46 protein-coding genes and 1 pseudogene (1 of these 47 running past the window's edge) are annotated in these 46,704 nt (G+C 36.7%); 38 read left to right on the top strand and 9 right to left on the bottom strand.

The window, feature by feature from the left end; all coding sequences use genetic code 11:
• Nucleotides 1-173: 173 nt before the first annotated feature.
• The 6 genes from map (at nucleotide 174) to CP366_RS00805 (ending at nucleotide 6,544) form a co-directional block, all read left to right on the top strand.
• Entirely contained in the window at nucleotides 174-1,001 is an 828-nt protein-coding gene (gene map / locus CP366_RS00830; RefSeq protein ID WP_005721525.1) for a type I methionyl aminopeptidase, read from the top strand.
• 8 nt (nucleotides 1,002-1,009) lie between these two features.
• Complete coding sequence (locus tag CP366_RS00825; protein WP_005725308.1) at nucleotides 1,010-1,933, top strand: YihY/virulence factor BrkB family protein; 924 nt, start codon at nucleotides 1,010-1,012, stop codon at nucleotides 1,931-1,933.
• A 60-nt stretch (nucleotides 1,934-1,993) separates the two neighbouring features.
• Nucleotides 1,994-2,896 carry a UTP--glucose-1-phosphate uridylyltransferase GalU gene (galU, locus tag CP366_RS00820; RefSeq protein ID WP_005718590.1) on the top strand — a complete coding sequence of 301 codons (903 nt, stop codon included), beginning with the start codon at nucleotides 1,994-1,996 and terminating at the stop codon, nucleotides 2,894-2,896.
• Between the two features lie 110 nt (nucleotides 2,897-3,006).
• On the top strand, nucleotides 3,007-4,170 hold the full coding sequence (locus CP366_RS00815; protein WP_005724262.1) for a thiolase family protein: 1,164 nt from the start codon (nucleotides 3,007-3,009) through the stop codon (nucleotides 4,168-4,170).
• Entirely contained in the window at nucleotides 4,167-5,378 is a 1,212-nt protein-coding gene (locus CP366_RS00810; protein WP_089143538.1) for a hydroxymethylglutaryl-CoA reductase, read from the top strand. Before CP366_RS00815 ends, CP366_RS00810 begins: the two co-directional genes overlap by 4 nt.
• The gene (locus CP366_RS00805; protein WP_005724257.1) at nucleotides 5,378-6,544 is read left to right on the top strand and encodes a hydroxymethylglutaryl-CoA synthase; all 1,167 of its coding nucleotides are present in this window, start codon (nucleotides 5,378-5,380) and stop codon (nucleotides 6,542-6,544) included. The genes CP366_RS00810 and CP366_RS00805 overlap by 1 nt, the downstream gene beginning before the upstream one ends.
• A 27-nt stretch (nucleotides 6,545-6,571) precedes the next feature.
• Here CP366_RS00805 and CP366_RS00800 read toward each other — a convergent pair whose 3' ends face one another.
• Complete coding sequence (locus CP366_RS00800; protein ID WP_005722686.1) at nucleotides 6,572-6,856, bottom strand: hypothetical protein; 285 nt, start codon at nucleotides 6,854-6,856, stop codon at nucleotides 6,572-6,574.
• Nucleotides 6,857-6,949: 93 nt separating this feature from the next.
• On the opposite strand from CP366_RS00800, the gene CP366_RS00795 reads away from it, so the two are divergent.
• Entirely contained in the window at nucleotides 6,950-7,879 is a 930-nt protein-coding gene (locus tag CP366_RS00795; protein ID WP_180707125.1) for an alpha/beta hydrolase, read from the top strand.
• A gap of 430 nt (nucleotides 7,880-8,309) precedes the next feature.
• Here CP366_RS00795 and rlmD read toward each other — a convergent pair whose 3' ends face one another.
• Nucleotides 8,310-9,698 carry a 23S rRNA (uracil(1939)-C(5))-methyltransferase RlmD gene (gene rlmD / locus CP366_RS00790; protein ID WP_089147761.1) on the bottom strand — a complete coding sequence of 463 codons (1,389 nt, stop codon included), beginning with the start codon at nucleotides 9,696-9,698 and terminating at the stop codon, nucleotides 8,310-8,312.
• Nucleotides 9,699-9,822: 124 nt separating this feature from the next.
• On the opposite strand from rlmD, the gene recX reads away from it, so the two are divergent.
• Complete coding sequence (gene recX, locus CP366_RS00785) at nucleotides 9,823-10,635, top strand: recombination regulator RecX (RefSeq protein ID WP_089147762.1); 813 nt, start codon at nucleotides 9,823-9,825, stop codon at nucleotides 10,633-10,635.
• An 8-nt stretch (nucleotides 10,636-10,643) separates the two neighbouring features.
• On the top strand, nucleotides 10,644-11,126 hold the full coding sequence (locus CP366_RS00780) for a hypothetical protein (protein WP_005722693.1): 483 nt from the start codon (nucleotides 10,644-10,646) through the stop codon (nucleotides 11,124-11,126).
• Here the strand turns inward: CP366_RS00780 and CP366_RS00775 are convergent, their stop codons facing one another.
• Nucleotides 11,127-11,588, bottom strand: coding sequence for a hypothetical protein (locus tag CP366_RS00775; RefSeq protein ID WP_005718600.1), 462 nt, complete (start codon nucleotides 11,586-11,588; stop codon nucleotides 11,127-11,129). It abuts the gene before it with no gap.
• Between the two features lie 102 nt (nucleotides 11,589-11,690).
• Here CP366_RS00775 and CP366_RS00770 point away from each other — a divergent pair, with 102 nt between their 5' ends.
• The 7 genes and pseudogenes from CP366_RS00770 to CP366_RS10610 form a co-directional block, all read left to right on the top strand.
• The gene (locus CP366_RS00770) at nucleotides 11,691-12,557 is read left to right on the top strand and encodes a hemolysin family protein (protein ID WP_005726242.1); all 867 of its coding nucleotides are present in this window, start codon (nucleotides 11,691-11,693) and stop codon (nucleotides 12,555-12,557) included.
• Complete coding sequence (locus CP366_RS00765; RefSeq protein WP_089147763.1) at nucleotides 12,557-14,128, top strand: peptide chain release factor 3; 1,572 nt, start codon at nucleotides 12,557-12,559, stop codon at nucleotides 14,126-14,128. Before CP366_RS00770 ends, CP366_RS00765 begins: the two co-directional genes overlap by 1 nt.
• 14 nt (nucleotides 14,129-14,142) lie before the next feature.
• Nucleotides 14,143-14,952: a helix-turn-helix domain-containing protein gene (locus CP366_RS00760; RefSeq protein WP_089147764.1), complete on the top strand. Its 810-nt coding sequence runs from the start codon at nucleotides 14,143-14,145 to the stop codon at nucleotides 14,950-14,952.
• A gap of 101 nt (nucleotides 14,953-15,053) precedes the next feature.
• Nucleotides 15,054-16,622 carry an ABC transporter ATP-binding protein gene (locus tag CP366_RS00755; protein ID WP_013086030.1) on the top strand — a complete coding sequence of 523 codons (1,569 nt, stop codon included), beginning with the start codon at nucleotides 15,054-15,056 and terminating at the stop codon, nucleotides 16,620-16,622.
• 123 nt (nucleotides 16,623-16,745) lie between these two features.
• Nucleotides 16,746-17,489 carry a hypothetical protein gene (locus CP366_RS00750; RefSeq protein WP_013086031.1) on the top strand — a complete coding sequence of 248 codons (744 nt, stop codon included), beginning with the start codon at nucleotides 16,746-16,748 and terminating at the stop codon, nucleotides 17,487-17,489.
• A 366-nt stretch (nucleotides 17,490-17,855) separates the two neighbouring features.
• Nucleotides 17,856-17,984 carry a transposase gene (locus CP366_RS10615; protein ID WP_143440684.1) on the top strand — a complete coding sequence of 43 codons (129 nt, stop codon included), beginning with the start codon at nucleotides 17,856-17,858 and terminating at the stop codon, nucleotides 17,982-17,984.
• A gap of 87 nt (nucleotides 17,985-18,071) precedes the next feature.
• Nucleotides 18,072-18,589: pseudogene (locus CP366_RS10610) on the top strand (IS5/IS1182 family transposase); the annotation flags it as partial.
• A gap of 258 nt (nucleotides 18,590-18,847) precedes the next feature.
• Here CP366_RS10610 and CP366_RS00740 read toward each other — a convergent pair.
• Both CP366_RS00740 and CP366_RS00735 read right to left on the bottom strand, forming a co-directional pair.
• A complete protein-coding gene (locus CP366_RS00740; protein ID WP_005728539.1) occupies nucleotides 18,848-19,129 on the bottom strand; it encodes a DUF1827 family protein in 282 nt (93 codons plus the stop codon).
• A gap of 145 nt (nucleotides 19,130-19,274) precedes the next feature.
• Complete coding sequence (locus CP366_RS00735; protein WP_089147765.1) at nucleotides 19,275-21,467, bottom strand: ATP-dependent Clp protease ATP-binding subunit; 2,193 nt, start codon at nucleotides 21,465-21,467, stop codon at nucleotides 19,275-19,277.
• Between the two features lie 204 nt (nucleotides 21,468-21,671).
• Here CP366_RS00735 and CP366_RS00730 point away from each other — a divergent pair, with 204 nt between their 5' ends.
• The 6 genes from CP366_RS00730 to CP366_RS00705 all read left to right on the top strand — a co-directional run bounded on the left by CP366_RS00730 (nucleotide 21,672) and on the right by CP366_RS00705 (nucleotide 26,359).
• Nucleotides 21,672-21,854 (top strand): hypothetical protein, encoded by a 183-nt coding sequence (locus tag CP366_RS00730; protein WP_005721524.1) that lies wholly within the window; start codon nucleotides 21,672-21,674, stop codon nucleotides 21,852-21,854.
• Between the two features lie 112 nt (nucleotides 21,855-21,966).
• A complete protein-coding gene (locus CP366_RS00725; protein WP_005718606.1) occupies nucleotides 21,967-22,233 on the top strand; it encodes a phosphocarrier protein HPr in 267 nt (88 codons plus the stop codon).
• The gene (gene ptsP, locus CP366_RS00720; RefSeq protein ID WP_005718607.1) at nucleotides 22,233-23,966 is read left to right on the top strand and encodes a phosphoenolpyruvate--protein phosphotransferase; all 1,734 of its coding nucleotides are present in this window, start codon (nucleotides 22,233-22,235) and stop codon (nucleotides 23,964-23,966) included. Before CP366_RS00725 ends, ptsP begins: the two co-directional genes overlap by 1 nt.
• A 223-nt stretch (nucleotides 23,967-24,189) precedes the next feature.
• Nucleotides 24,190-24,588 (top strand): transcriptional regulator SpxA, encoded by a 399-nt coding sequence (gene spxA / locus CP366_RS00715; RefSeq protein WP_089147766.1) that lies wholly within the window; start codon nucleotides 24,190-24,192, stop codon nucleotides 24,586-24,588.
• Nucleotides 24,589-24,692: 104 nt separating this feature from the next.
• Nucleotides 24,693-25,439, top strand: coding sequence for an adaptor protein MecA (locus CP366_RS00710; protein ID WP_089147767.1), 747 nt, complete (start codon nucleotides 24,693-24,695; stop codon nucleotides 25,437-25,439).
• A gap of 71 nt (nucleotides 25,440-25,510) precedes the next feature.
• Nucleotides 25,511-26,359, top strand: a complete 849-nt coding sequence (locus CP366_RS00705) for a competence protein CoiA (protein ID WP_013086038.1) — start codon at nucleotides 25,511-25,513, stop codon at nucleotides 26,357-26,359.
• Between the two features lie 7 nt (nucleotides 26,360-26,366).
• On the opposite strand, the gene CP366_RS00700 is transcribed toward CP366_RS00705, so the two are convergent.
• Together CP366_RS00700 and CP366_RS00695 are read right to left on the bottom strand one after the other, a co-directional pair.
• Complete coding sequence (locus CP366_RS00700; protein WP_089147768.1) at nucleotides 26,367-26,984, bottom strand: DsbA family protein; 618 nt, start codon at nucleotides 26,982-26,984, stop codon at nucleotides 26,367-26,369.
• Between the two features lie 86 nt (nucleotides 26,985-27,070).
• Entirely contained in the window at nucleotides 27,071-27,679 is a 609-nt protein-coding gene (locus CP366_RS00695) for a CYTH domain-containing protein (RefSeq protein WP_013086040.1), read from the bottom strand.
• Nucleotides 27,680-27,755: 76 nt separating this feature from the next.
• Here CP366_RS00695 and CP366_RS00690 point away from each other — a divergent pair, with 76 nt between their 5' ends.
• The 4 genes from CP366_RS00690 (at nucleotide 27,756) to CP366_RS00675 (ending at nucleotide 31,967) form a co-directional block, all read left to right on the top strand.
• On the top strand, nucleotides 27,756-28,388 hold the full coding sequence (locus CP366_RS00690) for a GTP pyrophosphokinase family protein (RefSeq protein WP_005718615.1): 633 nt from the start codon (nucleotides 27,756-27,758) through the stop codon (nucleotides 28,386-28,388).
• Entirely contained in the window at nucleotides 28,385-29,188 is an 804-nt protein-coding gene (locus CP366_RS00685) for an NAD kinase (protein WP_005718616.1), read from the top strand. The genes CP366_RS00690 and CP366_RS00685 overlap by 4 nt, the downstream gene beginning before the upstream one ends.
• Complete coding sequence (locus tag CP366_RS00680; RefSeq protein ID WP_089147769.1) at nucleotides 29,181-30,086, top strand: RluA family pseudouridine synthase; 906 nt, start codon at nucleotides 29,181-29,183, stop codon at nucleotides 30,084-30,086. The genes CP366_RS00685 and CP366_RS00680 overlap by 8 nt, the downstream gene beginning before the upstream one ends.
• Nucleotides 30,087-30,191: 105 nt before the next feature.
• Nucleotides 30,192-31,967, top strand: a complete 1,776-nt coding sequence (locus CP366_RS00675) for an oleate hydratase (RefSeq protein ID WP_089147770.1) — start codon at nucleotides 30,192-30,194, stop codon at nucleotides 31,965-31,967.
• Nucleotides 31,968-32,001: 34 nt separating this feature from the next.
• Here the strand turns inward: CP366_RS00675 and CP366_RS00670 are convergent, their stop codons facing one another.
• Both CP366_RS00670 and CP366_RS00665 read right to left on the bottom strand, forming a co-directional pair.
• Entirely contained in the window at nucleotides 32,002-32,694 is a 693-nt protein-coding gene (locus CP366_RS00670; protein WP_035443123.1) for a TVP38/TMEM64 family protein, read from the bottom strand.
• A 111-nt stretch (nucleotides 32,695-32,805) separates the two neighbouring features.
• Nucleotides 32,806-33,834, bottom strand: coding sequence for a lactonase family protein (locus CP366_RS00665; RefSeq protein ID WP_089147771.1), 1,029 nt, complete (start codon nucleotides 33,832-33,834; stop codon nucleotides 32,806-32,808).
• A 179-nt stretch (nucleotides 33,835-34,013) separates the two neighbouring features.
• Here CP366_RS00665 and CP366_RS00660 point away from each other — a divergent pair, with 179 nt between their 5' ends.
• The 12 genes from CP366_RS00660 to rny all read left to right on the top strand — a co-directional run.
• The gene (locus tag CP366_RS00660; RefSeq protein WP_005721518.1) at nucleotides 34,014-34,394 is read left to right on the top strand and encodes a PTS glucitol/sorbitol transporter subunit IIA; all 381 of its coding nucleotides are present in this window, start codon (nucleotides 34,014-34,016) and stop codon (nucleotides 34,392-34,394) included.
• A 16-nt stretch (nucleotides 34,395-34,410) separates the two neighbouring features.
• Entirely contained in the window at nucleotides 34,411-35,598 is a 1,188-nt protein-coding gene (locus CP366_RS00655) for an AI-2E family transporter (RefSeq protein ID WP_005718622.1), read from the top strand.
• Between the two features lie 62 nt (nucleotides 35,599-35,660).
• Nucleotides 35,661-36,221: a tRNA (cytidine(34)-2'-O)-methyltransferase gene (locus CP366_RS00650; RefSeq protein ID WP_005718623.1), complete on the top strand. Its 561-nt coding sequence runs from the start codon at nucleotides 35,661-35,663 to the stop codon at nucleotides 36,219-36,221.
• Nucleotides 36,221-36,616, top strand: a complete 396-nt coding sequence (locus tag CP366_RS00645; protein WP_005718624.1) for a DUF1149 family protein — start codon at nucleotides 36,221-36,223, stop codon at nucleotides 36,614-36,616. The genes CP366_RS00650 and CP366_RS00645 overlap by 1 nt, the downstream gene beginning before the upstream one ends.
• A 12-nt stretch (nucleotides 36,617-36,628) precedes the next feature.
• Entirely contained in the window at nucleotides 36,629-39,052 is a 2,424-nt protein-coding gene (locus CP366_RS00640; RefSeq protein ID WP_089147772.1) for a DNA translocase FtsK, read from the top strand.
• Entirely contained in the window at nucleotides 39,039-40,253 is a 1,215-nt protein-coding gene (locus CP366_RS00635) for a pitrilysin family protein (RefSeq protein ID WP_089147773.1), read from the top strand. Before CP366_RS00640 ends, CP366_RS00635 begins: the two co-directional genes overlap by 14 nt.
• Nucleotides 40,250-41,494, top strand: a complete 1,245-nt coding sequence (locus tag CP366_RS00630) for a pitrilysin family protein (RefSeq protein ID WP_013086046.1) — start codon at nucleotides 40,250-40,252, stop codon at nucleotides 41,492-41,494. Before CP366_RS00635 ends, CP366_RS00630 begins: the two co-directional genes overlap by 4 nt.
• 13 nt (nucleotides 41,495-41,507) lie before the next feature.
• The gene (ymfI, locus tag CP366_RS00625; protein WP_035443121.1) at nucleotides 41,508-42,236 is read left to right on the top strand and encodes an elongation factor P 5-aminopentanone reductase; all 729 of its coding nucleotides are present in this window, start codon (nucleotides 41,508-41,510) and stop codon (nucleotides 42,234-42,236) included.
• Between the two features lie 67 nt (nucleotides 42,237-42,303).
• Nucleotides 42,304-43,383 (top strand): RodZ family helix-turn-helix domain-containing protein, encoded by a 1,080-nt coding sequence (locus CP366_RS00620; protein WP_013086048.1) that lies wholly within the window; start codon nucleotides 42,304-42,306, stop codon nucleotides 43,381-43,383.
• A 17-nt stretch (nucleotides 43,384-43,400) separates the two neighbouring features.
• The gene (gene pgsA / locus CP366_RS00615; protein ID WP_005718631.1) at nucleotides 43,401-43,961 is read left to right on the top strand and encodes a CDP-diacylglycerol--glycerol-3-phosphate 3-phosphatidyltransferase; all 561 of its coding nucleotides are present in this window, start codon (nucleotides 43,401-43,403) and stop codon (nucleotides 43,959-43,961) included.
• A gap of 190 nt (nucleotides 43,962-44,151) precedes the next feature.
• The gene (gene recA / locus CP366_RS00610) at nucleotides 44,152-45,252 is read left to right on the top strand and encodes a recombinase RecA (protein ID WP_013086050.1); all 1,101 of its coding nucleotides are present in this window, start codon (nucleotides 44,152-44,154) and stop codon (nucleotides 45,250-45,252) included.
• Between the two features lie 115 nt (nucleotides 45,253-45,367).
• On the top strand, nucleotides 45,368-46,704 hold the 5' portion of the coding sequence (rny, locus tag CP366_RS00605) for a ribonuclease Y (protein WP_013086051.1). Its footprint extends 301 nt past the window's final position; only the first 1,337 of its 1,638 coding nucleotides appear in the window; its start codon is at nucleotides 45,368-45,370; its stop codon lies off the right edge, out of view.

The following is a 46,704-nucleotide window of genomic DNA, read 5'->3' as shown; positions in this document are numbered from 1 at the left end:
AGGAAAATAAATCAGATAAATATTTAAGAAATTAAGGTTAGACTAATGGTTCACAACCTACCGCAAAAATATTGACACTTACCTACAAAAACCCGACCTTTTAAAAGTATTTTGGAAAACGGTATAATAGAAATATCTGAAACTAAATAAAAATTTATAAAGGAGAAATTATTTTGATTACAATTAAATCAATTCGTGAACTTAAAGGCATGCAAGCTTCAGGACATCTTCTTGCAACTATGTTTGAAGGCTTACGTGATGTGATTAAGCCAGGCATTTCTACCTGGGAAATTGAAGAGTTTTGTCAAGACTTCGTATCAAGTCGTGGCGGCCGCCTTTCAGAACAAGGTTTTGAAGGTTATAAGTATGGTACTTGTATTTCGGTTAACGATGAAATTGCCCACCAAACTCCAAGAAAAGATCGCATCTTAAAGGAAGGCGATATCGTTAAGGTTGATGTAACTTGCAACTTGAACGGTTATGAATCAGATTCATGTACTACTTATCCAGTTGGCGAAATTTCCGAAGCTGATAAGAAATTAATTGAAGTAACCAAAAAAGCAATGTATCTCGGAATTGACCAAGCTGTTTTAGGTAACAGAATTGGTGATATCGGTGCTGCTATCCAACATTATGTTGAAGATGAAAATCATTACGGTGATGTACGTGAATTAATTGGCCACGGTATTCAACCATCAATTCATGAAGATCCAGAAGTTCCTCACTGGGGCAAGGCAGGTCATGGTCTTCGCTTGCGTGAAGGCATGACTATTACTTGTGAACCTATGGTAGAAGCTGGTGGCGACTGGCACATCGACCAACGTACTGTTGACGATCCTAACGATGATTGGGTTTACTACGCAACTCCAGATGGTTCTAATGCTGCTCAATTTGAACACACCTTTGCAATTACAAAAGATGGTCCTAAGATCTTGACTCTGCAGCATCCTTACGATGGCTTAGAAAAGTACATCCCTCACTTTGATGAGATGGATGATTAGGATAATGGATGAAAAATGGTAAAAACCATTTTGGTTTAAAAATTGGGCAATTTATTTCTACATTACGAACCACCTTATCTCAAGGAGAGATATTTGCTAGTTCAATTATTATTGCCTACTACATTTTGTTTTCTATTTTTCCGATTATTATTATCATTGGTAACGTGTTACCGTTGTTTCACATTGATACTGCGCCTATTGCTGAATATTTGAACTTGGTTTTTCCAGACCAAGTGTCAAAATTCATTATGCCAATTATAAATTCTTTATTGAAAACTACATCAACAGGCTATATTTCTTTTGGTATTGTGTTTGCAGTTTGGTCATTATCAAATATGGTTAATGCAATTCGTCTTGGAGAAAATAGACTTTATGGGGTTCATCAAGTTGAATTAAAATTATCAATGCTTAATTTTCTTTGGACTAGAACTATTACTTTTGTTTTTACAGGATTGATGATTCTAGTATTTACAATTGCTACATTGGCCTTGGTTTTTGGGCAACAAGTACTCAACTTTTTAGGACCGATTTTTCAGCTACCACTTAATGAAATTAGCAAGATCTTTAGTTATCGCTATCCAGTATTAATATTGGTTATGATGCTAGCATTATGGTATTTGAACTATGTTTTGCCTAATATAAAACTCAAAAAGAGAGTAATTTGGCCAGGAGTTTTTGTAACTGTTGTAGGCTGGTTAGCCCTATCATTTCTTTTTAGTTTCTATTTACACCATTTCCCGATTACTTGGGAGAATTATGGCATTGTTGGTACGTTTATCATCTTTATGCTCTGGTTGAATATTGCAGCAGTATTATTTTTATTTGGCGTTGGTGTTAACGCTGCTATTGTGCGAAACCGTGTTGGACAAGTTGAATATTCTGCTGGTCGTATTGCCAGTTATATTCAAAAGAAAAGACGAAAAACTAAGTAGCTGAAAAATGCATATTTTGTTATGATGAACTTATAAAATTGAAATAGAAAGTGTGCTTTTATGAAAGTAAGAAAAGCCGTTATCCCATCAGCTGGTTTGGGTACTAGATTTTTACCTGCAACTAAGGCTTTACCTAAGGAAATGTTACCTATCGTTGATAAACCAACAATTCAGTTTATCGTTGAAGAGGCTAAAAAGTCAGGAATCGAAGATATTTTAATTGTAATTGGCAAGAACAAACGCCCAATTGAAGATCACTTTGATTCTAATCCAGAACTAGAACAAGATTTGGAAGAAAAGGGTAAAAAAGAATTGCTTCGCCTAACCGAAGGAATTACTGATTTAGGCGTTAACTTGTATTACACTCGTCAACCGCATCCAGCAGGTTTAGGAGACGCCATCTTCCGTGCTCGCAGTTTTGTTGGGGATGAACCATTTGTAGTTATGTTGGGCGACGACTTAATGGAAGATAAGGTGCCATTGACCAAGCAATTGATCGATCGCTATAACAAGACGCATGCTTCTACAATTGCAGTTATGCCTGTGCCACATGAAGAAGTTTCTAAGTATGGTGTCATCGAACCGGAAAATGAGATCATGCCAGGACTGATCAATGTTAAGTCATTCGTTGAAAAGCCTGATATTGATAAAGCACCTAGTGATTATGCCATTATTGGTCGTTACTTATTAACACCTGAAATTTTTGATATTTTGGCTAACCAAAAACCAGGTCGTGGCGGTGAAATTCAATTGACTGATGCGATTGATACAATGAACAAGACTCAACGTGTCTTTGCTCATGTCTTTAAAGGCGAACGTCATGATGTTGGTAACAAAGAAGGCTACCTTGAAACTTCAATTGAATATGGTTTGAAGCACCCAGAAATTAAGGAACAATTGCGGGCATATATCATGCAATTGAGCAAGAAGTTTGAAGCCGAAGGTAAGCAAAATAAAAAATAAGCTTAATTATTAGGGAGACTACGCTGCGGCGTAGTCTTTTTATGTTTTTCTTAATATTTTTTTGCTATTATCATATTTGTTAAAAAATACACATTATGGAGAGAAAATATATGAAGGACATTTATATTGTTGCAGCTAAAAGAACACCTTTTGGCAAGTACCGAGGATTTTTTAAGGATGCTTCTGCAATTGATTTGGGTGTAATGGCCTTGAAAGGAACAATGAAGGCGGGCAATATTAAGCCAGCTGATGTTCAAGCACTGTTTATGGGGAATGTTTTGGATACCGGCTTAGGTGAGAACATGGCTCGCCAAGTTGCCTTACATTCAGGGATGAGTGAAGCTTCTGCAGCCGTTACAATTAATGAAGTCTGCGGCTCAAGTCTGAAAGCTTTACGTCTAGCTCAAGGACAGATGGAACTAGGCGATTTGGATCTAGTAGCTGTCGGCGGTAGTGAGAGCATGACTAATGCGCCTTATTTTGTTAAAAAAGAAAACAAAAATGATCCAGCAGATCACCTAGTAAGTACTATGCTTAACGATGGTTTGATGGATGCTTTTTCTGGCAAGCATATGGGAATTACTGCCGAAAACGTAGCAGAGAAATATCATGTTAGTCGTCAGGATATGGATGAATTTGCATTGCAGTCGCATAAAAAGGCAGCTGCAGCAGTTAAATCCGGATTTTTTGATAATGAGATCCTGGATGTGGAGATTGATGGTCAAAGTTTAGATCATGATGAACCAATTCGTCCGGATACAACGCTTGAGGCATTGAGTAACTTAAAGCCTGTTTTTAAGGCGGATGGTGAAGTGACTGCCGGAAACTCGTCTCCTTTGACTGATGGTGCAAGTATGTTAGTTCTGGCAACTAAGGAGAAAATGAAAGAGTTAGGCTTAACGCCAATTGCCAAGTTAGGTGAATTTGCGGAAGCTGGCTTTGATCCTGCACTGATGGGTTATACTCCATATTATGCGGTTAAAAAACTGCTTAAGAAGACGGGACGTAATTTTGATGACTATGATATTATCGAATTAAATGAAGCTTTTGCGGCCCAAAGCGTAGCGGTAGCTCGCGACTTACAAATTCCAACTGATAAATTGAATATTATGGGTGGCGCAATCGCGTTAGGTCATCCTTTAGGTGCAACGGGTACACGCTTAGTTGCTAGTGCAATTAGTGGATTAAAGAAGAGAAAAGGCAGACGTGCCCTGGTTACTTTGTGTATCGGTGGCGGTCAGGCGATTGCTTATGAAATCGAGAATGCAGAATGAAATTTTATCAATTAGAGCCTGAAGCTAGACGTAAATTATTGCAGGATGAAGGTATTGCATTAGGGCAAATCGATGATGCGGTTCTGAGACGTCTAGATGAATTGAGTGAAAATGTTGTAGGGCAGTTGCGTTTGCCTTTAGGTGTAGTACAAAACTTAATAGTCAATGGACAAAAATATTGGGTGCCAATGGCTGTTGAAGAACCCTCAGTAGTTGCTGCCGCCAATCATGGAGCTAGTATCTTTGCTAGAAATGGTGGTGTGACAGCTAGCAGCGACCGACAAGGGATTTATGGTCAAATCGTTTTGAAGGTCAACAATTCTTTTTCATTAATTGAATTAGAAAAAGAATTTCCGCACTTAGTCGAATTAGCTAATCAAAAGTTTTCCAGCTTAGTCCGTCATGGTGGTGGTACTAGAAAAATAACTGCTGTGCAGAAAGAGGATTTGCTTTACTTAAAAGTATTGGTTGATCCAGCTGAGGCGATGGGCGCGAATAAAACCAACTCGATTTTGGAATTTTTAGCGGCTAAATTAGAAAATTATGCTGGTGTTGATGAAAAATTATTTGCGATTTTATCAAATTATCCTAGTCAATTGACCACAGTTAAGGTAAAAATTGATCCTGAGACGATTGGTGGGATGCAAGTTGCACAACGTGTTGCTCTATTAGGAAAAATTGGAATTGACGATCCTTATCGTGCGGTAACTAACAATAAGGGAATCATGAATGGAGCCGACGCCGTCTTAATCGCCACAGGCAATGATTATCGGGCAATTGAAGCAGCCACTGCAGTTTTAGCCAATCATGATGGCCAATATCGCAGTTTATCAAAGTGGACGATGCAGGGTAGTTATTTAGTTGGCGAATTGACTTTGCCAATGGCGATTGGAGTAGTTGGTGGCTCAATTAAGGCCCGTCATGACGTCCAACAAAGTTTTGCTATTTTAGGACAAAAAATCACGAGTAAAACTCTAGCTGAGATTATTGTTAGCGTGGCTTTAGCCAACAACCTAGCAGCTTTGCTGGCAATTTCTACTGTCGGCATTCAAGCAGGGCATATGAAATTGCAGGCTAGAAACGTAGTCACTGAATTAACCGATGACGAACATGAGCGCAAGCAGCTACTAGCTGCGATGATTAGTGAAAAAAATTATTCTGAAAGTCATGCTAAGGAGCTTTTAGCAAAAATAAGAAAGGAAAAATAATGCAAGTAGGTATTGATCAAATTGGACTTTTTACGCCAGACAAGTACGTTGATATGGTCGATTTGGCGAACGCAAGAAAGCAAGATCCAAATAAGTTTTTAGTTGGCATTGGTCAAAGAGAGATGAGTGTTGCGGATATTACGCAAGATGCAGTTTCAATGGGAATTAATGCGACTTTAAAGTTTATTGACAAGATTGATAAGAATAAAGTTGGTCTATTAATTTTTGGGACTGAAAGCAGTATTGATCAATCAAAGTCAGCTTCTTTATTTGTAAAAACAGCCTTAAAGTTGAAGCCAGAAGTAAGAACTTTTGAAGTAAAGGAAGCTTGCTTTGGTTTAACGGCAGCCTTAATGATGGCACGTGATTTTGTTCGGGTACATCCTGAACAAACCGCAATTGTCATCGGTAGTGACATTGCTCGCTATGGTGTTAATACTGCTGGTGAGGTAACACAAGGAGCCGGTAGCGTGGCAATGCTCATCAAAGCTGACCCAAGCATTTTAGCCCTAAATAATGGTCATTCAGCTTACAGCGAAGATATTAACGACTTCTGGAGACCAAATTATTCTCGCACCGCTTTAGTTGACGGCAAGTATTCGACTCAAGTTTACTTGGATTTCTTCAAGAAGACCTTTACTGATTATAAGAAGCAAAAAGGATTGAAAACAAGCGACTTTGATGCGATTACTTACCATTTGCCATTTACTAAGATGGGGATGAAGGCTAACAATATTGCTATTGAGGGGCAAGATCAAGCAACAATGATCAAGTTGGAGCGTAGTTTTGCGGCTGCTAAACAATTATCAAGCCGAGTAGGTAATATCTACACCGCTTCACTTTATATGAGTTTACTTAGTTTGCTAGAGAATGGTGAATTACCCGCTGGCTCATTAATTGGCCTGTTTTCATATGGTTCAGGTGCAATGGCTGAGTTTTATAGTGGCAAGTTGGTTGAAGGATATGAAAAACAAATTGATCCTACAGCTGATCAAGCAATGCTTGATCGGCGGAAGAAGCTGACAGTTAAGCAATATGAAGACGTCTTCAATACGGCTTTGTTAGATCCTGAGGATGGCTTAGAATTAACTAGCGACGATGAAGTAGGTACTTGGTATTTTGCTGGTACTAAGGATCATATTCGTCAATACCGCGTAAAAGAATAAGAAAAAGAGCACATTTGTGCTCTTTTTTTACATTAAAATTGCTTGTCCAGTATCTTCGCGAATCTGTAGGCCGAAAATGGAATATTCTTTTTGGTCAATGACCATTAACAAGGGGATGCCGCGACCACGCATGCGGCCAACTAATTTAATCAATTTTTGTTTGGTCATTGCTGTTTGCCCGGGTAGCAGCAGACATTTTCCTTCGGCAATAGTGAGTTTTCCCCACTTAAGTAGTTTGTCATCATGCTTTAGATAAAATTTAGTATTCAGGTTCAGGTCATCGATTAATTGAAGTAAGTCTGTTAAGCGCATTTTTTAGTATAATTAAGTCATAAGGATTGTAAATTTTCAGCAATTTAATTATAAAATGAAAAGTGAAATAATTGAATTTGGAAGTGTTAAAAGATGAAAAAGAAACTATTATTGTCTTCCGCATTAATTGCTGGAGCTGGCTTGTTTGCGGCAAGCGAGTACTTTTTCAAGATGGCGATGACACCGTTTAATAAAAAAGCTGACTCCAAAGAATTATCAGGCAAGGATCCACTTTATCGTGATAAGGTTTGGTTTAGAGATTTTTCTAAGAAAAAATGGACTTTAAAAACTGATAGCGGCATAACTTTGTTCGCCCAGTACCTTGATCAACATGCCAAAAAAACCGCAATTTTATTACATGGCTTTATGAGTGATGGAGATAGTATGGCTGGTTTTGCCAAAATGTTTTATGATTTTGGTTATAATGTTCTCGTTCCAGACGCACGTGCCCAAGGGCGCAGCGAAGGTAAGTATATCGGCTATGGCTGGGTTGAAAAAGATGATATTTTGCGTTGGATCTATCAAGTAATTGATCAAACTGGTGCAAATGCCAAAATTGTAATTATGGGTCAAAGCATGGGTGGTGCAACGGCAATGATGGTAAGCGGTATGCTTTTGCCACCACAAGTGAAAGCTTTTATTGAAGATTGTGGTTATTCAACCGTGAAAGGTGAAATTAACTATCAAGCTCAAAATTTATTTCATATGAAGGCTTTTCCACGGTTTCCAATAGTTGATTTGGTTAGTGGAATTAATAGAGTGAAAAATGGCTTTTATTTAAAAGATGCTTCTGCGGTTGCTCAGTTAAATAAAAATACGCGACCATTTTTATTTATTCATGGCGGCAAGGATCACTTTGTGCCAACTAAAATGGTCTGGCAAAATTATGCGGCAACAGCTGCTCCAAAGCAAATTTGGCTTGCGTCACTTGCAGGGCATGCTTTGTCTTATCCAATGTATCCAAAGCAATATCGACAACAAGTAGAAAGATTTTTGCAAAAATATGTGGGTCAGTTCTTGTAAACGGTTTCACAACTAGATATAATGAATAGTGTGGAAGAGGTAGAAATAAAAGTTAACAACTATAAAAAAATATAAGTAAGTTTTTATCTCCAGAATTGTATTATTATTGGAAACTTGAAAGATTCTCTATACGTAGAGGTGTCAGCCATAAATAGCTTAATTAAAAATTATTTGATTAATTATCATTGGCTGTTCGCAAAAACTCCAATTTATTAAAAGTTACATTTTATGTAAAGACCCGAACAAGTGAATGTTAATATTGGTTGCGATAATGCCATTGTTTAAATACATACCAAACAACTAAAAATCGTGACTATCAATTGATGAGCTACCTCATCCACTTGAAATTGCGGCTACTAAGGGACAGGATTGTCCAGTAGCCGCTTTTTTATATACAAAAACAACCTAGCCCAAGACTAGGTTGTTGGATTTATCTATCTTTTCTGAGCACTAACTTAGCAATTGCCTCACAGCGTGGGGTTTGTGGTAACATGTCTACATTTTGGATGACCCGAACATCATATGCCTCGCTAAGTAAAACTAAGTCTTGAGCTAAGGTTGAGGGATTACATGAGATGTAGACAAAAGTTTCAGGTTTAACCCGCAAGAGGGTTTTGATCAAGCTTTTAGCTAAGCCCGTTCTTGGTGGGTCTACGATTAAAGCATTGATTGCAACACCACTATTTTGTAATTCTGGCAAAACCTTTTCAACACTGCCTTGAATATAATCAGCGTTTTTGATGTGGTTAAGCTCGACATTATGTTGTGCGTCTTTGACTGCCTCTGGAATGGTTTCGATTCCAACAACTTGCTTAACGCGGTCAGCTGCCAAAATACCTAAGGTACCAACACCACTATAGGCATCAATCAAGGTTTGATCGGGGGTTAGGTCTAAGTATTTCAATGCTTCTGAGTAAAGATTGATGGTTTGAACTGGGTTCAATTGGAAGAAGGCACGTGGTGATAAGGCGAATTTTTTACCTAAGATTTCTTCGGTGATTTGATTCTTGCCCAAAAGCTTTTCGGTTTTATTTCCCCAAACTTGTGGATTCTGCCATTCGGTTTCATTCTGATAGACAGAAACTACATGATCAAGTTTCATAATTTCTTTAGCAAGAGGAATTAAGTTCTTAATCTTGTGGCCGATCGTAATCAAGGTTACCTGGATTTCCTTAGTTGCTTCTGATTGACGGACAACTACGGTCTTAATGCCAGGTAAATGACGACGATAGTTGGCAACAGGAACATGCAATTTTTCAATTAAAACCTTGATTTTACGTTCCGTTTTTTGTGTGTCTTCACTTTGAGTTGGCATCTTTGGTAAGTCAATCAAGCGGTGGGAATTTGGAGCAAAAAGTCCAAGCTTAAGTTGACCATGATCTTTTTCAATTTGATATTGAGCCTTGTTGCGATAATGCCATGGGTCAGGAGCAGCGATAGTATTTTTAACTTTATACTTATTGTAATTACGAGGATGGTACTTGCGTAATGATTCAAGCATATTGTTCTTCTTGAATTCAAGTTGTTTGTCGTAAGACAAGTGTACTAATTCTAAGCCACCAATCTCGGGATCAACACCTTCAGGGAAGTCTACGCGATCTGGACTTTTTTCTTTAATTCTAACCAGTTCGCCTTGGATGTAGTGTGGATATGATTTAACAATCTTGGCAACTACTACTTCGTCTGGCAAGGCACCAGGAATGAAGATAATCTTTTTCTTGTAGTAACCAATTCCTTCACCATTAATTCCTAAACGTTTAATAGTGATGATGACGTCTTTTTCATGTTTTGGTTTATTATGGGTAAATTTTCTGTTCATCGTTAATTCTTTCTACTAAAAACTAAATTGTGTTCAATTAATTGTACTACCTGGAAAAAGTTCTTAGCAAGCTTTAGCAAAATTTGCTAGCATGGATGTAGAAAAATATGCGAGGTGAAACAAGTTGATCATAACCAAAGTAAGTGCACAAAAACGGCCAGGTCGCTATAATATTTTTATTGATGGAAAATATGCTTTTTCTGCCGGAGAGAAAACGTTGGCAGAATTTGTGCTGCTTAAAGGTAAAGAATTAAATGATGAGCAGGTTGAAAAGATTAGGCAATTTGATGCTGATGCTAAGGCTAGTGATTTAGCGGCTCATTTTTTGAGTTACGAGCCTCGGACCATCTTTGAGGTGCTACAATATTTAAAAAAACACGAAATCTCTGATGAAGCAGCCAATAGTGCTGTTAGTCAATTGAATGAATTAGGCTATCTTGATGATCGTCAATATGCCAAGCTGTTTATCAAAAATGATTTGCGTGTTGGCTCTGATGGCCCTAAAAGTTTATTACGAAAGTTGACGCAAAAAGGCGTTGATCCTGAAATTAGTCAGGATAAGTTAGATGAAATTGATGAAGAAGATTGGCTCGAAGTGGGCCAACGCGTGATTAAGTCGATGAGCTATCAAGTTGGCAAGATTTCACAGCGTGAATTAGAGCGTAAGATGCGTACTAAATTATTAACGCATGGCTTTGATAGCGGGATTAGTAACGTTATTATTGATGCAATGGATCTTAAAGAAGATGGGAATGCACAAACAGAAGCTTTGAAGAAACAAGGAATTAAGGCTTACAAACGTTTTAGAAATCTTCCAGAAATTGAACGCAATTTTAAAATAAAAAAATATTTGTTTAGTCACGGTTTTTCATCAGGTGAGATTGATGCCTTTTTAAACGGTGAAATAATTGATTTAGACGAATTAGTAGAATATTAGGAGAAAAAATGAAGAAAAATATTGAATCAAGATTATTTATTGGTCGTCCATTTCCAGCTGGTTTGATGAATGCTCAAAAGAGCTTTATGGAAGCTAATCAGCAAATGGAAAATGATGAAACTTTTCAAAAATTTTTAGCTGATCATAATTTAGAAAATAAGCGTTCTGTCCTAGTGGTATCAGGTGAGGACAGCTTTATGTATTGGTATGGCGTTTTAGCAGATGTAGCAAAAGATGAAGTGCCAACGGGTTTAATGAAGTTTGAATTACCAGCTGCAGAGGTAGCGGAGGAAGTAGAAGAGAATCAAACTTTAGTCTTTTTCAACTTACCGTTGACTAGTACCGTGCCAAATTTTGCCAAAAAAGTAGTTGCTAGCGGAATTGAAGTACATGAAAATTTGGGTGACAGTGACACGCCATATATTACTTGGGATCTTGACATGGATACAAAAAAACTGGCCCAAGTAATGTACTTGAAGGCCAGCAAGTAATTAATGCTGCTCAGGGTCGATTGACAGGTTATCGTATTCAACATAAGCGCCAAGACAAGTTGAAACAAACATGATTAACAAAACAAAGCCGATGGAGCTACCTACGATTTGATCAAGTGTTAAAAGAGCACGTATTATGTAGGTAGCAGCAAAGCAAAGAACAAAGTCTAAGATAATATTAGCTGCTAAAAGCCAGTAGCGTCGTCTGATACTGAAGAAACGTAAAAGCTGCTTCAGTAAGCCATCGTTGGTTTGAACAGCTAATAAATCAACAGGCCGTTGAATAGTAGCCTTGACAGCAAACATAATGATTGCGCCAACTAATGAGCCGATTAATGTGCGATAAAGTTCAGCTGAATGTAAAACTAATGCATTATAGCCGATTCCAATAATAGCTAAGCTACAGATATAGGGAATTAGCAAAAGAAATGTAAAAACGAGTAAGACATGACTTTTTTTCATGACGAACCTCCTAGTCTTATGTGCTATTTTAACATAATTGTTATTGGCTCTATGCTATAATAGCTATATTTAGATAACTTTTTTAAGAAAGAGAGTACGAAAATGAATAGTGATCCTGGAGCGGGAACTCTGTTTGGTCGCTTAAAAAATAGATTATCCGGCGATAAAAAAGTGGGGACTAAAGATCATTTAGAAAAAGAAATTGTTACTTTACATGAAAGTCATAAAATTGATGATACAGAATTTTCAATGCTAGAAGGTATTTTGGACTTTCAGGGTAAGACAGCCCGTGAAGTAATGGTACCTAGAACGGATGCTTTCATGGTTGATCGAGAAGTCAGTTTTCAAGACAATCTAGATGAAATCCTTCGTGAGCCATATTCTAGAATTCCCGTTTATCAACGTGATAAGGATAAGATTGTAGGGATTATTCATATCAGAACGGTTTTACGAAAGGCTAAACAAAAGGGTTTTGATAATCTTGACTATAAAGATGTCATGACTGAGCCGCTGTTTGCACCAGAAACTGCCGAGCTGGGCGATTTGTTGATGGAAATGCAGCAAACGCAACGACAATTAGCAATTTTGACAGATGAATATGGCGGTGTAACTGGTTTAGCTACAATTGAAGATTTGGTTGAAGAGATTGTGGGCGATATTGATGATGAAGTTGATCACACTGAGATTCTTTTTAATCAAATAGCTCCAAATAAGTACATTATTTACGGTAAGATGCCATTAGATGATTTTAATGAGCAATTTGGTACTAATCTTCAAATGGAAGATGTTGATACGATAGCAGGCTATGTGATCAATACTTTAAAAGTGATTCCAGCTAAGGAAGAAAAGTTAACAGTTGATATTGGTGATGGGATGACTTTGACCACTAGAAGGATGAAGGGGTCACGCTTGTTGACGGTATTATTAACGATTGATGAATCAAAAAAGGAAGAAGATAGCGAGGACTAATGGACAAAGAGTTAGCAGATAAAGTAAAAAAGAGAAGAACATTTGCAATTATTTCTCACCCCGATGCAGGTAAGACAACGATTACTGAACAAATGCTTTTGTTTGGTGGGGTAATTCGTAAAGCAGGTACGGTTAAGGCACGTAAAACTGGCAATTTTGCTACTAGTGACTGGATGGAAATCGAAAAGAAGCGTGGGATTTCTGTTACTAGTTCGGTTATGCAGTTTGAATATCAAGGCAAACGTATCAATATTTTGGATACGCCAGGACACCAGGACTTCTCAGAAGATACTTACCGTACATTAATGGCCGTTGACTCAGCTGTCATGGTAATTGACTCTGCTAAAGGTATCGAGCCACAGACAAAGAAGTTGTTTAAGGTTGTTAAGCAACGTGGTATTCCAATTTTCACGTTTATGAACAAGCTTGATCGTGATGGACGTCCAGCATTAGATTTAATTGCGGAATTGGAAGATTTGCTTGGTATCGAGGGTGTAGCAATGGACTGGCCAATTGGTTCAGGTCAAACTTTAAAGGGTCTATATGACATCGCTAATAATCGTGTTGAGCTTTACCGCAAAAATGATCAAGATCGCTTTTTACCATTAGATCAAGATGGTAAGTTGCCTGATAGTGAGCCACTTAGTCAAGATCCTCAATTCCAGGATACTCTGGATGAAATTGATTTGATTAAAGAAGCTGGGAACAAGTTTGACCGCGAGAAGATTGCTATGGGTGATCAAACTCCTGTCTTCTTTGGCTCAGCTTTGACCAATTTTGGGGTTGAGACATTCTTGAACAGCTTTGTTGATTTGGCTCCAGCACCAGAGAGTCACACAGTTAATGGGGATGAGGAGCTAAGTCCAGAAGATCCAGAATTTTCAGGCTTTGTCTTCAAGATTCAGGCTAATATGAATCCTCATCACCGTGACCGAATCGCCTTTGTTAGAGTCGGTTCTGGTGAATTCAAGAAAGGCTTGGATGTAACTTTAGCTAGAACTGATAAGCCAATTCGTTTAAATAATGCGACTGAATTCATGTCAAGCGAGCGAGTACAAGTTTCTGATGCGGTAGCTGGCGATATAGTTGGCTTATACGATACTGGTAATTTTCAAATTGGTGACAGTATTTATGCTGGTAAGCGCAAGATTGTTTATCCACCATTACCAGAATTTACACCTGAATTATTTATGCGAGTAACTGCTAAGAACGTGATGAAGCAAAAATCATTCCATAAGGGTATGAACCAGCTAGTCCAAGAAGGTGCAATTCAGCTTTACCGCAATTATCAAACGGATGAGTATATTCTTGGTGCTGTTGGTCAATTGCAGTTTGAAGTGTTCCAATTCAGAATGAAGAATGAATATAATTCTGAAGTTGAAATGAACAGTATTGGTCATCGTGTTGCGCGCTGGATTGATCCGGAACAGCTTGACCCACGCATGTCTAATACTCGTAACTTATTAGTTAAGGACCGTTATGGTAATCCATTATTCTTATTTGAAAATGAATTTGCGGAACGTTTCTTCCATGACAAATATCCAGATGTTGAATTAACAGAAAAACTTTAGGCAAAATAAAAGCTATGGGAATTAATGCGGCACTAAAAAAAGCACGTCAATCGCGGGGACTGACACAAGAACAATTTGTAGCAGGAATTTTATCACCAGCTCATTATTCTAAAATTGAGCGTGGCTTGCATGACATATCAGCTAAGGACTTAATGGCAATTTTGCAGAAAAATAAAATTTCATTTGCTGAATTCTTTAAGCAAAATATGATCTCACAAGCTGACGATGAAAACAGTTTAGGTGATCAATTACAGACTGCTTATTATAATCAAGATCTTAACCAAGTTAGAAAATTGGTAACAAAAATTCAACAACTGCCGCATCATGATCTTCTAAAAATCAAAGCTAAGTTGATTTTTACCTTACTTGAAGGAAAACGTAAATTTGATGTCAAAGATAAAAATATAATATTGCAGCGTTTATTTGCAGGCGATAATTGGCTTCAAGATGAATTTAGTTTAGATTTGTTAGCAAATTTTGGTTCTTCTATCTTTACTCATGATGATTTTACTTTTTTCTTTCAAAAAATTTTCACTACTTATAATGATAAAATGTCTGAGCAGACAGAAAAAATGCAAACAACAATTGCCACTATTTGTGTGAATTATTTATATACTTGTGCTGAAAATAAATTTGTAAAAGATAATAAAGAGCCTATTTATTTACTTGGGCAATTAAGTCAAACGCCATCTTTAGTCTTATATAAAATCATTGGTCATTTTTATCAATGCTATTTTGCTGGAGATACAGAGCAGGTATTAGCTATTAAGAAATTGATCAAGGCAAGTAATTTAGAAAATATTCTGTCTATTCTTCCAGAATAATTTGCATATATGCAGATTGAAGATCATTTTTGCAGAAAGCTATTTTTATCGTGAACTAAAGCAGATAATGAATCCAACTTAATTGAAAGGGAGATTCATTTATGAAAAAGTTTATTGACCTCAAATGGTTTTCGCTCAGTATTATTCTGTCATGTTTAAGCGGATTATCTTTGCCTTTTAGCACATGGTCATACTCCGAAATTTTTGCGTTAATTACAGGTAAAAGTATTCCAAATACGGTGAGAATGATTATCGTAATTACAGTATTGCAAATCTTACTTGTAATTGTAGAATACTTAAATAATCGAGTAATTAATCGTAATGTAGCACTATTTAATCAAGAAGTTCGTGAGTATCTGATGCAGACGGATTTTGTAAAAACAGGAGAAAAAGAAATTTCTAATCGAATTTCTTTCATTAATAATGATCTTAACCTGATTGAAGAAAAGTACTTTAGACAGTTATTTTCACTAGTATCTACTGTGGTTAAAATTGTTGGTATCGTTACTGTTGCGCTGATAAATAGTGTAGTCCTGACATTAGTCTTTGTTGCTTTTGCCAGTCTTTCAAGCCTTATTCCTAGTTTGTTTAGCAAGAAAACAGCCAAGCAGTCATCCAATTGGAGTAAATCAACAGGTAGCTATGTAACGTTTATGTCGGATTTACTCAAAAATATCAATACGGTTTTAAATTACAATGTATTATCTCTATTTGTAAAGAAGGGTAGTAAAGTAATTAAAAATTCTGTTGAGAATAAACGTGAACGTGACGATACAATTGCTAAAAGTGATTTTTACGTTGATTTATTAGCTTACTCACTAGACTTCTTACCAATTGGAATCGGCATTATTATGGTAATTCAAGGACACATTGCTTTGGCTTCTTTTGTTGCCGTTCAATACTCTAGCGCTTGGATTGTAAATAGTTTCTTTAGTATTAATAGTATTCGTAATCAGATTGCTGCTACTAAACCAATGACCGCTAAGTTGTTGTCTTTCAAGCCTTTAACGACTAAGCAAGATGAAGCTCCAGTCAAATTTAAGCAATTAAATATGGACAATGTAACTTTCGGCTATCAAGCTGATAGTCCAGTGCTTAATAATGTGAGTTTATGTGTTAATAAAGGAGATAAAATTCTGTTAACTGGAAAGTCTGGTGAAGGTAAATCTACTTTACTTAAGGTGTTAATGGGTAAATTATCTCCGCAGAAGGGAAGAGTTTTGGTTAATGATCAGGCTGTTGAAACGCAAATTTTTAGTGAAGTTCAACAATCTTCGCAAATTTTTAATGAGACTTTACGCTTTAATTTAACTCTTGGTAAACAATTTGATCAAAAGCAAATCGTGGCTGCGGCTCAACAAGCAGGATTAACTAATTACCTTCAAAAACATGGCTTAGATACCGTAATTGAAGAAAATGGGCATAATCTTTCAGGTGGGGAAAGAAAGAGAATTGAATTAGCGCGTGCTTTTCTCTTCCAAAGAGAAATTTTAGTAGTTGATGAAGGAACTGCTTCACTTGATCCGCAAACTGCTGAGCAAATTCATAATGTCTTTTTGAATTCACCATTAACAGTAATTGAAATTGACCACCATATTTCATCAACGACGATGAAGAAATTTACGCATCATTTTGACTTAGAAAATGGAAAATTGGTAAATATTTTTTAACGTAAATTGCAATAATAAATTGAACATTTAGGTTATCCTTCTGCACGTTCATTTTATACAATTAAAATTTTTGTTGGAATATCTAATAGAGAGTTAGTAGGATTAATTCCAGGAACTTCAAATGTGGGTCATTATGTAAGTAATAGTTTAGAGTTTGAGAAATATAGAATTTACATAGTAAAAGAACGTGAAATAGCACTAAGTACTTATAGTTCTATTCATAATTCACTGCAAGTACTTGAAAGTGGGCATGTTTTAGGATGTTATAATTATATTAGTACTTTATTTGATTGTAGTTTTGTTTTTAAAGACTATGATGATTATAATACTGTTACATTTACAAATATTTCAAAATTAGCTAATATTTATGATAAATTTGGGTTCGTAATAGATAAATTTAAGCATCGCTCTAGTGGTAGATACTATGGGATGCTTTCAAATTGGAATTTAAATCGTAATAACTATAAGTTTAATGAAATTTCTAATTTTGATATAGCTAGAATTTCAAAATTAACAGATGAAAATGTACAAAGTGTAATTCCTATTTCTTATACGAATCATAAAGATTCAAAGAATTATTTAACCGATGAATTTATTCAAAAGGAATATCCATTTTTGCATCCCACTTTCGAATCTGTAATTACAGTTTTAGCATTAAACTTAAGTGTATGTAATACTCACAATTTGGAAATTTACCTTGAAAAAATAGGTGCTCTTGCACAGACTATATGTATGAATAATTCTAGTAATCATGTTGTAAATAGACCGGTTAAGCAAGTTATACCAAAAAATTGGGAAAAGATAGACAAATTTAAACGTAATAAAAATTTATTACCATTTTATGCAGTAATAACTACCGTAGTGTAAGATTTCTTAATTAGATTTTAGTAATACTCAAATCGATAATAACGGACCGCAAGTAACTGTTATATCAAGTACTGCAATCCACTTTGCTTGAAATAGAAACTTTATTCAGTACGACTTCAGGCTATAATTACTGGAAAATAATCGAGTACTGTCCTCACTGCAATTTAGTGCGGCAAACAGAAGAAGAGAATCTTGTTAACTGGCTATTAGATTTAAAGGGCTTTGGTACAAGATATGCACGAAATACTGTTGCTAAGCTAAAGAAATGTTAGAGGCTTACCCTGTGGCTGCCAGTTATAGCGTAGAAATCTTGCAGGTAAATATTATGTAACAAGATTGATCAAGCTCAGTCAAAAAAGAGAAAGCTTGGAAAGCATACCTGTTTTTGCCCAAAACATGGCAGTCAGAGTCCTGGCTGAACTAGGCGATGTACGCGGATTTTCTAATCTAAATAAGATCAGTGTCTTTATTGGGATCGATCGTGAGCGGTATTAATCTGGAGAGATGAACTCTAAGTTTAAGTATTACTAAACATGGCAATACAATCGCGTGTAAGATACTTTACCGGCTAATTGGACAAATAAATCAAGCAATCATGCCAATGAACTGATTAAAAAGAGCTTCATCTACTTTACCAACCTTTTGGAAGATGAAGGCTTAATCAATGAAGGTGCTGTCTTTATCGATGGTACGAAAATCGAAGCTGATGCCAACCGCTATACTTTTGTTTGGCGCAAAGCGGTTGAAAAGTATCATGAAAAGCTGAAAGGTCAAGCAGTTGAGCTTTACGATGAATTGATTACTAAAGAAAAAGAAGTAGTCAAAAAAATGGAAAAAGAAAAGGTTCAAACTAGTCAAGGCTTGGAGAAATTGGCTCGAGAAACTGAAGCAGAAATTAACCAGCTGACTGAAGAATTTCTGCTAGGCGTAACAGCTACTCTAAGACCGATCATGACGCTACCTTTATGCATATGAAGGAAGACCACATGAAAAACGGTCAGTTGAAGCCAGGCTACAATATTCAAGCAGCGACTACTGATCAATATGTAGTAGATTATGCCATTTTTCCTAACCCAACAGATTTTAAAACCTTAGAGCCAGTTTTCGGGCATTTGAAGAACGTATTTGGCATGCGCAGAACGCATCTGCGAAGCAAAAAGAGGTCGAAACCGATATTGGCCTTTATGATGGTTTTGAACAAATATGGGCAAAGAAGATGGATGAAGGACCATCTTTTATTGTTAAAAATTTAAAGAGACCGAAAAAACGATCAAGATTCTTGAAAAAGAAAATCTTGATCGTTTTCATTCATCTGGAAGTTATTTTTTCCAGACACTTTTGATACAACAATATTTGGATTACTTGTCAACGTGAATTTCGATTACATGACGACTCTTGTCTACAGTCAAAGTGTATGAAGAATCATAATCTTTAATTAAACGCTTGATTACGAATTCAATCTCATCTTCGCGAACACGACGGTCATGGTTTTCAAGTGCAATACCGATAGAATCCTTACTTTCAGTATAAATAACTGAAGTATTACCAAGAGAATAAACTTTAACATAGTTTGCATCGGTAGTGTTGAGCTGACTGTGAACCAAATCAGAGTAATTATTGGTTACATCAATTAAATGCATGGAATTCACCTGTTTCTGTTAGCTTTACTTCTTCAAATTTAGTATACCTCAAATTGAGTAGCATATTTTTATTTTTAAGAAAAAAGATTTCTAATATTGCTTCGAAATCTTTTGGTATAACTTGGACTTTGTCTTTTATTAAATCCTATTCATTATTTGCTTCATCACTGATTACAATTTTACAATCAACAACATCGGCTTTTAAATTCTTAGCCTGTGCATGATCAAGTTTGAAATCAGCCACATTATCTTCAATCTCTTCTTGGATGGTACGACGAAGAGGACGAGCACCTAAGGCAGGATTAAAGCCATCTTCAACTAATTTATCTTTTGCAGCAGCAGTTACATCAATGTGTAGGCCTTGATCCTTAACCATATTGTTGGTATTTTGCAACATTAAGTCAACAATCTTAAGCAAGTCTGGCTTAGTCAATTCATTAAATTCGATTACATCATCAAGACGGTTCAAGAATTCTGGCTTAAAGAATTGGCTCATATTATTTCTAGCAGATTCATTAGCTTCATCTTCGTTTTCTGCTGTAAAGCCAACGCTAGCGTTCTTAATGCCTTGTCCTGCATTAGAAGTCATAATAATGATGGTATCCTTGAATGAAACTGTTCTACCTTGTGAGTCAGTTAAACGACCATCGTCAAGAATTTGCAAGAAGAGGTTCAAAACATCTGGGTGAGCTTTTTCAATTTCATCAAGCAAGATCAAACTATATGGGTTGTGTCTAACTTGTTCAGTTAATTGACCAGCTTCTTCGTAGCCTACGTAACCTGGAGCAGAACCAATTAATTTGGAAACTGAGTATTGTTCCATGTATTCAGACATATCGAAACGAATCATTGCATCTTCTGAGCCAAACATTTGCTTAGCCAGTTGCTTAGCTAACTCAGTTTTACCGACACCAGTTGGACCAACGAAGAGGAATGAACCAATTGGACGGCCTGACTTGTTGAAACCGATTCGGTTACGACGAATGGCACGAGCTACTTTTTCAACAGCCTTGTCTTGGCCGATAACGTGAGCCTTTAAATCAGCAGCTAGATTTTGCAGTTGGTTTTCTTCTTGCTTTTGAATATCACCAACAGGAATGCCTGTTTTTTCTTCTACGATCTTGTCCATGATCTTATCAGTAATAACAGGGGACTTGTCAGGATCTACCTTTTGATCTTTAACCTTTTCATATTTTTCAATTTGATCACGGTAGTAGGCTGCTTTTTCGTAATCTTCGTTTTTTAAGGCTTCTTCCTTCAATTGCTCTGCGGCATTAATTCTTTCTTGCATTTTATCCTTATCAATATAAGGAATGGTTAAGTTCATTCTAGAACCTGCTTCATCAAGAAGGTCAATAGCCTTGTCTGGTAAAAATCTATCTTGAATATAACGTGCTGAAAGTTTTGCGGCAGCTTCAATGGCTTCATCAGTGTAGTGAACATGGTGATAGTCTTCGTAGCGTTTTTGAATACCTTTTAAGATGCGAATTGTTTCGTCAATTGAAGGTTCTTTAACTTCAACTGGTTGAAAACGTCTAGCTAAAGCAGAGTCTTTTTCAATATCGCGGTATTCTTTGATGGTAGTAGCACCAACTAATTGCAATTCGCCACGAGCCAAAGCTGGCTTAATAATGTTACCGGCATCCATGCCACCTTCAGCATTACCGGCACCAACGATTTCGTGAATTTCATCAATAAAAAGAATGATATCGTCGTTTTGTTGTAATTCTTTAATTAATTGTTCCATTCTTTGTTCAAATTGACCACGAATACCGGTACCTTGAACAAGTGAAACAACATTTAATGAAATAATTCGTTTGTTCTGCAATTTTGCTGGTACTGATCCATCTACGATTTCTTGAGCTAAGCCTTCGACAACGGCAGTCTTACCAACACCTGCTTCACCGATTAAAACAGGGTTGTTCTTAGTTCTTCTATTTAAAATTTCGATAACCCGAGCAATTTCTTTATCACGACCGATTACTGGGTCAATTTTGCCTTTTTTAGCAAGGGCAGTTAAGTCTGTTCCGTATTGGTCAAGTAGGCTTCTGCCGTTTTGACCACCATTACCAGCGCCTCCCCCCATTTGCATTCTAGGATCGTTATTTCTCATTTCATTATTATTGTTTGCGGCATTGTTGTTATTTCCGTTTAATGCGTTGAATAAATCATCAAAGTCGCCAAAAAATTCATTATTATTCATTTTTCCTTGATTTCCTTGTTGATTTTTTAATTCTTGATAACAGTGTTGACATAAATCTATTTCGCGGCTTTGGCCATTAACCTTAGTGAAAAGGTGAATAGAAGCGGGCCGCTCATGACAATTTTGGCAAAGCAAAATATAGTACCGCCTTTCTTTTCAACTGTACCAAAATTATATTATTAGCACTCTTGGTAGTCAAGTGCTAAGACTCAAACACTTATTTTTTGTAAGAAATGCTTTTGTTACCGCAAACAAAATATTAATATTTTTGAAAATTGAATATAAATAGTAGAATTAATAGTGGAAAAATTATAAAATTTTAAAAGAGTGGTGATATTTTTGGATTATCAGAAAATTCTAGATCAATTAGTCTCAGGTGAGATAAAAGAGTATAAAGTTGAGCCAAAAGATGCGTTTGATCTTCAAAAGACTATTAGAAATTATGGAAAAAGACAATATATTACCGGTAGGGCAGAAAGAGGCGGCGCGATTGTGTATACCGCTACGAATACCGATGAATAAATAATGTAAACTGTTACATTGCAGTTGTCTAATCTGTAAAAACATGATAATCTAATACTCGAATGGGTATTTATTACCAGTTTAATTTTTCAATTTAAAGGAGATATTTATAATGGAAAAACGCGATTTTCATATCATTGCAGAAACAGGTATTCATGCACGTCCAGCTACTCTTTTAGTACAAGCTGCTTCAAAGTTTGGCTCAGATGTTAACTTGGAATACAACGGTAAGTCAGTAAACTTGAAGTCAATCATGGGTGTTATGTCACTTGGTGTTGGTCAAAATGCTGATGTTACTATCACTGCTGAAGGTGATGACGAAAAGGACGCATTGGACGCAATTGCCGACACTATGAAAAAAGAAGGTTTAGCTGAATAATGACCAAGACTTTAAAAGGAATTGCTGCAAGTGATGGTATCGCTATTGCTCCAGCATATCTTCTTGTGGAGCCTGATCTTTCATTCTCTAAATCTTCAATTGCTGATGTTGAAGCTGAAGTAGCTCGTTACAACGATGCAATTAAGACTTCAACTGCTGAAGTTGAAAAGATTCATGATATTGCTAAAGAAAGCTTGGGCGATGAAGAAGCTCAAGTTTTTGAAGCACACTTAATGATTTTAAATGACCCAGAATTTACTGGTGCCATTGAGAATGAAATTAAGGATTCAAAGATCAACGCAGAAGCTGCTCTTGATGAGACTGCTAAGAAGTTTATTGCTATTTTTGAAGGGATGACAGATAATCCTTACATGCAAGAACGTGCTGCTGACGTACGTGATGTTTCAAAGCGTATTATGGCTCACCTTCTTGGTAAGGAATTACCAAATCCTGCTTCAATCGATCATGAAGTAATTGTTGTAGCTCACGACTTAACTCCAAGTGACACTGCTCAACTTAACAAAAAGTATGTTAAGGGTTTTGTTACTGATATTGGTGGTCGTACAGCACACTCAGCAATTATGGCTCGTTCACTTGAATTGCCAGCTGTTGTTGGTACTGACTCAATTACTAAGGATGTTAAGAACGGCGATATGTTAATTGCTGATGGTCTTGACGGGGATGCAATTATTGATCCAAGTGACGCTCAAGTAGCTGATTACAAGCAAAAGAGTGAAGCATTCCTTAAGCAAAAGGCAGAATGGGCTAAGCTTAAGAATGAACCATCAGTTACTGCAGATGGCAAGAAATTTATCATTGCTGCTAACATTGGTACACCTAATGATATGCCAGGTGTAAAGGATAATGGTGCGGAAGCCATTGGTTTGTACAGAACAGAGTTCTTGTACATGGACTCTAGTGACTTTCCAACTGAAGAAGCTCAATTTGATGCCTACAAGGAAGTTATTGAAGGTATGAATGGTAAACAAACCATTATCAGAACCTGTGATATCGGTGGTGACAAGCACCTTGATTACTGGGATCTTCCAGAAGAAATGAACCCATTCTTAGGTGTTCGTGCTATCCGTCTTTCTATGCAATACAAGGATATCTTTAGAACTCAATTAAGAGCTTTACTTCGTGCATCTGCATACGGTCCATTAGGAATTATGTTCCCAATGATCGGTACTTTAGCAGAATTACGTGAAGCTAAGCAAATTTTAGCTGAAGAAAAAGATAAGCTCGCTAAAGAAGGCGTTAAGATTGGTGATGACTTGCAAGTCGGTATGATGATTGAAGTACCTGCTGCAGCCGTTTTAGCTGATCAATTTGCAAAGGAAGTTGACTTCTTCTCAATTGGTACTAATGACTTAATTCAATATACTATGGCTGCTGACCGTGGTAATGATAATGTGTCATACTTGTACCAACCATATAACCCATCAGTACTTCGTTTGATTAAGCACACTATTGATGGTGCTCATGAAAACGGTATTTGGTGTGGTATGTGTGGTGAAGCTGCTGGTGATAACACTATGTTCCCAATCTTACTTTCAATGGGACTTGATGAATACTCAATGAGTGCAACTTCAATCTTACGTATCAGAAGCTTAATGAAGAAATTGAACACTGCTGACATTAAGGAATTAGCTAACGAAGCTTGTTATGTATCAGAAACTGCTGAAGACAACGAAAAATTAGTTAATAATTTAATGAAAAAATTGAACAAGTAGTTTTAATTTGCAAAAAGAGACTGTGATGTCTCTTTTTTTATTTTTAATAATTTTAAACAAAATGAACGAAATCTTCACAAATAATTCACGTTTTATCTTTAGTATTAAGTAAATAGCAGAGGTAAACGATAAATTAAGCACTTACGAAAAAGAAGCTTATATGGTATACTAGCTATGAGTAAAGAAACGTATACAAATATTTGTTCTGAGGAGCGTGATTTTTATGGTAGATTTATATGTCTCTCCTAGTTGTACTTCATGTCGCAAGGCAAGAGCGTGGCTTGAAAAACATAATATTCCATTCAAGGAAAGAAACATTTTTTCTGAACCATTGACTAAAAAAGAATTATTAAAGATCTTGCGGATGACTGAAAATGGTACTGAGGAAATCATTTCTACCCGCTCAAGAACTTTTCAACAATTGCGAATCAATTTAGATGATTTATCAATTGATCAGTTACTTGATTTAGTAGAAAAGAATCCTAGCTTGTTAAGAAGACCAATCATTATGGATGATCGTCGACTTCAAGTTGGTTACAATGAAGATGAAATTCGTCGATTCTTGCCACGAAAAGTTCGTCGGTTGGAATTGGCTGAAGCACAAAAGATTGCAGATTTATAAAATGATTGAAAAGTGTTAGTTAAGGCTTTTGTTGAGACTAACACTTTTATTTTAAACGAAAAATACGCTACAATAGATATATTAATTCATGGAGGTGAGATCCTGTGCAGGTAGATCATATTGATAAGAATACTATCAGAGTTCGAATTGATAAAGCTGAATTGGCTCGTCGTGGGATGGGAATGCTTGATTTATTAGGTAATAGACAAAAGATTCAAGACTTCTTCTATAAAATTCTTGATGAGGTCGATGAAGACCATGAATTTGCCAATGGTGATCCAGTATCATTTCAAGTAATGCCTAATAATGGGGGATTAGATTTGATGATCACCAAAGTTAAGCCGGACGATGCCCAGAATTTAAGGAAACTAATGGGTGATAGCTTTCCTAAGGATGAGCAATCATCAACGAATTCGGATGATTCAAAAAGTTTCTTTGATTTAGATGAGGAGAGTATGAATTCAAATTCGGCTCCTCAAGGACCAGCTACTCACAACTTTTTTAACCAAGATGATAAAAACAATGAGCCAACTGATTGGAGATCGCGCAAGACTCAGGCTTACTATTTTGATGATTTAGGTAGTCTAATTGAATTAGCTGATAACCTTAAGGCAAATGATTTAGCTTCTAGCTTGTATTACTTGCATGGACAATATTTCTTAAATTTGGCATTTCTTGATGAAGAATATGAGGAGCTTAAACCAGCAGATGCGTGGACAATAGCCAACGAATTTGGTTTTAAGGTCGATAGTGATAAGATGCGTGTAGTTGAAGAAACAGGCAAATGCTTATTGATGCAAAATGCTTTAGGCCAGATTCGACATTACTTTTTAAAAGCAGCTAATTATTAAGATTCTTTAAAGAAAAAGAGACGGGACAAAATTCCGTCTCTTTTTTACGTAATAAAACATGGGTGAGAAAAATGTATGCAGCCATGTTAAATAAGAAATTAGTCCTTGCAGTTGACGAAGCATGTTTAGTTAATGCAAGGCAAAAGAAATTGAATCGTGATAATTATCACTGTCCACATTGCAATAAAAAAGTAATTTTGGTTATGTCGGAGCAAAAAGCAGCCTTTTTTAAGCATCTTGTGAAGTACAGTAACTTAATGGGTGAAAAAGAGGAGCATCACCAATCGAAAATGCTGTTGAAGTCAGCTTTGACGGCAGCTGGTTTTCCGGCAGAAGTTGAGATTCCATTAGCTGAAGGACAATTGCGTGCAGATGTCTTAGCAACTGCTAAGTTAGCGTTTGAAGTTCAATGTGCGCCGTTGAGTCAACAAGAATTTAACCATCGGCATCAGCTTTATCAAAAAATTGGTGTAAAAGATATTTGGATTGTGGGACAGCGACACTATTTGAAACGGCGATTGAAACGCACACAGTTGATTTTCTTTCGACAAAATAAAGCTTGGGGGAATTACTATTTAGAAATTAATCCACAGAGAAATCGTTTTTGCTTAAAATATAATGTTTTAGAAGAACCGGTAGCTAATAAATTGGTTTATCAAAGTAAATCATTTGTCCTTGATGAATTGGGGATAAAAGATTTTTGGCGCTTTAAGCCATTCAAAAAAGAATATTCTTTGAACATTGCAACTCAAAGAAAATATTTACGCCAGCAAATTATGCAAAAAACAAAGTTAGGATTGAAAATAGGAGAGATGCTTTATGAACGCAAATTAACTCTTGATGATTTACCTGATAAAGTTTTTGCTACTTGGCGTAACCCAGGTGAAAGAGATCGGGTTAGTGATTTTTTGCAAAAATAAAACGCCTTTAGATAAGGCGTAAATGATGCTCCGCAGGTAAATAGTCTGAAAAACACTTTTGACAATCTGGAAGCATTAGATTAACTAAATCCTGTTGATTGATTGGTCCCTCTAGCAATACTCCATTTTGCTCGTTGTCTTCGTTAAAGATAACGGTGGTAGGAGTAGCTTTAATATTCCATTGGTTGGCTAGTTTTTGATCTTCTTCAATAGAAGTACGCAGGTAATCAGTTTGTTTGATTGCCTGAATATCCGCATCCTTGATATGTAATTTGTTTGCGATCCGCTTAAGCAGCTCAGGTGTATAAGCTGAAGCATCTTTGCTCAAGTTTTTTTGTAATTCATACAGGTATTGACGGGCTTTTTTGTTGCCATAGACCAGCCTAATCGCGTGGTAATTTTCTAATGCTTCATAAGTTGCTCTAGAAAAATTACTAATATCAGGCAACTTCTGGTCATCTTTGCGTCGGCGAATCGCATCATCATTGATTAAACAAACATTTGCAATGGGAATATAGTGATAACAAACGTCGACCCCTAATTCATCAACGGTTTTACGAATCTGTTTTTCAGTGTTATAACAATAAATCCCTATTGGATTGATGAATAGAAAAATCTCAAACATAATCTCGACCTCTTTGGTGATTTACTATTAGTTACTTTAGCAAGAAAAAAAATAAGTGACAAAAAATATGCCTTATTTTCTATATACTATTTTTGGTGAGCGCTTGCACGAGCTATTTTGCTTTGATTAGTGTTAGCAGCCGTTTGTTCAAAGTCATATTCTTGTTCAAGTTTAGTTAATACTGTTTGAATTAAAGCAGGATTAGTATTTTCGATTTCTAATTCAAAATCTTGATAGTTATCTGGATAAGACGTAGCATCTAGAGTTAATTCACAGTTTTGTGGCCCGTTCATCAAAATTCTGCGGGTTTTGCTCCAGGTGAAAAGACGTAGCTTTTTTTGGTCATTGGCAAAATGATTATCTAGATATGCGCCAATATTACCAGTGAATTTAAAATGCTTTTTTGCTACTAATTTTTTAGCTTGAGCGTGAGTTAATTCATCATTAATTTCAATTACTTCATGGAAATTCTTTTGTACAGGATTAGGATCCGGTACCTTCATTGTTTGCTCTGCGTGAGTAGCATAGATTCGAATACGCAAGCTAATTTGATGATTTTTTAATAAATCATCTGCTGTATCAAAATAATAATTTTCTTGGGTAAAGTCACTTTTGATTGGAAAAGCGGCAGTGATCTGATCATAAACGCTTTTATTTAAAAGAATTTTTGCTTCAATTTCTCGATTTTTACTCATCTGTTTTTCCTCCGAACTGTTTAACTTAATTATATGGTAAAATGAGTTTGTTTGCTTAAGAAAGGAATGTTTTCTCATGGAATTAGATTGGGATAACTTCTTGTGGCCTTATAACGAAGCTGTTCGCGAGTTAAAGGTTAAATTTCGTTCCCTTAGACAAGGCTTTTTAACTAAGGGAGAACATTCACCTATTGAATTTGTAATTGGCCGGGTAAAGACAGTTGATTCTATCAAGGAAAAAATGAAACGGCGAGTAATTAGTCCTGATGTCATTGAGACTGATATGCAAGATATTGCAGGGATTAGGATTGTTACTCAATTTGTAGACGATATTTATAAGGTAGTAGATTTGATTCATGCTCGAGATGATATGGAAGTTGTTGAGGAGCGTGATTATATTCAAAATGCTAAGCCGAGTGGATATCGGTCATACCACATGGTGATTAACTATACGGTTTACTTACCAGAAGGTCCGAAAAAATTAATTGCGGAAGTTCAGATTAGAACTATGGCAATGAACTTTTGGGCTACTGTCGAGCATACTTTAAATTACAAATATCAAGGTGTCTATCCTGATGACATTTCAGCTAGATTAAAATCAACGGCTGAAGCCGCTTATAGACTAGACGAAGAAATGTCGTCAATTAAGGATGAGGTCCAAGAAGCTCAGAAAATTTTTACCAAAAATAAGGGCAAAGAAAAATTATGAAAGTAACAATAGCGCATAATAACTATGATGAAACGTTAAAGACAGTTGCGCAGCTTAAGAAGCTGCTTCAGGAAAAAGGTTTTATCTTTGATGCTAGATATCCTGATGTAGTGATCACTGTTGGCGGTGATGGCACCCTCATCAATGCCTTCCACCGCTATGAAAATCAAGTAGATTCTGTGCGCTTTATTGGGATTCATACTGGCCACTTAGGTTTTTATACTGATTGGCGTAACTATGATATTGAAAAAATGGTTGATGCTTTAGCAGTAACCAAGGGTGAACCAGCGAAGTATCCTTTACTAGAAATAAAGATGCTTACTGAATCAGGTGAAACTCATTACCATTTAGCCGTCAATGAATCAGCGGTTAAAAGAGTTTCACATACATTAGAGGCCGATGTGTACATTAATGATCAATTATTTGAAAACTTTCGAGGCGATGGTCTTTGCGTTTCAACACCAACAGGTTCGACTGCTTATGGCAAATCACTAGGTGGTGCAGTAATTCATCCCCGGCTAAAAGCGTTGCAAATGACTGAAATTGCCTCAATTAATAATCGAGTTTTTAGAACTTTGTCATCACCAATTGTGATTGCGCCTGATCAATGGATTTCGATTGTTCCTAATGCAGATCATTTTGTGATGACAGTTGATGGAGCAAGAATTGATGTACGTAATGCTAAGAAGATTGAATATCGAATTTCGCGGCATTCGATTCAGTTTGATCAATTTGGCCACCATCATTTTTGGTCACGCGTACAAAATGCGTTTATTGGAGATAATGAAAAAAATGACTAGTTTATTTAAACTAATTGTGCAAGAAAGAGACCCCAAAAAGCTGGGTCCTTTTTTGTTAAAAAATGGTTTTTCGCATCAAGCGTTAAACAATGCTAAACACCATCATGGCATGATTTTAGTAAATCATAAAAGAAGATATACTAGCTTTAATTTGCGTGCTGGGGATGAAGTGATTTTTATCAGTGGTGAAGAAAAGAAAAATGATTTTTTAAAGCCATCGAATAATCCAGTATCAATTGTGTTGGAGAATAAAAATTATCTTGTAGTTAACAAACCTGCAGGTGTGTTGTCAATTCCCTCACGCTATGAAGATGATGATGCGGTGGTCAATCGATTGTTGGGTTATTTTGCCCAAAAAGGACAGAAAAATTTGAAGCCGCATGTTATCACTAGATTAGATCGAGATACATCTGGTTTAGTATTGGTGGGGAAAAATGCAATTTCCCATGCTCATTTTAGTAAAATTGGCAAGGAGAAATTTGTCAAAAAATATCATGCAATTGTACATGGCAATTTTGCTCCGAATGAGTTAACTGGTTTAATTGATCAACCGATTGGCAAAAAGGGTAGTGGAGTTAAACGTGCGGTAGTGGCAGATGGAAAGGACGCTCAAACCGCGTATCGCGTCCTAGATCAGGTTACAGGTGCTAGCTTGGTAGAGTTACGCTTGCTTACCGGTAGAACCCATCAGATCCGTGTTCACATGGCTTATCTGGGACACCCCTTATATGGTGATCCTTTATATGGAATTCAAGATGGGTTTTCACGCCAAGCCTTAAATTGCTTTTATTTAAATTTTCCGGATCCATTTAGCCAGCAAAAATGTAAAACAATTGAGTTGAATGATCCAAAAGATATGCAAGAACTGTGGCAGAAACTAATTAATAAAGAATTCTAAAGTTATTAGCTAAAACTTCTAAAAAACTTGCACCTAGTAACCGCTTTCTTTAGAATTAAAGTGTAATGTTAAAAACTATACTTATACAGAAAAGAGGATATCTTTATGTACTATTCCAATGGTAATTATGAGGCTTTTGCCGATGCCAAAAAGCCCGCAGGCGTAGATAAAAAATCTGCTTATATTATTGGTAGTGGCTTAGCCGGTCTTTCTGCAGCTGTCTTTTTAGTTCGTGATGCACAAATGAAGGGTGAAAATATTCATATCTTAGAAGAGCTACCCGTAGCTGGTGGTTCACTTGATGGTGCTAAGCGTCCTAATGCAGGTTTCGTGGTTCGGGGCGGCCGCGAAATGGAGAACCACTTTGAATGTTTGTGGGATATGTACAGATCGATTCCAAGTTTGGAAATCCCTGGCGCATCATACTTAGATGAATATTATTGGCTTGATAAAGAAGATCCTAACTCATCCAATTGCCGTCTAATTTATAATCGCGGTGATCGCTTACCAAGTGATGGTCAATATGGTCTAGGTAAGTGCGCTAATGAAATCGTGAAGTTAATCATGACACCGGAAAAGGAACTCCAAGGTGAAACAATTGAGGAATTCTTCTGTGATGACTTCTTTAAGACTAATTTCTGGACATACTGGGCAACAATGTTTGCCTTTGAAAAATGGCACTCAGCAGCCGAAATGCGGCGTTATGCAATGCGTTTTATTCACCATATTGATGGCTTGCCTGACTTTACCGCATTGAAGTTTAACAAGTATAACCAATATGAGTCCATGGTTAAGCCACTTTTGGCATATTTAAAAGATCACGGTGTTCAATTTGAATATGATTGTCACGTTGATAACGTGGTTGTTGATCATGAGGGCAAGCGAAAGGTTGCCAAGAAGATCGTGATGACCAAGAATGGTGAGCAAAGTGATATTGATTTAACCCCAGATGATATTGTCTTTGTGACTAACGGTTCAATCACTGAAAGCTCTACTTATGGTGATCAAAATACCCCAGCACCAATTACTCACGACAAGGGCTCTTCATGGAAATTATGGGAAAATTTGGCTAAACAAGATCCTGACTTTGGTCATCCAGATGTCTTCTGTGAAAACTTGCCAGAGCGTAGTTGGTTCGTATCAGCTACAGCTACCTTGGAAAACAAGAAAATAGCTCCATACTTTGAACGCTTGACTAAGCGCAGCCTTTACGATGGTAAAGTTAATACTGGTGGAATTATCACTGTTGTTGACTCAAATTGGGAACTTAGCTTTACCATTCACCGTCAACCTCACTTTAAGAGCCAGAATCCAGATCAAATCGTTGTTTGGATTTATGCTTTGTATTCTGATACTGAGGGTAATTACATCAAGAAGAGAGTCGTTGACTGTACTGGTAAAGAAATTGCCGAGGAAATGCTCTATCACTTAGGCGTGCCAGAGAGTCAAATCAGCGAATTGGCTAGTGAAGAAAATATGAATACCGTACCAGTTTACATGCCATATATCACTAGTTACTTTATGCCTCGTCATGATGGGGACCGTCCAGATGTTGTTCCAGAAGGATCAGTTAATATTGCCTTTATTGGCAATTTTGCCGAATCACCAACTAGAGACACTGTCTTTACCACCGAATATTCTGTTAGAACTGCCATGGAAGCTGTTTATACATTGCTTAACGTTGACCGTGGTGTACCTGAAGTATTTGACTCAATTTATGATATTCGTCAATTGCTTCGTGCGATGTACTACATGTCTGACAAGAAGAAATTAGTTGATCAAGAGATGCCATTACCTGAGAAGTTAGCTCTCAAAACAGGGATGAAGAAAATCAAGAGAACTTGGGTCGAAGAACTGTTAGAAGAAGCTAACTTAGTTTAAATATGCTAGGCATAATAAAAAAGCTTGAGTAAATTCAAGCTTTTTTTGTACGCTTTTTGATTGCTCTCAGACTAAGCAAAATAGCTACTGCAATTAAAGCGATGACAACGAATGAGATTACAACTTTAATCAATCGTGGTCCGTCTAAGTGCAAGATTGAATCGCCACCATAAGCATATAAGTAAGCGAAGGGGATGACACCGATAATGATTGGTATTAGCTGTTTTTTACGTTGCCCCTTATTAATCATAATGTTGACATAGCTAACTGTCGCACTCGGAATAAATGGAATCATATATCCAATAATTAATCCAAGCATTGGTGATTTTAATCCAGTCAATAACTTATAAACTTTACTGTTAGACATCTTTTTCATGTCATAGAGTTTTTGCAAAAGTTCCATTAAAATTATTTGGCCTAAAATGTCACTGATCCAATTAACAATAAATCCCCAGGCAGGGCCATAAAGGATTCCGTTGAGAACACAAAAGATTCCGTTGGATAAGCCAGGAATTGCTACACAGATCGCATTAAGTAAAAATAAAAAGGCTAAGTCTTCAATACCATGGCTACGGACCATGTTAACGAGTACTTCTTCATTATGGTGATCAAAATGAAGTAATAAATTCAATTCAGGACGGTAATTTAAATAGAGTTTATACAGAAGTAGTAACCCTAATATCCCGCCAAGAATGAAAAGTAATATTCGAATTATTTTTCTTTTCACTTTGTCACCTTCTTATATTTTGTTTCATTTATTTCTATTTTACTTTAAGTTGTAGGAATAAAAAAGCCATGACGTTCTATTGCGCCATGACTTTGGTACTAATGTTAATTACTATTTGGTGAAAAGAACGCGAGTGCCTTCTGGTACGGAAATTTCTTTTTGAATAGGAGTTAGGCTACCAGTACCAGCGTTTCTTGTGTAAAGAGTAGCATTATCTGTATTTTGATTAGCGACAACGACGTAGCGCTGATCTTTATCCCAATTAAAATCACGAGGGAAGTCACCAAAAGTGGATACACGTTGAACCAGGCTCAAAGTATGATCGTCGTTAACTTTGAAGACAGCAATTGAATTATGTCCCCTGTTGGAAGTGTAAACATATTTGCCATCTTGACTAATATATAAGGCAGCAGCTCCGTTATGGTCAGTAAAATCAGCAGGAATTGTCTTATAAGTAGCAATATTTTCAAAGTCCCAAGTGTCTTCGTTAAATTTAACGACATTGATTTGACTAGAAAGTTCACCGACAACGTAGAAGTAATTGCCATCTTTACTGAAGACGATATGACGTGTACCAAAGCCAGTTTCGCACTTATATTGAGCAATGTGTTTTAATTGATCATTTTCTAATCTATAAAAATCAACGGTATCATTGCCTAGATCACAACTAACCAAGTTACCAGCTGGGGTTTCATCAAAGAAGTGAGGGTGAGGACCGTCAACTTGTTCAGGACGCGGACCCAACGTTTCAACTTTGTGAGTTATAGTATCAACTAGATCGAGCTTGCCACTGTCGTTGTAGCGGAAAACGGACAAGACAGCAGTATGATAGTTAGCAGTGTAAATCAACTTTTTGGTGCGGTTAATTCCTACATAAGCTGGCGAAGAGCCTGGAGTTAAATAGTGGTCAACTTCGTTTGCGCCTTGATCACTTAATTGAAAGACGCTGATTCCACCTTTATCGCCAGCGTTATTAACAGTAAAAATTAAATTACCATCTTTTCGGAAATAAGTTGGACCACCAACGCTAATAATATTCTCAGCTTTGCCTAAACGGGCATCATTTGCTGCACCGGTAATAGGTAATTCATAAATCCCTTTGGAAGTTTTTTTGGTGTAACCTCCGATTAAAACCTTCATATATGTGGGCCTCCATCTCTAAATAAAAATAAGTCTAAAATAAAGTATAGCATGAAAGCGGATTAGACGCTTAAAAACACGATTTCCTGTTGAGCAAAAAATAATCGCCGATTTTGGGCTGCTTAAGTTTTTAAGCAGCTTTTCTTATGCTAAAATTATTTTTAAGGAGAGATTATATTATGAAATGGATTGCAAATATTAAAAAAATTGGTAAAAAGGCCGTCGATAATAAAGATGGCATGGTAATTTTATTTGGCGAGGGTGCTAATAAGGATTTGGAAGACGTTTCTGTCATTCAAAAATTCAGTACTGAGACGCCAGTTAGTGGTTTTGTTTTTAAAAAAGGCGATACAATCACTGTTGATGGTCAAACCTATGTTGCAAACTATGTTGGTCCGATGGTAGAGAGCAACATGAAGGCATTGGGACACGCAACCTTGTTCTTTAACCGTCCCGTTTCTAAGACGCCACTTGCTAATGCGATCTACTTTGATCCGGATATTGATCAACCATTACCTAATTTTAAGGTTGATGATGATATTGTTTATGAACACATTTAAAAATTAGGATGAATAGATGGAAAATAACCAACATAGGGGTGGAACTGTTTTTAAAAAATGGTTCTTAGATAATCGTTTTAGTATTGTTTTATTAAACGTCCTGCTATTCTTTTTAATTATTTGGGTCTTTAATAAAGTATCTTTTGTATTGAATCCTGCCTGGATCTTCTTTAGTGCAATTTTACCGCCATTATTATTAGCGGTAATTCAGTACTATATCATGAATCCGGTTGTTGATTGGTGTGAAAGAAAATTTAAGATTCCGCGAGTGGTGACAATTATAGTTTTATTCTTACTAGTAGTTGTCGCATTAATTTGGATTATTAATATCTTGGTTCCAATTGCACAGAATCAGATTAATTCATTGATAAAGAACTGGCCTCATATTTGGAATGATGCGGTTAATGCAACACAAAATGCGTTGCAAGATCCGCGTTTACATTCATTTAAAGGCAGTATCAAAGGCATGATTGATAATACGCAGAAGACCTTATTTAAATCTGGACAAAGTACCATCAATGCAACTATCGGCAATATTTCATCTGCCGTCAGCATTATTACAATGGTGGCTATGACTTTGTTAACTGCACCGTTTATTTTATTCTTCATGTTAAAAGATGGTCATCAACTGCGGCCATATATTACCAAGTTTGCACCTGAAAAGTGGCAACCTAGTTTTAGCAAATTATTATATGATATTAACTATGCTGTTGCTTCATATGTCCGTGGTCAAATTACTGTTGCCTTTTGGGTAGGTGTGATGTTCTCATTGGGTTACATTCTAATTGGTTTACCATATGGCGTGGCTTTGGCAATTTTAGCTGGGTTTATGAACTTAATCCCATACTTTGGTACACCATTAGCAATGATTCCTGTAATTGTAATTTCAATTATGACTTCAGGTTCAATGTTAATTAAGGTCTTAATTGTTTTTGCTATTGAACAAACAATTGAATCAAGAATTCTTAGCCCATGGGTAATGGGGAATAAAATGGAAATGCACCCAATTACAACAATTTTACTCTTGATTGGTGCTAGTGCCGTCTGGGGCTTATGGGGTGTAGTTTTCGGTATTCCAATTTATGCGATCTTGAAGATTATTGTGTCTCGCGTGTACAATTATTATCGAAGAGAGTCTAAACTCTTTGAAGAGAATGCTGTTTCTTCGACCACGGGGGATGCAGATCATGACGAAAGCGAATAAATACTAGATAGTTTTAAAGCGTGGCTTAAAAGCTACGCTTTTTTTAATAAGGAGTTTTTTGAATGACTAATCATGTAGTTTTGTATGAACCATTGATGCCAGCTAATACTGGTAATATTGCTCGTACTTGTGCGGGGACTAACACTGTCCTTGATTTGATTGAACCACTTGGTTTTCAAATCGATAATAAAAAAATGAAGCGAGCAGGTCTTGATTATTGGGACAAGGTCGATGTACGCAGACATGATGACTTGAATGCCTTTTTGAAGACCTTAGGGCCTAATGATGAGATGTATTTAATTTCTAAATTCTCATCAAAAAATTATGCACAAGTCGATTATACTGATCCTAACAAGAATTATTACTTTGTTTTTGGTAAAGAAACAACTGGTTTGCCAGAAACTTTTATGCGTGAATACTATGACCGTAATTTACGTATCCCAATGTCTGATAACATTCGGTGCTATAACTTGTCTAATTCTGTAGCAATGGTTTTGCTAGAAGCTTTACGCCAGCAAGGTTTTCCTAATATGGAAACAACCCATCATTATGAAAATGACAAGTTAAAAGATGACTATGATCGTCCTGAAAGATATGAACGTAATCTAGGGGAGAATAAATAATGGATTTTGAGAAACAGACAGATATTATCGTACAGGCATTTCATTATGATTTAGTTGATGAAGATACCAAACCAATTAGTGACGTTAGACCAGGAATTAGAAAATTAGATGTTAGCGGTGACGATGAGCATTCAGAAGAAAATGGTAGTTACTATGATGTTGCTATTCAATATGATGTAATTCCTGCACCAGCTATGTTTGAAGCAAGCGGCTTGATTCATCAAATCGTGCAATTAAAAGATTACCATGGTGATGGCTCTGACATTAGTAATTCAGATTGGCAGTTACTAACTCGACCATTAGTTGAGCAACTTGAGACCTTGATCTATGAAACAACCCAATTAACTTTGGGTCAGCCGGTTAACTTGAACTTCAAGGCTGAATTCGATAATTAATCAGGTGAGTACATGCCTGCAAAAAAGAAACAAAGAAAGGCCAAAAAGAGCTACAATAAGCGAAAAGCAAACAAAAAGCAAAGTCTTAATTGGAGTATTTGTGGTTTAGTCTTGATTTTAATAGCGGGGCTAGCTTTTGTCCGTTTCGGTATTTTGGGTAAGCAAATTGCAAATTTGATTCGAATGTTCTTCGGGGATTCCTATTTGTTTGCGGCAGGTTTACTGGGACTTTTTGGCCTAGTAAATTTAATCTATAATCAACCGATTCACTTAACAATTAAGCGTAGCTTGGGGTTAGCAATCGCTTTTTTGGGAATTCTGTTAATTCAATGTAACTTGTATTTTGAACATGAATTAGTTAACAGTAATTTCCTGAATTCTTTTTGGCATGCAATGGCCGCGGAGTTTGGTCGTGCTGGAGTCACTGAGAGCATTGGTGGTGGGTTAATTGGTTCATTAGCTTATCAACTTTTTTATCCACTACTAGGGCAAATCGGTGTCCGTGTTTTTGCTATTTTATTGCTGCCAATTGGAATTTTGATGTTTTTTGATGTTAAATTTAGAACAATTATCGAAAAATTCCAGACAGTTAGTCAATTATTCATCAAAAAGAATAAAGAAGCTGGGGTAAAGGTCAAAGATAAATATAATGACGTTTTGGAAAAGCGGCGTCAGAAAAAAGAGGAACAAGACGAAGATTTAGTTGATGACGATAAACCAATTTTTCCTAATGTAGCAGACTTTGACCCTGCCGATCCAACTGATGACGATGTAACGCCGACGGCTGAAGACGTAGAAGTTGAGCCAGAGACCACACCTGATCCAGAACCGCAAATTCAAATTGCACCACAACATGATGACGGGGTAAAGGAACTACCTAAGTCACATTCTTTTGCGGAAGATGATCAAAAGTTAAAGCAGGAATTAGCCGATGTCGATCATGGTGAACTAAAAACTGATGCGCCAGTCAATAAAGCTTATAAGATGCCACCTTTAAGCTTACTTGATCCAATTAAATCGACTGATCAGAGTACTGACCGTGATTTAATTAAGAAAAATACCCAAGTTTTGCAATCAACGTTTAAGAGTTTTGGCGTTAAGGTGATTATTAAAAAAGCTATTTTAGGACCAACTATTACGCGTTATGAAGTCCAGCCAGCTGTTGGCGTTAAGGTAAGTCGAATTGTAAACTTAGCGGATGATTTGGCTTTGGCGCTTGCGGCTAAAGATATTCGAATTGAAGCACCAATTCCTGGTAAGCCCTTTATCGGAATTGAGGTACCTAACCGAGCAACGTCTGTTGTTTCATTCAAAGACGTGATGGAACATCAAGATAATAAAGCCAAAAGCGATCCGATGGATGTACCATTGGGTAAAGATGTAACTGGAAGCATTATTTCTGCCAACTTAGCTAAGATGCCACACCTATTGATTGCTGGTTCAACTGGTTCTGGTAAGTCCGTAGCGATTAATACAATTTTAGCCAGTATTTTAATGAAGGCGCGGCCTGAAGAAGTTAAATTAGTTTTAATTGACCCAAAGATGGTCGAACTTTCAGTTTATAATGGTGTGCCGCATTTATTGATCCCTGTGGTGACCGATGCTAAGCTAGCCGCAAATGCACTGCGCAAAGTTGTTAAAGAAATGGAGCGCAGATATAAGCTATTTGCGGCTGGTGGCGTGCGAAACATGAGTGAATATAATCAAAAAGTTGCTGAAAACAATCGTGATAAAACTAAACCAGTGATGAAGCCGTTACCTTATATTCTAGTTGTAGTTGATGAACTTAGTGATTTGATGATGGTTGGTGGTCACGATGTTGAAGGCGCGATTGTTCGTTTAGGACAAATGGCACGTGCTGCCGGAATTCATATGATTTTGGCAACTCAGCGTCCAAGTGTTGATGTTATTACCGGTTTGATTAAAGCAAATGTACCATCGAGAATTTCCTTTGCTGTATCAAGTGGAGTGGATTCAAGGACTATTTTGGATCAAACAGGTGCAGAAAAATTACTTGGTCGTGGTGATATGCTTTATATGCCAATTGGGGCATCTAAACCTGAACGTGTTCAAGGTGCTTATATTGCTAGTGATGAAGTTGAACGCGTAATTGAATGGGTTAAGAAGCAACAAGAGGTTAGTTATGATGAGACAATGATTCCTAAAAAAGGTGAAAATTCATCAAATGCTGATAGTAAAGATGATGAGCCAGCAGATGAATTCTATGAGCAAGCTGTTGATTTAGTACGACGTCAACAGACGGCTAGCGTGTCAATGTTGCAGCGTAGGTTTAGAATTGGTTATAATCGTGCTGCTAGAATTGTTGATGAAATGGAAGCTAAAGGGATTGTTGGTCCATCTGAAGGCTCTAAGCCACGACAAGTTTTAGTGCCACCAATAAAGAATGAAGGTAATTCAAACAATGCTCACAACTAATATTGCAATTAGAAAAAATAAAAAGTTTACAACAGCCGCTATTGGCTGTTTTTTGCGTTTGCCGCTGACTAAACATAATTTAGCTTATGCTAGTTTGCTAGCGCGAATACAGATGAATAGCAGCTTAAGTTATCCGTCACTTGCTTTACAACAAAAAAGATTGGCAGAATTATATGATTTACAGCTGGAGATTATGCCACAAGTTTTTGGTAAAGAAATACTTTTGACTTATTATGCCAATTTTGTTGAGCCGATTGAGATTTTGGATCCACATTATACGTATGAAGAAATTCTTAATGTGATTGCACAAATAGTTAATCAACCTAATTTTGCGGAACCTTTGGTGGAATATGCTAAACGTCAATTAGCAGAAGAATATCAAGAACTGATTGAACAACCATCTAATTATGCGTTGGAGCAGTTTTTTAAATTGTGGTATCAGGATCAACCTGATTATGCGGAGACATTTATTGGCTCACTAGATGAAATCAAAGCTGCGACTAGCACGACTATGATGCATTATTGGCGTAATTTAGCTAATGTACCAATGCAAATTTTAGGAATGACCAGGGATAATAATCTGGTTTCTAAATTAGCTCAGGCTATGTTTCAACAAACTGGTTTAACTAAATCATTTCAAACAGCTAGTCTAACTATTCCAGCTAAAAGAAAGTTGATTGAAAAAGAGGATGATCAAGGAAATGTGCAAGCTCAATTGTTAATGGGCTTTGGTTTAGAACAAAGTATTGATTATCGCGGTCAAGTAATGGGAATATTATTATCGCAATATTTGGCAGGTGATCAATCATCTAAATTATTTACGCAAATTCGGGAGCAATTGGGAGCAGCTTATAATGTTGAAGCAAGCTGCTTTGCCAATAATTCTTTGTTTTTAGTCAGTGCAGGACTTGATCCTAGTAAGATTGCAGCGGCTCGAAAAATTATTTTATCCGAAATAGGTAAACTAGTTCAGGGCGAAGTAGAAGATGATTTATTTAAAAAGGCTAAAAAGGCAATTTTGCGTAATATGAAGATTGGTCTAGACGGTCAAAACTGGCAGATGGGTCAAATGTTGCGTGATGAATTGTTCTCGGGATATTTAGACTTTGATCGTGAAAATGCAATTAGGAGAGCTACACCTAAGCAGTTAGTAGCTTTCGTACAAAATTTATTCTTTAATGAAAGTTATGTTTTAAAATGATGACACCAAAAATTATCAAAAAAGAATATCAGTCAGGCTTTAAAGCCGAAATTATTTTAAAGCCACATTTTTATCAACGATTTTTCGGTATAATTGTTGACTTTGGTAGTAGTGATCCACAAAAGGTTGCCGGTTCGGCTCATTTCTTAGAGCATAAGCTATTTGCCAAAAAAGATGGTGATCTGTCAACGCAATTTGAAGATATTGGTGCTGACGTTAATGCATTCACGTCTTTTAATGAAACAATGTTTTATTGTAGTGGAATTGAGCATACGCCTAAAATGATCGATCTCTTGTTTGAATTGGTAGGGCAGCCGTATTTTACTAAGGAAAATATCGCGCAAGAGGCTCCGATTATTGAACAAGAATTGGCCATGTATCAGGATGACCCAACTTGGAGCGTAAATAATGCGATTATGCATGATATGTTTGGTGATTCTAATCTAGGGATCGAAGTTGTAGGTACGAAAGAATCAATTAATCAAGTTACAGTGAAAAACTTGACCCAAGTTTATGAGGCTAATTATGTGCCAGAAAAGATGCAATTTGTTGCTTGCGGTGATTTTTCTGATAATCAAGTGCAAACGATTTTGCGGCAAGTAGGAAAGCTGCAGCAAAAATATTTGCACGGGAAAGGTAAAAGCACAGCTGAAAAACAAGTTAGTTTTCGCATGTTACATGATCAAGTCTTGCCAGCCAGAGGTAATTCTAATTCCTTTGGTTTAGGAATTCGCTTTAAAAACTTTAAGAAAGTATTATTAAGCTTTGATTTGACTCAAATTCTGTTAGAAATAATGTTAGAATCAAAACTAAGTGCAATGGGACCATGGTTTGAAGAAATGAGAAAAAAGCAGTTGTTAATGGATTCGCTGCAGATTTCTGTTAATTACACCAGGCAGGGCGATTTTGCTACTATTTTTGGTGTAAGTCCTCAAGCTCAAGAAGTAATTGCAGAAATAAAGAGGGTATTGACGGAACCAATTAAGAAAAATTCAGCGGAATACCGTTTTATTAGACAAAACTTCATTTTGCAAAAGAAAGAATGGTTAGCACGCACTGCTAGGACAAGTAATGATCTGTCTTATTTGGCAATTGAATTAATTGAAGAAAATTTAGATCATGAAAATTTAACACAAAATATAGCTAAATTGCAGGCGATGAATTTTGATCAGTTTTATGACTACTGCCAAAAGATTATGAAAGACAGTGAACTTTGTTCTGCTTACTTAGAAAACAAGTAAGGGGTTGATAAAGTTGAAGCGAGCAATTGTCTTTGGTGCAACTGGCGGTATTGGTCAAGATATTTGTCGAGATTTGGCAGATGCCGGTTGGTCATTATACTTGCATTATCATTCTAATTCTCAAAAAGCTGAAAATTTAGTTCAAGAGCTGTTTGCTAAGCATCCTGACCAGGATTTTATGTCGCTACAGTTGGATTTTGCGACAGGGGATGCACAGTTAACAGATTTTGTTAAAAACTTGTTGCCAGTTAATGCAGTAGTTTTTGCTCAAGGAATTACTAAGTATGGTTTTTTAGGTGATGAAAAATTAGCAAATATCACTGATCTGATTAATATTAATCTTACTGTGCCAATTAAGTTAACTAAATTGTTAGAGCCACAACTGATGAAACGAGATTTTAGTCGTATAGTTTATTTAGGCTCAGTCTATGGTGGTGCAGGTAGTGCATTAGAAAGCGTCTATAGTGCAACTAAAGGTGGTTTAACCAGGTTCGCTCAGGCTTATGCGCGTGAAGTTGCTTCCAATAACTTAACGGTTAATGTAATTGCGCCTGGTGCGGTTAAAACCAAAATGAATGCATTCTTTTCTGAGGATACGATTCAAGAGGTAAAAGATGAAATCCCAGTTGGTCGTTGGGCCAATGGCAGTGATATTTCATACTGGGTTAGAACACTGCTAGATCGACGTAGTAGTTATTTAACAGGACAGACAATTTATGTTACAGGTGGATGGCTTTTATAACTAAGACGTTGTAATAAGAATTTTATGGTATACTCAACATGATAAATTAAAATTTGAAGAGGTAAATATGGCAGATATCGGAGATAAATTAAAGAGCGCCAGAGAGGCTAAGGGACTTTCAATTGCAGATATTGAAAAAGCTACTAAAATTCAGAGCAGATATCTTGAAGCGATTGAGAAGAATGAATTTGATAAACTTCCAGGCGATTTTTATGTTAGAGCATTTATTCGTCAATATGCACAAGTTGTTGGCTTGGATGGTAAGGAGTTATTAAGTGATTACCACGATGATGTACCAGAAGCTAAGCCAGATGAGTACGTAGAAAACTCGATTGATAATAAGAGTGAAGAAGTACGAGAAACCACCGACAATAAGAAAAATTTGTGGAAGAATTACTTGCCACGAATTGCGATCGGACTTGGTGTAATTATCGTAATTCTTGTAGTGTACGTTTTGTATGCTCGTCTTTCTTCAGGTGGTCAAAAGAACCAAGCTGATAATAATGATGTAACTGTTTCATCACAAAAGTCATCATCGTCATCTTCTAAGAAAGCTAAAAAAGTAGTAGTCAATAAAGTTAAGGTTACTAAGGTTAGTGACAATGAGTACCGAGTTACTGGCTTGAATAAAAACCGTCGCCTAGTTGTGCGTGCTGGTGAAAACCAAAATATTTCAGCAGGTGTACAAGTCAATGGTAATGCTAATAGCTGGCAATCAACTTTACTTGCTAATCAAAAGCACACTATGACTTTGCCAAGCAATGCAGAGAGAGTAGTGATTACTTTAGGCAACGATAATGGTACTTCAATCACTATTGCAGGTAAGAAAATCCCATATACAGCAAACAATGCGTACAGGACAATTACTTTGTTGATTGGTAAGGCTAAGGGAACTACTAGTCAAAATAATAGTAGTTCTAATAATACGGGCTCTACTAATAACAATACAACCAATAGTAGTTCTACCCAAAGCCGTACAACTACTCAAAGCAGTGCTACTCATCAAAGCAGTCGTCAACAATCATCTACTACTACTCAAAGTAGCCAACAAACCCAACAAAGTAGTCAAACTCAACAATCATCTACTACTCAATCATCAGCAGACACTAACAATGGCAATGATGGTGGAAATAATAACAACAATTAAAATCTAGGAGTGTTAGAATGAATTTACCTAATAAACTTACTGTTTTTAGAATCTTTTTGATTCCAGTATTTATGTTAATCATCATTTTTGGTGGGAATGCTAGTGTTCAAGCAGCAGGCTCAACTGTTGTTTGGAGTCGTGTTATTGCTGCTATCGTTTTTGCTGTTGCTTCGGCTACTGATTGGTTTGACGGTCACATTGCGCGTTCACGTAATATGGTAACCAATTTTGGTAAGTTTGCTGATCCATTAGCTGATAAGATGTTAACTATGACTGCTTTCATTTTCTTAGTTGAATTGAAACTTGCTCCAGCATGGGTAGTAGCTATCATCGTTTGTCGTGAATTGGCTGTTACTGGTTTGCGTTTGATCTTAGCAGAAAATGAAGGACAAGTTTTAGCAGCAAAGATGCCTGGTAAAATTAAGACTACTTGCCAAATGTTATCAATCATTTTCTTATTGATTGGTGACTTCTTCCACATTGGTACTATCTTACTTTACCTTGCGTTGATCTTTACTATTTACTCAGGTTACGATTACTTCCACCAATCATGGGGCGTATTCAAGGGCTCAATGTAAAATAGTATTAAGTCAAGAATGATTAAAAGAAGCATTTGCTTCTTTTTTATTTTGTAAAAAAATAATGGCGATTTTTTGCGTAATAAATAATAGAGGGTAAAAAATCCTTTGAACGTTCGTTTGCATTTCTCTTGCAAATTGGACGGCGGTCAAAGTATAATTATTAGGTACGAAAAATAGGAGGACATTAATGGCCAAAGACGAAAAACAGGCTGCTTTAGATGCAGCGCTTAAAAAAATCGAAAAGAATTTCGGTAAGGGTGCTGTAATGCGGATGGGCGAAAAAGCTGATACGCAAATTTCAACAGTGCCAACAGGTTCATTAGCTTTAGATGCTGCTATCGGTGTAGGTGGATATCCTCGTGGTCGTATTATTGAAGTTTATGGCCCAGAATCATCTGGTAAGACTACTGTAGCCCTTCATGCTGTAGCTGAGGTACAAAAGCGTGGTGGTACTGCAGCTTATATTGATGCAGAGAATGCGATGGACCCTGCTTATGCTGAAGCTTTAGGTGTAGATATTGATTCATTAATTTTGTCACAACCTAATACTGGTGAAGAAGGTTTGCAAATCGCTGATACTTTGATTTCCAGTGGGGCAATTGACATTGTAGTAGTCGACTCTGTTGCTGCCTTAGTACCACGAGCAGAAATTGAAGGCGAGATGGGGGATGCCCATGTTGGTTTACAAGCGAGATTAATGAGTCAAGCTTTGCGTAAGCTATCAGGTAATATTTCTAAAACCAAAACTATTGCCATCTTTATTAACCAGATTCGTGAAAAAGTTGGGGTAATGTTTGGTAATCCTGAAACTACCCCAGGTGGTCGTGCTCTTAAGTTTTACTCAACTATTAGATTGGAAGTAAGAAGAGCTGAACAGATTAAGCAATCAGGAGATGTTCTTGGTAACAGAGTTAAAATTAAAGTTGTTAAGAACAAGGTTGCTCCACCATTTAAGGTGGCAGAAGTAGACATTATGTACGGTAAGGGAATTTCACAAAGTGGTGAATTACTGGACATGGCTGCTGATAAGGACATTATCGATAAAGCAGGTTCTTGGTACTCTTACAAGAGTGATCGAATTGGTCAGGGACGTGAGAATGCTAAGAAGTATCTAGAAGAGCATCCAGATATTTATCAAGATATCCAAAAGCAAGTGCGTCAAGCTTACGGGATTGATGAAAAGTCAATTGCTGATCGTGAAGATCCAGAAAAGATCAAGGAGAAGCGCGAAGAAGCCAAGACAGAAAAAGAAGCTGCTACAGATAAAAAGTCTGATCAAGCTAAATAATTATGTCAAAAACCCTGGATTTATTTTCCAAGGTTTTTTGATTTAATTGACATGAACAGATAGGTTCTTTATCATAAAAGTTGTGTGAATAATTCTAAAAAAGGCGATAGTAATCATGAATAATATGTTAACAATTATGATTCCCGTCGCAACTGCCATTGTTTCACTCTTGGTGGGTTCAGTGGTTGGTTATGCAATTCGCAAGCATTCTTGGGAACAAAAAGCTCAAAATGCCCAGAATGATGCTGACCACATTTTAGCTGATGCTAAGGCACAGGTTGCTGCAGCACAAGCTGAAGTTAATGCACAAAAGCAAGCAGCAGCGGCTGTTAAGCAAAGTGCAGAAAATACTAAAAAAGAAAAAATTCTTGAAGCTCAAGAACAAATTCGTGATTTTAGGCAAAAGACCGAGGATGAGTTAAATTCCAAGAAAGATAATTTAGCTCGGGAGAAAAATCGTTTACAACAACGTGAAGATACCTTAGATCATAAGAATTCTTTATTAGATGAACGTGAAAGTGGACTCACGCAAAAGGAAGACCAATTAAAGCAGCAGTATGCTAGCTTAAAGGCAAAATTAACTGAGGCTGAAGAATTAGTAGAAACTAGACGGCAAAAGCTTTATGACGTAGCTAAGTTGGATGAGGAAGAAGCCAAGAAGATTGTGCTTAGTCAATTATCTGATGAACTAGTCAAAGAACGAGCCGAGATGATCAGAAATAGTAACGAAGAAGTAAAAGCTAAAGCTGATCATTATGCTAATCAGGTCATTGTGGATGCTATTCAAAGTAGCGCGGCAGATACAGTTGCCGAAACAACTGTATCTGTTGTTGATCTGCCAAATGAAGAGATGAAGGGACGGATTATTGGTCGTGAAGGACGCAATATCCGTTCATTTGAAGCTTTGACTGGAATAGATCTAATTATTGATGATACGCCAAAGGTTGTTACCTTGAGTGGTTTTGATCCAATTAGACGTGAAATTGCCAAAAGAGCGATGGAACGCTTAATCAAGGATGGCCGCATTCACCCAGCTAGAATTGAAGAAATGGTCGATAAGGCCAGAAAAGAAGTTAACGATGACATCTATGAAGCAGGTGAAAGTGCTTTGATGGAGCTGGGAATTCACCGGATGAATCCTGAATTAGTTAAGACGCTAGGTCGTCTTAAATATCGTACTTCTTATGGACAAAATGTTTTGTCACATTCAATTGAAGTTGGTAAGCTAGCAGGCACAATGGCTGCAGAATTAGGCTTGGATGAAAAATTAGCAGTTCGCGCGGGGTTATTACACGATATTGGTAAAGCCATCGATCATGATATTGAAGGTTCCCATGTAGAAATTGGGGTTGAACTAACTCGGAAATATCATGAGCCAGATGTTGTAGTAAATGCGATTGCTGCACACCACGGCGATGTGCCTAAGTTGTCGTTTATTGCTGAACTTGTTGT

This window comes from Lactobacillus sp. UMNPBX15 (genome assembly GCF_002553785.1).
Taxonomy (GTDB): Bacteria; Bacillota; Bacilli; order Lactobacillales; family Lactobacillaceae; genus Lactobacillus; species Lactobacillus crispatus.
The sequence above is the reverse complement of the archived record's forward strand: the minus strand, read 5'-3'. Positions and strand labels throughout refer to the sequence as shown.

Coding starts and splice junctions, on each gene's coding strand:
- CP366_RS00825 (WP_005725308.1), top strand. CDS start 1,010: ATGAAAAATGGTAAAAACCATTTTGGTTTAAAAATTGGGCAATTTATT.
- galU (WP_005718590.1), top strand. CDS start 1,994: ATGAAAGTAAGAAAAGCCGTTATCCCATCAGCTGGTTTGGGTACTAGA.
- CP366_RS00815 (WP_005724262.1), top strand. CDS start 3,007: ATGAAGGACATTTATATTGTTGCAGCTAAAAGAACACCTTTTGGCAAG.
- CP366_RS00810 (WP_089143538.1), top strand. CDS start 4,167: ATGAAATTTTATCAATTAGAGCCTGAAGCTAGACGTAAATTATTGCAG.
- CP366_RS00805 (WP_005724257.1), top strand. CDS start 5,378: ATGCAAGTAGGTATTGATCAAATTGGACTTTTTACGCCAGACAAGTAC.
- CP366_RS00800 (WP_005722686.1), bottom strand. CDS start 6,856: ATGCGCTTAACAGACTTACTTCAATTAATCGATGACCTGAACCTGAAT.
- CP366_RS00795 (WP_180707125.1), top strand. CDS start 6,950: ATGAAAAAGAAACTATTATTGTCTTCCGCATTAATTGCTGGAGCTGGC.
- rlmD (WP_089147761.1), bottom strand. CDS start 9,698: ATGAACAGAAAATTTACCCATAATAAACCAAAACATGAAAAAGACGTC.
- CP366_RS00780 (WP_005722693.1), top strand. CDS start 10,644: ATGAAGAAAAATATTGAATCAAGATTATTTATTGGTCGTCCATTTCCA.
- CP366_RS00775 (WP_005718600.1), bottom strand. CDS start 11,588: ATGAAAAAAAGTCATGTCTTACTCGTTTTTACATTTCTTTTGCTAATT.
- CP366_RS00770 (WP_005726242.1), top strand. CDS start 11,691: ATGAATAGTGATCCTGGAGCGGGAACTCTGTTTGGTCGCTTAAAAAAT.
- CP366_RS00765 (WP_089147763.1), top strand. CDS start 12,557: ATGGACAAAGAGTTAGCAGATAAAGTAAAAAAGAGAAGAACATTTGCA.
- CP366_RS00760 (WP_089147764.1), top strand. CDS start 14,143: ATGGGAATTAATGCGGCACTAAAAAAAGCACGTCAATCGCGGGGACTG.
- CP366_RS00755 (WP_013086030.1), top strand. CDS start 15,054: ATGAAAAAGTTTATTGACCTCAAATGGTTTTCGCTCAGTATTATTCTG.
- CP366_RS00740 (WP_005728539.1), bottom strand. CDS start 19,129: ATGCATTTAATTGATGTAACCAATAATTACTCTGATTTGGTTCACAGT.
- CP366_RS00725 (WP_005718606.1), top strand. CDS start 21,967: ATGGAAAAACGCGATTTTCATATCATTGCAGAAACAGGTATTCATGCA.
- ptsP (WP_005718607.1), top strand. CDS start 22,233: ATGACCAAGACTTTAAAAGGAATTGCTGCAAGTGATGGTATCGCTATT.
- spxA (WP_089147766.1), top strand. CDS start 24,190: ATGGTAGATTTATATGTCTCTCCTAGTTGTACTTCATGTCGCAAGGCA.
- CP366_RS00705 (WP_013086038.1), top strand. CDS start 25,511: ATGTATGCAGCCATGTTAAATAAGAAATTAGTCCTTGCAGTTGACGAA.
- CP366_RS00700 (WP_089147768.1), bottom strand. CDS start 26,984: ATGTTTGAGATTTTTCTATTCATCAATCCAATAGGGATTTATTGTTAT.
- CP366_RS00695 (WP_013086040.1), bottom strand. CDS start 27,679: ATGAGTAAAAATCGAGAAATTGAAGCAAAAATTCTTTTAAATAAAAGC.
- CP366_RS00690 (WP_005718615.1), top strand. CDS start 27,756: ATGGAATTAGATTGGGATAACTTCTTGTGGCCTTATAACGAAGCTGTT.
- CP366_RS00685 (WP_005718616.1), top strand. CDS start 28,385: ATGAAAGTAACAATAGCGCATAATAACTATGATGAAACGTTAAAGACA.
- CP366_RS00680 (WP_089147769.1), top strand. CDS start 29,181: ATGACTAGTTTATTTAAACTAATTGTGCAAGAAAGAGACCCCAAAAAG.
- CP366_RS00675 (WP_089147770.1), top strand. CDS start 30,192: ATGTACTATTCCAATGGTAATTATGAGGCTTTTGCCGATGCCAAAAAG.
- CP366_RS00665 (WP_089147771.1), bottom strand. CDS start 33,834: ATGAAGGTTTTAATCGGAGGTTACACCAAAAAAACTTCCAAAGGGATT.
- CP366_RS00660 (WP_005721518.1), top strand. CDS start 34,014: ATGAAATGGATTGCAAATATTAAAAAAATTGGTAAAAAGGCCGTCGAT.
- CP366_RS00655 (WP_005718622.1), top strand. CDS start 34,411: ATGGAAAATAACCAACATAGGGGTGGAACTGTTTTTAAAAAATGGTTC.
- CP366_RS00650 (WP_005718623.1), top strand. CDS start 35,661: ATGACTAATCATGTAGTTTTGTATGAACCATTGATGCCAGCTAATACT.
- CP366_RS00645 (WP_005718624.1), top strand. CDS start 36,221: ATGGATTTTGAGAAACAGACAGATATTATCGTACAGGCATTTCATTAT.
- CP366_RS00640 (WP_089147772.1), top strand. CDS start 36,629: ATGCCTGCAAAAAAGAAACAAAGAAAGGCCAAAAAGAGCTACAATAAG.
- CP366_RS00635 (WP_089147773.1), top strand. CDS start 39,039: ATGCTCACAACTAATATTGCAATTAGAAAAAATAAAAAGTTTACAACA.
- CP366_RS00630 (WP_013086046.1), top strand. CDS start 40,250: ATGATGACACCAAAAATTATCAAAAAAGAATATCAGTCAGGCTTTAAA.
- CP366_RS00620 (WP_013086048.1), top strand. CDS start 42,304: ATGGCAGATATCGGAGATAAATTAAAGAGCGCCAGAGAGGCTAAGGGA.
- pgsA (WP_005718631.1), top strand. CDS start 43,401: ATGAATTTACCTAATAAACTTACTGTTTTTAGAATCTTTTTGATTCCA.
- recA (WP_013086050.1), top strand. CDS start 44,152: ATGGCCAAAGACGAAAAACAGGCTGCTTTAGATGCAGCGCTTAAAAAA.